Consider the following 54,964-nt stretch of genomic DNA (forward strand, 5'->3'; position numbering starts at 1 on the left):
TCCGGACAGATAATGTCTCAGTGTTCGCGGCAAATTACAATGGAACTATACTCGCTGCATCGGATATTTTTCCAGGCTCGGTTGGTGAGAACTCATTCTCGGTGATCTCATATCATGGCGGATCTGTTGGCAGGGAGTTTGTGATTCTCGCAAAGTCCGGTGGAGGGTTCACGTATTATGATACTGAGACGGGAGTTTATCTGATCTATATCGAGCCGGTTGATGACACCTGGTATATGGGAACCGGAGTACGGATAGGTGATTCCCACCCTTCAGCCTGAGGAGGAAAAAAATATGGAATCATGTGTATATGCAAACAACTATGATACGCGGTCTGCCAGACATTCCGGGTTTTTTCCTCTGCTGATTGGCATCATTCTAATTATCGGCATTATTGGCGGACTGGTGTTTGCAGGGATAATGGCGATGGACAGGATCGTTGAAAATGTGGAAAAAAATGCTGCGGTAATCGTGCATCTGTATGGTGATGATATCGAGGTGATGATTCTTTCCAGTTCGTTTGAAAAGGAAATTACTTCTATTGAGATCTCTATCGATGAGGTTCCTGATAGTAGAAGGATACACCCGGTCACTCTCGGAACTCCGTTTCTCTTCAAAAATATTGCAGTGGGAGTTACCGGCTCAAAGTTTGTTGTGATCAATGCGGTGTTTACGGATGGATCATCCACAGTTATTCACTACACGAAATTTCAGTTCTCCTAATTTTTTTATCCGATTATCTCATCAGCACTGCGCCAGCCATCTTGAATCCAGAAGGGCCCAAGAATGTGGCCGATAGTGATTGGAATCATGAACGGGGTGTCGTGATGATCCAGACTCTGCCTGATCTTCAGTGAAGGTTGAGTTCTTTTGTGTGCTCTTCCAGACATTCGCGGAGGTTGCGGATGGAGCTTGATGCAGGGAGGAACTTTCTCGTGATTTTGTCGCCGTCTGTGATCTCTTCGGCAACAAATCCGAAGGATTTTGTGGTCGTGTTTCCCGGAACCGACATCACTCCCTCATCCTGCATTGACAAATATTTGTGCGGTCTCGCACTTTCCCTTAAAAAAGATCACAACCAGCGAATTTCATGCAACTGCGTGGAAAGTGTTGACATTGGCGGCTACCCTGCCTGCCGGAAAGAATGCCACTACTGTTATGCCTCAGGCGACAATGTGACAACATCACACTATCCTCTCTCACTGCTTATCTCAGGACTTACTGATAAAAATGAGCTTGTATGTGATCAAAATACACTAAAATCTCATGATTATCAGACAAAGCTGTTGTTCAAATGATTAAAAACAATTGTCCTAGATATTGATAATAATACAAAATATTTTATGATAATCTATATATATACTCGGCTTAAATTATTATTTGTGATGAATAAACGTTGGTTATTCCTGTCTGGTGTTTTTGCAGTATGTATTATTGCAGTGGGTGTTTTTACAGTATGCTGCTGGCCAGACAGTACCACACCAACGACCAATATTTCTGATGAGATGCGGGAAATGGAAGACGCACTTCATGAGTTCATAGCGAACCAAACCAAAGAAATCGATGCAGATATGCAGCACACTGCAGCTGCACTTACCGGTGTTGAGGATGAAAAAAATATCACCGACATTTTGTATGAACTTTATTGGAAGTATCCTGACGGTCCCGGAGTTTATCGGGCGAACGCTTCTGGCGATGTCATTGTAACTGTACCATACACGAGTATGAATGATGCTCTCAATAATCCCGAACTTCAGGCGATCATGGAATCGTCATTTTCCAATGCCACTGATCTGAGACTTGAAGGCCCTGTTTACACCCAGGCCTACGGAGAGGTGATGTGTCTCATTCTGCCGGTGTATACTGTGGACGGCGTGTACGACGGATACATCTGTCTTGGTCAGTCCCCGGAAATCCTGACCAATCGCGTGTCTCTGTGTTCAGCAGATTCCTGCGAACGCTACGATGTGTGGATAGCCCGTCCTGACGGCACCGTCCTGTGGCATCCCAACTCTGACCTGATCGGACACAACATCCAGACGTCTCATCTGTTTGACGAGTTCAGACCTGAAATGCTGCCGATTCTGGAAAAATCCGAAGGAGAAACCTCATACAGGTACCGGGTGCTTGGCTATGACACTACTGTTCTTGAAAAACAGGCTGTGTGGAGGACCGTAGAAATTGGCGGCGCACCGTTCCGCGTGGTTCTGATAAACTACCATTATGTCAACCCGGAAGTTGTGCTTCCAGAAAATATGACGGATGTGTACCTGCAGGATATTGTGAGGTCCATGTACCTATATGCAGGATCCCACTCAAAAGAGCAGACCTTTACAGAAATTAATGATCCAAATGGTCTGTTCGCGGAGAAAGGAGTTCTCACGTTTGCCTATGACATGAACGGAACAGTGCTTGCTCACTCCACCCTTCCGCATATGATCGGAGAACAACGATTGAATTATCGGGAGGCATACAGTGCAACCAATCCAATTATCAGCATGATCAGCCGTGCCTCGCAGGGAGGAGGCTTTACGCATTATTATACTCCAATTCCGTACTCTGATCACATGGCCACATTTGATCTCTGCTATGTACAGTCGGTTGATGACACCTGGTTTGTCGGTGCTTCTATACCGGTAACCGATACCCTGTTCACGTATAGTGTTGAAACCAGAGATGAGCTGCATAAGAATCTGGAGAATGCGAGGAAGTACCTGAACGAACATGGGATGGAAAAAACGCTTGAGGAGCTAATGAATCCGTCCGGTGCTTTCCAGACAAATAACTCCTCGATGTTTGCGGCCTGGTATAACGGCACTCTGCTCACAACCTCGGATATTCTTCCGTATGAGATTGGTGAAAATACGTTCTCGATGGTCTCGTACCATGGCGGATCTATTGGCAGGGAGTTTGTGATTCTCGCAAAGTCCGGCGGAGGATTCACGTATTATGATACTGATACGGGAGTTTACCTGATCTATATTGAGCCGGTTGACGACACCTGGTATATAGGAACCGGAGTACGGGTTGGTGATTCCCACCCTTCAACCTGAGGAGGAAAAAAATATGGAAATGTACACAGATATCTATGAAATGCAGTCTGCAAGGCATTGCGGAGTTTCGTCTCTGCTGATTGTCATCCTTCTTGTAATAAGTATCATTGGCGGAATGGTATTTACAGGAATGATGGCAACGGCCCCGATCGTTGAGAATGTAGAGAAAAATGCGGTGATAACGGTGCATCTGCAGGGTGATGATGTGATGATTACACTCCTTGCAAATTCGTTCAGGCAAAAAATTTCCTCGATTGAGGTTTCCATCGATGGAGTTTCCGGACGCAGCATGACAAAACCGATTGCTATCGGAACTCCGGTTCTTTGCAAAGATATTGCCGAGGGAGTTACCGGTTCAAAGTTTATTGTGATCAATGCAAGGTTTGCGGATGGGACGTCTGCTATTATTCATTACACGAGATTGCAGTTCTCGTAAATTTTTTTATCCGAACACTACCATCAGGATTGCATCACCCAGACTGAATCCGAAGAGTGCGAGGATGTAGCCGATAGTGATTGGAATCATGAATGGAACGCCGTAGGTGATCCAGACGGCCCCCGCACGCCGGTAGAGGTCGAGTTCGCTTGCATACTCTTCTGGACATTCGCGGAGGTTGCGAATCGAAAGAGCGGAATTTTTTTTCAGGGCACGAATAGAGCTTGATGCAGGGAGGAACTCTCTCGTGATCGGATCACCGTCTGTGATCTCTTCAGCGACAAATCCGAAGTGTTTCGTGATTGTGTCGCCTGGAACCTGCATACCTGAGCACATCAGCCAGAACGGGGCTTTTTCTTTGCGGAGAATATTTTGTATGAGAAGCGCAAGCGGTACCAGTAGCGCAATGACGCTTGCGTTCAGAAGAGTTGAGAGGGCGAGGGAAGGAACAATCCATGCGGCAAACGGTGTGATGGGGACTGTTGCTGCGAGGAGAATCATCGCTTTTGCATCAGCCCAGCCGAACATACCTGCTCTTGCAAACATCCACATCATGACACAGACGATTATGGAAATTGCAAAAACAATTACTGCCACATTTGAGGGCTGGAGATACTGCTGATACCAGAAGTATGTGACAGAAATTCCTCCGATGACTGCCGCAGGGTACCAGGTGTTAGTCAGTACGGTACGGGTTTTGATGTCCTGCCATGATGCGTAGAGAAATGTTACGAGAACCGCGATCGCGGAGACGGCAAGAGGCAGGAGTTCATACATTATGCAATAGTTGGATGTGAAAGAATTTGAAATTTAGCGGCATTAAAAAATAGAAATTATTTGAAGATCTCTGCTGCTTCGGTTTTGCCGTAGACATAGGACGGCATGCCGGCAAGCATGAAGGTAACCCGAAGGGCTTCTTCCACTTCGGCCATGGTGACACCGAGGTGTTTTGCTCCCTGAAGTTGTGCGTGCAATGCGTGATCATCGCGCATTGATGCGGCAATTGCAATTGCCATCAGTTTTTTCTGTTTACGCGAGAGTGCGCCGTCAGACCAGATGTAGTTGTCAAGCTTCAGGACCGCCTCGTGCATTGCAGGGTCCGACTTTGCGAGATCGCGGAAGAAGACCGGAACGTGGCCGATATTTTCCTCAAGTTGTTTCATGTCGCCAGCTTTGTAGTTGTGGCCGCCGCAGGGTATTTTTGGTTCGGTCATGATAGTCTCACCTATTTCATATATCTGCATGTTTTGATATTAGCCTTTTAGGTGGTGGCAATTTTTCCATGATTCTCTCAGCAATCATGATGCAAACTCCGGGAAATATTTTTTTCCGTATTCCAGATTTTTTTATACTCATCCGACCAAATACACCAGTAATGACAAAAAAAGTGCTGGCGCTGTTCGGGAGCAATCTCATCGGAGGAAATACCGACAAACTCCTAACCCAGGCGATCAATGGAGTTGAGGACGCCGGCTGTACGGTTGAGCGGATCAATGTTGCCCATGTGAATGCAGGCCCCTGCAATCAGACCTACTCTTGCATGGTGGAACCGACGTGTGCGATTGAGGACGGCATGAAGGATGCCTACCGGAAACTCAGGCAGGCAGACGGTATTATTATTGCAACGCCGGTGATGACCTACGGAGTTCCAGGCGCACTGAAATCATTTATGGACCGGTGCCAGCCGTTTTACATGGCAAAATACTACCGCAAACAGCCGTTCATCACACCCGAACATGTGAAAATCCGCAGAACACTCTTCATCTGCATCGGAGGAATGAAGGATCCTGATATTTTTACCGGCCCGATCCTTACGACAAAAGCATTCTGCGCAATTGTGGATGCGAAATACGCTGACGAGCTGCTGCAGAACGATATGGATACCATTCTAAACGTCGACAAAAAACCCGAGCTTCTCGCAGAAGCGTACGAGAAGGGAAAGGCTCTCGGAGAACGCATCGTAAAAATGCGGGATGGGGAGTAAATTATATTTCCCATCCCGGCGGCGGAACTCCTGTTCGAATCGTGAAGTTCACCGTTTTCTCTGCAGTATTTCCCGCATTGTCCACTGCATAGAGGGTGAGAGAAATATTATTGTCATCAAAGAGATAAATGGAGTCTGATCCATACCATCCGGCAGTGATTGGAACTTTGACCGTCACCGTCTCATCCCAGTTTTTCGGATTTAAGACGTCCTTCACATAAAATTCGTCTACTCCGGAATTACTGAGGACAAGTGCACCAATTCTTATTCCGTGCGGAACAACGTCACTGTACCAGAATGCTCCTTCTGCTGGATTCAGAATTATTATCTGAATCTGGGCATCCTCTTCAGGTACTGATATCTGAATAAATGCCATCGGAATGCCGGCTTCACTCGCCACCCCCTCCTCAGTTGCCGAGGAGTTCCACACTGCATATATCTCGTCCATCTGAGCACCTGTCATATTCTCGCTCACAAACATCATCACCGTCTGGTTTTTCAGAGGATGGTAGTAGCCTGCACACCAACCAAGAACGGATCCGTTTGGGTACAGGGTATCGTTCATATATGCCTGAATTTTTGGCGTGAGATTACTCTGCCATTTATACAAAGCATTAAACATCTCTCCATCCGGAGTTTCTCCGTAGGTTTTCAAAACAATGGGTTCACTCACTTGAGTGCTGAGGTTCGTTTGATTCAACTGATCATCTGTTCCGATACATCCCGCAGAACAGATAACACAAACAATCATTACCGCCAGAAAAACAGTCCGCCATCTTGCCATATCAAAGTATTGTCGTTGGGAGTTTAATATTATGCGGACAATTCACTCATCCGCTCATCATAAACCCGCAGCGCCCGAAGCATATCCACGTACCGGAACTCGGGCCAGGTCGGCGTACAGAAACAGACCGCCGCCTCATTGCCGTTCGCCATCCAGGGAAGAAAATTCGAAGTCCGGCGATCATTTGCCGTGCGAATGATCAGATCAACAGGCGGCATGGAAATACCCTGATACATATTTTTTGTCACGAGTTCAGGAGTAATCTGACTCACGGGAATACTTCCGTCCCGCACAGCAGCCACAATTTTTTTCGCGGTTGCCACAATCTCATTTCTTCCGCCGTAGGCGATGGCAATATGCACAAAAAATCTGGAATGATCTTTCGTTGCAACTTCCGTCTCCTCAATTATTTGCAGAAGCTCATCGTCAAGGAGCGACCTATCCCCGATCATCGTTACATTGATCTCGTTTCGATAGACCCTCTCGTCAGTCATGAGTTTTGAAAACGTATCCATGAACAGCTGGTGAAGCTCAACCTTCTCCTCTTCAGGCCTTCGGAAATTTTCCGTTGAAAACGCAAAAAATGTTACGTGACGGATGCCGAGCTCGCCCATCCAGTCAAGCACCTTCTCGCTCGTATCAGCGCCGAGACGGTGGCCGTAACCGGTATCCATTCCCCGCGATTTTGCAAACCTTCGGTTGCCGTCCTGAATTATAGCGACGTGACTTGGGATATGCGAAAGCTTTCCGCGCAGCCTCTTCGCATACACCGCTTCGGCAACCGACCGGATACTCACTGCGGGATCACCTCAACAATCATCCCGTCGTTCGGATACCGCTCGATAATCTTTCGCTCGCCGCCAAACTTGCGGGGAATTTTGCGCATCTGCTGCCAGTCGAGCTCGATTGTTCCATCAGTCATCTCCTCATAGTAGCTGCCGGCCTTCAGACAGGGAAGGATCATCTCCAGATCATTTCCCGGATTCATCGAGCCGTACATCACGGTGCCGTCATCCGTGATCATATCAAACGGCCGTGCCGAGTTCATCGCAATCCGTTTCAGCCGTTCGCGAAGCTGAACCGAGTCCTTGAACGTCGAGGTACAGTAGTGAACCTTCGGATGACCGTTGATCTCGCCCGCCCATTTCGTCGAACCCTTGATTGCATTGCAGAGAGGGTTTTCCGGCTCAAGTTTTCTCGCCCGCATCGCTTCAGCACAGCTGTCTCCCCACTCGAGCTGGTTGATGTTGAAAAAGTCCAGACTGTCAAGAAGCGGGAAAAAGTGGCGAAGTCCCGCAAGCGACGGAACCTCAATTCCCACACAAAATCCCATCTTCTTTGCATTCGCAATAGACTCCGGGAACTTGGAGGTCATAATGCCGGCCCACTCCTCGTGCGGAGGATGCATCCGAATCTCATCAACACAGGGCCGCAGGGCTGCGAGCTCCTCAAGGGTTGGGGCATGGCCGGTGTAGAGGTGAATGTGGTGGTCAGGGCCGAAATGATTTTTCAGATACGTACAGAACTCGACCACGCGGTCGAGTTCGAGCAGCGGCTCGCCGCCGGTAACTCCGGTACCAAGCGCGTCCATCACTTCTGCTTCAGGAATTGCTTCCTCAGGCGTTGTTATCTTCTGATCGTTCGCAAAAATAACATCCACATTTTTACGTTCCTCAGAGAGTGGGCAGTACCAGCAGTCGCGGTCGCATTTTCCGGTGATGAACAGCACCAGCTTCGCTCCCTGATAACAGAGTCGGCACCCCTCGCTGAGATTTTTCGGAAGTTTGTCCTTTGCCATATTACGCGGCCATCTCTTTTAACCGGGCAAGTGTTGCCTCGCGACCCATTGCTTCCAGGAACCAGCCGAGGCGGGGCCCTCGGTCGGCTCCGAGGAATGCACGGTAAACTGCGGTGAACAGTTCCTTGCCGGTAATGCCTGCGGCGGTTGCTGCGTCATAGACTGCGTTGTGCAGGACGTCTGCTTTCCACTCGCCTGCGGCAACTGCTGCTGCATAGGCTGCAACTGCTGCCTTGACATTTGCAGGTTCTGCTGCCGCGACTTCCGGAAGAGTCTGCTGAATTGCAAACTTCACATCTTCTGGCGCATACATCTCGAGCCATCTCTTCGCACGATCTGCCTGGTCCATCACTGCGTGCTCGTCCACAATTGCGTAGCCGCTGCGTTTGAGGATGTCAAAGATCGCGTCATCAGTCTGAGCAATCTGCACGACTGCGACCATGTGGCGGAACGGAATGGTTGTCTGGGGAGACGCAATTTTTGAGAGTTGATACTCGCGTGACTCGCCTGCTGCTGCGGCACGGTCGTACTCGTCGATGAGTCTGAGCAGGCCCATTCCCGGATCGAACTCAATCGTCTTATCAGGTTTTGTTTTTGCAATCAGGAAGCGGAGAACTTCCGGCGGGACGATTTCCAGCATGTCGCGGATGGTGAGAACGACTCCTTTGGATGAGTGCATCTCGCCGCGTCCTTTGAGGCTGATCCATTCATATGTGACCGGCATTGGGGCATTGTAGCCGTAGATATCTTTGGTGATGTACTTGCCGGTGTCGTACGATCCTCCGGGTGAGGCGTGATCTTTTCCGAAGGGTTCGATGGTTACGCCGTAGACTGACCAGCGCATCGGCCAGTCAACACGCCAGACAAGTTTTCCTTCGCCTTTGGAGTAGTCGGAGACTCCTTCGTGACCGCAGGAACATCTATACGCCACGGTGTGTTTTTCTGCGTCATGCGAAAGGATGGTTGCCCGCGAGATGACTCCGCACTCTCCGCAGATCGGATAGTACGGGGTCCAGCCTTCCTCAAGTTTTCTGCCGGAGACTCTCTCAAGGATCTCTTTGATCTCTTCTGCATGAACGAGGGCGAGTCTGATCTGTTCGGTGAACATGCCGGAACGGTAGGCTTCGCTTGTCCGAATAATGCGGGGATGAATATCAAGCTCCTGAATTGCGGAGAGGAACGGGTCAAGGAAGTGTTCTGCGTAGCTTTTGTGTTTGCCGCACGGACAGGGGATGTCTGAGACCGGCCATCCGATATATTTTTCGTAGGAGGCGGGGAGGAATGGGTATACTTTGCGGAGTGGATCGAAGTCATCTGCCACATAGACGAGTTCTGCGTCAACACTACGGCTTTTCAGTGCCTTGAAGATCATGTCTCCGGTCATGATTTCACGCATGTTTCCAAGGTGAATCGGTCCGGAAGGAGTGATTCCTGTGGCGATCAGCTGGTGTTTGTCGGCCGGAACGCCGGCGGCTCTGGCGTCGGCCCAGTGGATTTTTTCATTCACGCTTTTGTACTCCTGTGGATATATAATTGATATTTATGTGATCTCAATTAAGATATATCTCTTGATTGCACTGACTCTCTTCCTCATTGGGTTCGGGTCTTTATTTCTGAGCCGCCCACGGAAAAACGGAACACACGGAATTTTCACAGAAAAAAAACATCACGGAGCAGACGTGAACATCACGGAATTCTCATTCGAAAAAAAAGTATTTTCGTACTCTCACAAAATAATTTTCGATTGTTTTTTCAATTTCCGTGTTGTTCACGTCTGCTCCGTGATGTTTTTCTGTGAAATTTCCGTGTGTTCCGTTTTTCCGTGGGCGGAGCTACAACGAACGTTGGTTGCCAATAAACGAATTTATGGACAACATCTCCAGTACCCATAATGCTTAAACCGCTTCACGGTCATGGTGTAATTATGCGCCGCATGTACTATTACCAGACACCTATCGGGAAAATCGGCATGGCGGAAGAGGATGGATTCATCACCAATCTCTGGTTTCCCGGAACCCCCGCTCCGGTAGACGCGGATTTGTGGGAGACGCCGGTTCTCAAACGCGCCGCAAAACAGCTTGGCGGATACTTTGCCGGAGGAAAACATCCGTTCACCGTCCCTCTCGCACCGAAAGGAACCGAGTTTATGCAAAGCGTCTGGGCCGAGCTGCAGAAAATTCCCTGCGGGACGACCGTGAGTTATCAGGAGATTGCATGCCGGGTCGGCAAAAAGAACGCTGCCCGGGCAGTGGGACTGGCAAACAACAAAAATCCGATTCCAATTCTGATCCCCTGTCATCGTGTTATCGGAAAAAACGGGCAGCTGACCGGATACCGCGGCGGACTTGCAATGAAACAGAAGCTGCTGGATCTGGAGAAGTCAGGGTAGATTTTGTCTATTACGTTCTGTCTCCCACGGAAAAACATCACGGAGCAGACGTGATGTTTTTTTCCGTGCCTATTCCATGTCTTCCGATTTTCCGTGGGCGGCTCAGAAATAATCACCATAATAATCCTTATCTCTTTCAGCGTCGATGTTTCAGTATGTGTTCCGCAGGCGGACCAATTGAGATCGACCTCAACGACCCTCTCAAAGGCAGAGGGAAAAAGTATCGGTGCAATGATTGCGGCCAGACGTTTACCGGCTTAGGCAAACATCCCATGTGCCCGTCATGCCAGTCCGAGAACGTTACCGAGATCTGAGAATGCCAAGAACGATCCGGATTCCGTTTACCGGAGGTGACCCTGTCCTCATCAGAGGACGCTCTTCCTTTTTGCTTGTTGCCCGCGCAACGGAAAAATTTCCGCTGATTATTGAAACCGATACCGAAGAGCTGGTGCAGGGAGTATATCCTAACGATCTGATTGTTGTTTCCGCTCCCGAAGGCGGCGAAGTCGTTCCGGCGCTGTATCTTCTGGAGATGGTAGCAACCCATCACCTGCCGGTGATTGCTCTTGGAAAGAGTCATCCGGCAAGTCGCCGGATTTCGTACGTTGTCTCTGCTGCGGAAAAAATTGAGATGCGTTGCGATATCAGACGAGGAACCCATCCCGAGCAGCATCTTCTCTGCACGGCAGACGAGTTTGCCGGAATGATTCTGTTCGCAAATGAAAATAATCTCGTGATTGAAAACTGCCGCGAGGAAATTTCCGTGTCACAACTCGTGTGGGAGCTTTCGATCACCGAAGTTCAGCAGAAAAGTTTTGACTGAACATCTTTTTTCTTTCCCAAAATTTTTGCATCGATCTCTTCGTGTCTGAAGAGGACGCCGCATTTCTCACAACTGCGAACAAATGTTTCCTGAAGTGCCGGCTCTCTTGAGCCGCACCAGTAGGATTCTCCGTAGGTTTTTTCGTATCGCTCGCGAGTCCCGGGAAAATGTTCGTCGAGTCGTTCGTAGAAGTAGGTTCGCTGCCGGTCACGCAGCGAGACGGCGAAATTTTTTTCTGCGTAAACCCATGCAGCTCCCGCGTCTGCGGCACGTTTCACGATCTCGGTGATATTTTCTCTGGTGTCGGTGATGAACGGGAGGGTTGGGAGAAGGATTACTCCGCACAAAATATTTTTCGCGGAAAGTTTTTCGATTGCTGCGAAGCGATCCGAGGAGGAAGAGGCATGCGGTTCGATGATTTTGGCGACTTCGTCGCTTGCGGCGGTGATGGTGATGTTTACTGCTGCGGGAGAGTGTTCTCCGACTGCGGCAAAGAGGTCGATGTCGCGGCTGACGAGATCGGATTTGGTGAGGGCGACGACGCCGAAGTGATATCTGTCACAGAGTCGGAGAAATCCGCGGGTGAGTTCCAGGGTTTTTTCGAGTGAATTGTAGGGATCGCTCATCGCTCCGGTAATGATCGCTCCTTTCTTTTTCCTTGCAGGCAACTCTTGTTCAAGGATTGCAAGAGCCCGATCTTTTGCCCGGACGGTTGCAAAGTCATCGATTCCGTAGCACTCGCTTCTGCTGTCGCAGTAGATACAGTTGTGGGAACAACCGCGGTAGAGGTTTGCGGTGTAATTGGTCGCGAACCATCCGTTTTCGCGGTATGCGGAGAGGATGGTTTTTGCGGGAATCGTCTGCATGGATGATTGGATGATAGTTTGGTTCTGTTGGCATATGGCATTTTCCGATGAAGAATACCCCAATCGATGAGTAAAACGACAAATGGCTCAGGGATGTGCAAAAATAACCTCATATTTGCCTCAAATGGTTCATTCAACCAACATCTTTCCTGAGAGCCCTGTTTTTCAGACGATGAATTACCCTACCCACCATCAAAAGAGCCTCTATTCCTTTATATAGGTCTCGCTAAAAAGCCGTACACAACAAAAATTCCAACCGAGTTTTCAACCAAAATGACAGAGTTTTTGCCTCTGGATCAATACATGATGATGTCATGCACCCTCAGCCATAGGCCCTCTCTAAAACAAGGCAAATTACGCCTTGTTTTCCCTCAACCAATCTAAAAAAAATTATTTTCTATATCCTTCAAGCATCAGCGTCGCGATATTTTTCACCGGCAGCCCTGTAACCTGATGCAGATGGAACTCGCAGAACGGACAGACCGTCACAATATAATCTGCTCCCGTCTCCTTCACCATCTCGGCCCGCACCGCACCAATCGCCGCAGCCTCTTCAGGCCGTCCGGACTTTACCCCGCCGCCCGCACCACAGCAGCGTGCCTGCATATCCACAAACTTTTCGGCGACCGACTCCAGCAGCTCCCGCGGCTGTTCGCTGATGCCCTGACCGCGGAGAAGATGGCAGGGATCATGATAGGTGTAAGTTCCTTCAACTTTTTTCGGCGGAACAAAACCTATCTCCACGAGATACTCGGTGATGTCTGCCACGCGGAACGGTGTGTCGTAATCGTTCTTCAGCGTTGAACCGCAACCGGCACACATTGTAAGCACGGTGTCGACGCCGGTCTTCACAAATGCATCGATGTTGCGTTTCTGCAGTTCGGGAACAAATCCTGAAAGTCCGGTTCGAAGAAGCGGCGAGCCGCAGCAGACCTGATCTTTCGGGATAATGACCCGGATGCCGTTGAGGCGGAGGATCTCCATCGCATCAAGTGCAGGCTGAATAACCCGACCGTTGAACATACAGCCGACGAAAAATCCAACCGTTGCCCGTACTTCTCCGTACGGCTCGATGATCTCGGGCACGCGTTCGAGGAACGGCGTCTCTTTTCGCTCGACTGAGCGACCGGTGTCCTCAACAAGTTTTGCGAGCGCCTTATGTGCCGGCAGAGAAAGGCCGCGCTTTGCCGCCTCGGCCCGGAGTTTTTCCACCGCTTTTCTCGGGATCTCGATCTCTTTTGGACAGACCTCAACACATTTGTGGCAGGTCGTGCAGGCAAACAGACCTTTGTTGATTGCTTCAGTAATTCTGTCGGCGTCATCGCGGGGGTCGAGATTCAGCCGCTGTTCCTGCCGCATCACGGTAGGGCCGGCATACTCTGACGTCGCAAACGCCGGACAGGAGGAGATGCAGCTGTAGCACTCAATGCACTCGCGAAGCGGTTTGATCTCTTCAACCGCTTCTTGCGAGATGCCGCACTCGCCTCCGCAGGTCGGAGCTTCGGCTCCGGTTCCTGTTCCCGGATTCAGCCAGGCAATCTGTGCCATGACCGGTGCAATATCGGTGATGAGATCACGGATGCGGGGAAGCTCGAGCGGCTCGATCAGATCGCCCTCGCGTGCCTCTTCCATGCAGGCAAGTACCGGCTCGCCGTTGACGCGGACGGAACACGATCCACACTGTCCGCCGCGGCAGCAGTGCCGGTAACCAAGCGTTGGATCAAGTCTGTCGCGAACTTCGTCAAGCACATTCAGTACGCGGGCACCCTTTTCGACGTGAACCTCGTACTCTTCAACATGGGGAGCAGCGTCGACGTTCGGATCAAATCGGTTGATGCGGACTTTCACAGCCGTCCCTCCAGAATCTCGATGCCTGATCTTTCCGGCGAGAAGAAGGTGTGGCCGAAGGGCGAGGTCTCATTCGTCCACGGCGTCTTGATGTCGGTTCGCGTGTGGGCACCTCTCGACTCGCGGCGCAACAGAGCTCCATCGATGATCATCGAGGAGACGAGCAGCATGTTCTCGGTGATGACCGCGTCCGCAATTTCCCGCGGTGAGTTGATCTTCAATGGAGTTGCCCGGAGTTTTGCAATATCGCGTTCGGCAACTTTGAGGTCGAGTTCGTTCCGGTAGATACCGACATTGTTCCACATCAACATCTTCATGGTTCTCCGAACGTCAGCCGATGCGGCTGTTCCTTGGTAAAGTGCGGCAATTTTTTTCTCGGCTGCAGTGATCTGATCAACGTCGATTCGATGCTTTGCCGAGACCTCGGCAGCACCTGCTGAGACTCCCGCCCGCCTGCCGAACACCTGGGTGTCTGCGAGTGCGTTGCCGCCGAGCCGGTTTCCTCCGTGAACGCCGCCGGTCACTTCGCCTGCGGCGAAGAGACGCGGCAGTGTGGTGGCGGCATCAGGCGTGATGCGCAGTCCGCCCATGAAATGGTGGGCGGTTGGTGCGACCTCCATTGGTTCGGTTCTGATGTCGGTGCCGAACTTGAGGAACTGCTCAAGCATCAGGGGCAGTCTCACTTCGATCTGCTCTTTTGGCAGATGGGTCACGTCGAGCCAGACGCCTCCGTGTTCGGTGCCGCGTCCTTCGAGAACTTCAGTCGCGATCGATCGGGCGACAACGTCGCGGGTCGATAGCTCCATTCGTGCGGGATCGTACTTCTCCATGAACCGCTCGCCAGCGGAGTTTTTGAGAACTCCTCCTTCGCCTCTGACCGCTTCGGTGATGAGGCGGCCGCGGGTGTCGTAGGGATAAACTGCTCCGGTCGGGTGGAACTGAACCTGTTCCATGTCGATGAGTTCAGCTCCGGCCCGGTAACCGAGCGCGTAGCCGTCGCCGGTTCCGGCGGTGGAGTTGGTTGTGGTGTCATACACCTGTCCCGCTCCTCCGGTCGCAAGAACGACCGCGTCGGCAGTGATGATTCCCAGTTCTCCTTCGCGGTCGCAGGTGATTGCACCGGCAACTTCGCTGCCGTTCTTTAGCAGATCAATGACCGTCAGCTCGTCGCGTATCTCAACCGGTGAACCGCGGAGTTTTTCAAGCAGAGTCATGACGATTTCATGACCGGTGTGATCTCCTGCGTAACAGGTACGGGGAAACCGCTGGCCGCCGAACGGCCGCTGGGCTACTTCGTTGTCGCAGGTGAGATCAAAGACCGCTCCCCAAGTAAACAGGTCGCGGATCCGGTCAGGAGATTCGCGTGCGAGTATTTCTACGAGGGCGGGGTCGTTGAGGAACGCTCCGCCTTTGAGTGTGTCTTCGTAATGCGTGGTAACCGAGTCTGCGTTTCTCATTACCGCGTTGTAACCGCCTTCGGCCATGACCGTGCAGCCGCCTTTGCCGGTGATGGTTTTTGATACGATGATGGTGTCGCCGGATGCGGACGCATCGACTGCGGCACGGATTCCTGCACCGCCAGACCCGATGACGAGCACGTGGCAGTCGCTTCTGTTTTCGATTCCCATGGTTTCCCCTCTTCAGTTATTTATAGTAGGCCGCAGGAGATAAATTCCTGTATAGCTGCGGGTTTGTAGTATTATTTCTGAGTTGTTCACGGTAAATTTGAAACGCGAATAACGCGAATAGCGCGAATAAAATAATTGCCAATGGTGATTTTTGAGATATTACTAATATTACTTATTGTTTGACATTTTTTTTTTCGTTCGAGAAACAAATGCAATTTTGTGTGTGAAAAATCGCCATTGGCGATTTTTTTATTCGCGTTATTCGCGTTTCATATTTTTTCAGGCGGTTAAAAGAGGAGGACAGCTGAGATTACTCAGCTGTCTTTTCATGAATTTACGGTCGTCTCAGGAGAACTGCTGCCGCTCCGAGGATTACCAGTGCTGCAATCGGTGCAGGGCTTTTGGTTGGTGCGGGCGGAACAGTTTCAGTTGGAGACGCCGTTTTTGTCGGGAGTTCAGTTGCGGTTGCAGTCTCTACTGGGATCAGGACAAGCTTTGCGCGGACATCGGTGACATCTCCTGCTTTGTAGACATTCGAGACTTCATACACCTCATAGCCGTCTTTGTAGAAACTCAGCGTGCGGGTTCCCGGCAGCACTTCTGAGATCTGCAGCCAGTCGTTTCCTGACGGTGTGGTTCCTATGTAGTCATTGTCCAAAAACACCACAGCTCCTGCTGGGTCTGAGCCGACACGGATTCCTGCAAGACGTGTGTCCTTTGTCTGGTCTGAGTAGACGCCGACAATTTTGTCGGAGATGACCTCAACTGAAGTGACAAAATCATGATAGCCTGCCTTTACCACGCGGACTTCATGAGTTGTCGGAGAGAGATTGGGAATGGTTACGGTTCCTGACTTCACGCTCGCATAGTACATGTCATCGATGTAGACATCGACTTCGGGCATGGTGGATGTTACACCAATTGAGCCGGGCGACTTGTAAAAGTGCATCACTGCATCAACATAGGTGGTCTCTCCCGAGTTCACGTACACCATATCAGACCAGGGGAAGTACTCGGATGACTGGATGGTGACCAGATGTCCCCCCGGCTGGACCATCGCTGTTCCGGGCGAGTCCATCACATACTTGTTGTCGATGTAGACCTGACCGCCGGTCGGATTTGTGGTGACCGAGATGTATCCTGCTTCGTCTGCAAGTACCGGGGCTATGCAGATTGTTGCTATAAGGATTATCAGAAATGGAATTATTTTTTTCATATGTGATTGAATAGGCGTCGTCTGGATGTTAAGGTGTCGATCGTCTGAAAAATTTTCGTGCGTGAGATTTTGAAACGCGAATAGCACGAATCGCGTTTCAAAAAAAAGAAAAAAATTAGTTTGTCCGGCGGAGGACAAGGGCTGCCGCAAGACCGATCACTCCTGCGAATGCAAGAATCGGGAACGACGACTGTGACGGGGTTGGCACAACCGCAGTGGTGAGCGGAACGTCCATCGTTACGGTCTGTCCAGCGGCGAAGTTCACATACTCGGTCCAGTCATTGTATCCGCTGAGCTGCAGAAGCAGTGTGTGGCGTCCTTCCGAGATATCGGAAAGATAGAGCGGTGTGTATCCGCGGAATACATTATCCACATACACTTCAGCACCCGACGGAGTTGAGTCCATGCTCAGTGCTGCATAGCCTGACGGGGTCGGTGAGCTCTGCACAAGAGTGATGCTCAGCGTCCGAACCTCGTTCGGTGAGAGGGTTACTGAGGAGGTGTAGGTGTTGTAACCGTCCTTCTTCAGCATAATCGAGTGGGTTCCTGCAGAGAGCGGGCCGACATTCAGGTAGCTAACTGATGAACCCGAGGAGTAAGCGGTGTTGCCCATGTAGCTTCCGTCCACATAGACTGCGGCTCCGGCAGGTGTTGAGGTGATTCTGAGGTAAGCGTCAGAGCTTGATACCATGTTCACGTTCATGTATGCCGTGCTGCCTGCACCCACACTTACGGTCTGGGTGTAGACATTGTATCCTGAGAGGACGAGTTTCACGTTGTGCGAGGTTCCTGAGGTGACGGTGATGACGGCGGGTGTTGTGTCATAGTAGTTTCCGTCGACATAGATGTTTGCGCCGCTCGGGGAGGACTGAACGTTAATGTAGCCGTAGCTGACTGCACTTCCAAGAGTTGCGGACACATAAGTGGTCTGGCCGTTTGATACCGAGTAGGTTCCGTAGAAGGTGTTGTATCCGGGTTTTTCGAGGCGGACCGAGTGGGATCCTGAGTCAACCGATACGGTAAGCGGAGTTGTCCCTTTGTAATTTCCATCCACATAGGCGTTTGCTCCGGACGGTGAGGAGGAGATGTCAAGGTAGCCGTTCTGCACGACCGGGGTAAGGTATGCGCTTACGGTGATGTACTCTCCGCTCGTTACGTCGCCGACATACTGGTGATAGTCATAGTAACCGTTTTTGGAGACGGTTATGTCATGGCTGATCGGTGTTCCCGTGGTGTAGACGGTGATGTAACAGGGTGTTGTGCCCTCATAGGTTCCTGAGTCATAGACGTCCGCCCCTGATGGGGAGGATGTGACGTAAATGGTCGCGGTGTCGCCGCCGATATTGGCGGCAGCCGGTATTACGCATAATGCTGCTGCGATCAGCAACACCAACACAAGATGAGATATTCTCATAATATGTTACCATTGTGTGGATGAATGATATAATCTTTGGTTAACAGGAGAAAAGCTTCGTTAAGGCTTCTTCTCCTGATACTCCGGGTTTTGCTCCCAGTTTTATTGCGGCCGGTGTTGCTGCGGTGACATTTTTTCTGAGGAGATCTTCAATTGTTGAGATTTCGGTGACTTTTGCTGCGGGGATGCCGAGTTTTTCAAAGACTGAGAGGTCAAAGAATCCGCAGCCGACAAATCCTTCTGATGTTTTTGCGAAGATGAGGTTTGCCGGTCCGAACTCTACGCAGTATGCGTCACCGGAGAAGTTGGGCGCGGTTAGTTTGGCGTGATCGGGTGAGAGGTACTCGATGTTCATAGTATGATAGTATCTTGCGCTGGTACTCTAAATGGGTTGTCCATGAGACCTCGTTGTCCGCAAAATGTATCGGGATATGCAGACCAAATACTATACCATGATTCGGGAGATACGGCAGTACGGCGATCCGGTACTTTCCGGCACCGCAGAAACGGTGCCTGAGATGACACCGGACGTGCAGGAGATTTTAACTGATATGTGGGACACCATGGCCGCGAATCGGTGCGTGGGCCTTTCTGCTCCGCAGATTGGTGTTTCCCTGCGGCTGTTTGTGATAAATGCAGGTGGTGTGGTGATTCGCGGGGCAAACCCTGAGGTGCTCTCTGTTGGAGCACTCGTTGAGGAGACGGAAGGAAGCCCCTGTGTTCCGGGCATCCAGCGTCCGGTCCGCCGCCCGAGAAAAATTGCGGTCAGATATCTGGATGAGTCAGGCGAACTCATTGAGTGCGAACTCAAAGGAGTTTCTGCCCGGGCATTTCTCCATGAAAAGGATCATCATGAAGGAAAACTCTTCATCGACCATCTCAAGCCGGTCCAGCGAAAACTGATCCAAAAAGATCTGGATAAAATTGCCGCGAGCCAAACCCGGACTGAAATGGATATTTGAAACGCGAATCGCATGCCTCCGGCCTGTGAATCACGTTTTAAAATCTCATTCTGCCATCTCATCGCCTCATTTACCTTTTCAGATAAAATTTTCGCGAGCCAAAGTCCCCAAACCAAAAACACATAATATGTGAGAACAGAACTACTTCTCATGACGACCGCTCCTACCCAGGAAGAGATTGCAGCTCTTGTCCCGAAAATCCGTGCGGACACCGAAAAGTTTGCCAAACTGAAAGGCTGGACCTTAAATCCCAATGATCCGATCACCGAATCTGTTCTGGAAGGACTTGCCCGCAACAAACTCATGCGGGGAAAACGTTTCTGTCCCTGCAGGCTCCCGAGCGGTGATTCCGAAATCGACAAACACTACATCTGTCCATGTCGGGATCTCGATGAGGATATGGAAAAGGACGGCCACTGCCACTGTTATCTCTACATGAAATAATTTCACTCTGAAGTAACCATCTTTTTTCCGTGCGGTAAGTAATTTATATTGATTAACTCCCATGTAACTGGGATGGATAAAAAAGTGTTGTATGGGGTGGCAGGTCTCTGCCTTCTTTTCGCAGTCCTGATGGCAGGGTGTGTGACCACGCCGTCTGATGACGAGAAAAAGACCTACATTGTCGGTATTGACGCGGACTATCCGCCGTTCTCCTACCTTGGCGATAATGGTCAGTTCATTGGTTTTGATGTCGAATCGGTAAAGTGGATCGCTGAAGAGCAGGGATTCAATGTCGAGATTAAGGCTGTCGCATGGGACGGCATTATTCCGGCACTGCAGACCGGCAAGATTGACATGGTCTACTCTGGTATGACCATTACGCCGGAACGTGCGGAAAAAGTGAACTTCACGATTCCGTACTGGCAGGTGAACCAGGGTATCGCAGCAAAGAACGGTTCAACGTTCACCACTGAGCAGTTCAAGAACGGCGAGCTGACAATTGGTGTGCAGCGCAGCTGTTCTGCCGACCAGTGGATGCAGGACTTCTTTGGTGATGCAACCTACAACCAGATGGTAAAAGACGGAAAGATCATGCTCTATGATACCTTCCCGATGTCGATGGTTGCCCTTGAACAGGGACGTGTCCAGACCGTCATCTTCGATGACGTCAACATTGAGGACTACATCAAATCCAAACCTGAACTGAAGTTCGTTGGTGTCATTGAGACCGAAGAGTTCTATGGCGTTGCAGTCCGCAAGGATGATAACGAGCTTCGCGCGACGATGGATGTAGGTCTTGCTAAGCTCATGGCTTCTGACAAGTGGACCGAGCTCATCCAGAAGTACATCATCACTGACGAAGTAGCCGTTGTGCCGACAGAAGAGGAAACTACCGCTGTCCCAACAAGCGACGCAAACGCTACGGCAACTACTCCATAAACAGAGTTGCAGTCTGCCAACCGGCAGAACTTCTTTTTTTTTTGAATTTGAAATTTTCAGAAATATCAAAGAGCAAAGCTCGAAAAAAATGAGATAGGATTACTGCATTAGCGCAAGAATTCTGTGCGCCATATGTGCTGCATTCTCGCCGCCATCGACAGCCATGCAGGCTACCGGCACACCCTTCGGCATCTGGGCAATCGAGAGCAGAGCATCAAGTCCGCCGGCAATTTTTCCTGAAACCGGAACACCGATCACCGGTTTTTCTGTCCGTGCCGCAACAACTCCCGGAAGCGCAGCAGACATACCGGCAATGCAGATGAAAATTTTCGCATCGCTCGCTTTCACATAGGAGTCCAGCTTATCTGCATCGCGGTGAGCAGAGATAATCTGCATATCATAACTGATCTTATACTGCGCGAGAGTGCCCGTGACTTTATCGATAATTGCCTGATCTGATGCTGATCCGGCAATAACTGCAACATCTGCCATTAGTATAAGTATTGTCTCTTCACATATATGTACAAACATCCCTGATACCATGTACAACGAAACACTTCTCATGATGCCAGGACCCGTGCCGATGCCCGAGTCCGTCAGAAATTCCATGACAAAGCAGGCCATCAACCACCGCAGCAAAGAGTTCGGCGCCTGCTACGCAGATATCGTCCGCATCTTAAAACCGGTTTTTGGAACCACCAATGACATCCTTGTCCTCTCGGGCTCCGGCACCGCAGGACAGGAAGCAGCCATTGGCAGCTTTGCCAAAGGCAAAAAAGTCGCGGCACTCGTCAACGGAAAATTTGGCGAACGACTCGGTCAGATCGCTGACATCTACGGCGAAGCAGTCATGATCGAGTCTGAGTGGGGACACCCGTTAAACCTTGAAGGACTCAAAGAGGCTCTTGAGAATGGTGCAGAAGTTGTGACCCTCGTCCACAACGAAACCTCTGCCGCAATCCTCAACCCTGCTGAAGAAGTTGGAAAACTCGCCCGCAAACATGACGCACTCTTCGTCCTTGACGCCATCACCTCGATCGGCGGCGATGTTGTTGAGGCAGACAAATGGGGCGCAGATATTGCAATTGTCGGCTCCCAGAAGTGTCTTGCAGCCCCCGCAGGACTTGCTGCAGTCTCAGTCTCACAGCGTGCATGGGACCGGCTCTCTGAAAAACGCCCGCTCTATCTTGATCTCCAGAAGGCAAAGAAGTCTGCCGACGGCAACCCGATGGAGACCCCGACCACTCCGGCAGTCCCGCTCTTCCTCGCACTCCGCGAGGCATGCAAGCATATCGAAGCAGAGGGTCTTGAAAACCGTATCGCCCGCCACCACAAAATGTCTGCCGCAGTCCGTGCCGCGGGTTCGGCATGGGGACTCTCCCTTGTTCCGCAGGTTGACGCACTGCACAAACCCTCGAACACCGTCACTGGATTCTTCTACCCGGCAGGCGTTGACGACTCTCAGATTCGCGGCGCATGCAAAAAGATGGGCATCGAGTTTGCCGGCGGCCAGGACCGGATGAAAGGTAAGATCTTCCGTATCGGCAACATGGGAATCATCGACACCCCTGAAATTCTCGCAACCGTTGCAGCCGTTCAGATGTCGTTCAAAAAGGCCGGATACAAACTCGAAGGTGACGGTCTTACCGCCGCAGTCGAGGTCCTGTCCGCATGATCATTGGTGTTGCTGACACAACGTTCGCCCGTGCCAACATGGGCGCCTTTGCAATCGATGAGCTCAAGAGGCACACAAGTGCCCGCATCGTACGGGTAACGGTCCCGGGAGTCAAAGATCTCCCGGTCGCCGCAAAAAAACTCATCGAAGAGGAAAAGTGCGATATTGTCATGGCACTTGGGATGCCCGGAGGAAAAGATCAGGACAAAGTCTGCGCCCACGAGGCATCGCAGGGAATCATGATGGCGCAGCTGATGACGAACCGCCACATCATCGAAGTGTTCGTCCATGAAGACGAGGCAAAGAATGATGCCGAGCTTGCATGGCTGCTTGAGCAGCGGACCCGCGAACATGCGGTCAACGTCGTCCTCATGCTCACCCGCCCGCAGGAAATGACAAAACTCTCCGGCACCGGTCAGCGTCAGGGCTTTGCCGATGCCGGGCCCGCCCGAAAATAATCAAGCAGAAAAGACTATATAATCTCCCTGTGAGGTACTCATATGAAGAACGTTGACATGAAACTTGACGGAAACATTCTGACTATCAAAGTGGACATCTCCAAAGAGTTCGGTGTATCCGGCTCCGGTAAATCGATCATCATTGCCTCATCCGAAGGAAACCAACCCATTGTTCCTGACCATGATGTCAAGATCGGGCTGAATGTGTACCGCAAGAACACCAACTAATCTTTTTTCATTTTCTGTTTTATTGCGTTCGCAGCTCCGCCCACGGAACACACTGAACACACGGAAATTTCACAGAAAAATATCACGGAGCAGACGTGAACATCACGGAATGATATCAAAAAAATTAATCTGTGATTTTCCTCTGATCATGCCCACCCAACCACCACTCAGTTTATATTTTTGTTCGCGTGTTTCAGAAATCGCACTATGTAACTCCCATATAATTCCGTGCTGTTCACGTCTGCTCCGTGATGTTTTTTTTCTGTGAAATTTCCGTGTGTTCCGTTTTTCCGTGGGCGGAGCGGAAATAATCCAAAACCTATTCGCTGGATAATTTATATCAGTTCACAAAGCCCACTACATACACACTATCTCACAGGTGCTAATTCGATGCGACTCGTAATGAAGTTTGGCGGAACCTCTGTTGGCGATGAAAAGAGCATTGCCAACGTGGTCAACATCATCAAGGAATCCCGCGACGCCGGTAATGAAATCGCAGTCGTTGTCTCGGCAATGACCCGCGTCACCGACCAGCTTATCGCAACCGCAGAAGAGGTCATCAACTGCAAACAGAAACCTGCTCTTGATGCATTCATTGCGTCCCTGCGCAGCCGCCACATGAAAGTGCTCGAAGCGGTCGCCCCCGACTTCGTGGACGAGATTGGCGAGTATCTTGACTCAAGATTCATGAAACTCTCCAACATCCTTCTCGCAGTCCACAACCTCCGCGAACTTACTCCGAGATCCAGAGACTACATCATCTCCTTTGGCGAGCGGCTGTCAGCTCCCATCATCTCCGCAGCACTTCGTCAGGGCGGTGTCCCAAGCAGCTACATGAGCGGCTGTGACGCAGGAATTCTCACCGACGGCGTGCACAACGGTGCAACCGCACTTCCGGAAAGCTACCCGAGAATTCAGGCACGCGTCGGCGCACTCCTCACCGAACAGGTGCCGGTCGTCATGGGATACATGGGCTGTTCCGCAGACGGCGCAGTCACCACGCTTGGCCGCAGCGGCTCTGATTACTCAGGGGCAATCATTGGTGCAGGAATTGACGCTGACGAGATCCTCATCTGGACCGACGTTGACGGTGTCATGACCACCGACCCGCGCCTTATCCCTGAAGCACGCGTGATCAACTCCATCTCCTTCCTTGAGATGATGGAGATGTCCTACTTTGGTGCGAAAGTCATCCACCCGCGAGCCCTTGTTCCGGCAATGCAGAAAAATATCCCGGTCCGCGTCAAGAACACCTTCAACCCCGGACATCCGGGCACCGTCGTCATCCGCGAGCCGCATGCCGACAAGAGAGTCGTGAAGGCGATCTCGTTGATAAAGAATGGCTGTCTCATCAAAATCAGCGGTGCAATCATGGCAGGAAGACCAGGCGTTGCAGGCGAGATCTTCACCGCTCTTGCCGAAGCCGGAGTCAATGTCATGCTGATATCGCAGGGCTCCTCAGAGATGACCATTTCCTTGATAATCACCGAAGAGCATCTTGACGCGGCCCTCACGGCGCTTGCCGAGGTAAAGAGAAGAGGTGTCATCCGTGAGTTCGACTTCGACCGCGACGTTGCGGTCGTCTCGGTTGTCGGTGCAGGAATGGCAGGGACCTACGGGACCCTCAGCAGAATTTTCCACGGACTCGGCGTTGGCGGCATCAATGTGATGATGCTCTCGCAGGGGTCTGAGGTCAACGTCTCGTTTGTCGTGAAGGAAGCGGACGGCGTCAAAGCGGTTCGTGCGATTCACGAAGAGTATCATCTGGAAGCAGAGGAACAGGCATGAGCAAGAAATATTCATACAAAGATGCGGGAGTGGACATCGATCTGGAAGCAGACGGTGTCAAGTCACTTATTCGCCAGCTGAGTTTCCGGAGAAGCGGCGAACACGGCATGGTCGGCGGCGTCGGCCATTTTGCCGGAATGATCGACTTCGGACCAAAGGTTCTCTCGCTGTGCACTGACGGTGTCGGTACCAAAATGCGGGTGGCAGACGATCTCCGCGACTGGTCAACGGTCGGCATTGACTGTATTGCGATGAACGTCAACGACATGTACGTGATGAACATCGAGCCGATCGCGTTCGTGGACTACATCGCAACCGAAGGCATCAAAGCCGACCAGATGATTCAGATCGGTATCGGTCTGAACGAAGGTGCAAAACTTTCCAACATGAACATCGTTGGCGGCGAGACGGCGACCCTGAAAGGCATGGTGACCGGTCTGGATCTTGCTGGCACCTGTCTTGGTGTGCAGGACCGCGACCGCGTGGTGAGCGGCGAGAAAGTGAAGCCCGGCGATATCATCATCGGTGTTGCAAGTACCGGCGTTCACTCAAACGGCTACACGCTCGCAAGAAAAGTTGCCACTGAAAACGGCGGCTACTCGGTAAAACTTCCGTCCGGCAAAACGATTGGAGAGGCATTAATCACGCCGACCCGTATTTACTCCGAGGTTCTGGATGTCTGCCGTGCAGTTGAGGTCCATGGGATGTGCCATGTTACCGGCGGAGGACTGTTGAACTTCCTGCGCATCAGCGAGTACGGTTTCTCGATCGATGATCCGATGCCGGTTCCCGAGGTTCTGCAGTGGATTGCAGAAAAGGGTGAACTTGAGATAAACGAGCTCTACCGGACCTTCAACATGGGCATGGGCTTTGCGTTCATTGTCCCTGAAGCAAGTGTCGCAAAGATTCTTGCAATGGTTGATGGTGCCCAAGTGGTTGGCCGTGTGATTGAGGAACACAAGGTCCTGTTGAAGGGCGTTGAGATTCTCTAAATTTTTTTTATTTGGTATTGTTCGCAGCTCCGTGGGCGGAGCTACGAAAAGCATTGTCTACCAAACAAACGACTCGTGGATAAAGCTGAAATATTTTTTCCACCCGCAATCTCTATCTCATCTCCTGCTGATACTTCTCTATGAAATATCCGTTACTCATGGCAGTTGTTCTTCTTGCCTGCCTGATCTTTTCTGCCGGATGTGTTACCGGCGGCGATCAGAATGAAACTCTGCCCACAATGACACCGGTTCCTGTTGTTCTCGAGTCGGTGACAATTTTCCCTGAGACCCCGGGTGTGACCTACACACTTACGGCAAAACCATCGGTTGAAGAGCAGGGAAATGTTGAGATGCATCTCAAAGCAGTTGCGGCCCGCGACCTCCGAAAGGACGGCTACAACATCAGGTACACATTCTTTGTCTACAACACCGGTTCTGTCGAACAGGGCTGGAGCCCGCAGAGCTACGAGGATGTTGTGAGCGCCGGTATTCCATACTCTACCAAGATCGATAGAATTTATCCTTCAAACGAACGGGTACTGGATGTGATGCTGCCGAGAGCCGCAAGTGTGAAAACATTCGACGTGACAAAGCCGTATGTCTACGGAGTTGTTGCAGTGGACGTCACTGTCTAAATCCAAAACACTATATCCTTCCCTCTCCACTATTTTTCCAATGATAAAAAAATACCAGACAACAATACTTCTCCTTCTCTTTCTTGCAGTTGCCGCTCTGATACCCGCAGTCTCTGCGAGCGATCTGACCCTGTCAGGTCCGTCCAGCATTATTGCTGGGAATGACTTCACACTCTCGATTGCCGGCGGCAACCCGCTTGGGACGGTGACCCTTTCGATGACCTCGGGCGACAGGCCTGACTTGAAACTTCTTGCGGGTCAGGTGGGTGTGTCAGGCTCGGCAGCTTCTGCAAGCGTGGTGCTGGACGCGTCCGGTCGTGCCCGTGTTGAGTACACCACCCAGTCCGGCGGCGAGGAGTCCACCTGCCACTTCTCTGTGTCTGATGGTTCGAGTTCTGATTCAACGTCCGTGAAGATAACCCGCGGCACCGTTAGTGCAACCGTTGTGGCAACGAAGAGGCCGACATCTGCATCCAACACGTATCCGATCGGTTCAGAGATCACGCTCTCGGGAGCAGCTCCCGGAACGAGTAAGGTGTATCTGTTTATGACCGGCCCGAACCTTCCGGCTGGCGGTGTGAAACTTTCGAACCCTTCAGTCGCCTCAGTGACCGGCGAACCCGACACGTTTGACTCGCGGCCGGTGAACAACAACATGTGGACCTACAAGTGGCAGACCTCAGGCCAGCTTGACCCCGGGACCTACACGATTTACGCAGTAGACCGTCCGGCGAACAGATATTCATTATCTGACGCAAGCTACTCAACCTACTCGGTCACCCTTACCCGTCCGGGAATGACCGCGGGAGTCTACGGTGGTATTCCTGAAACTTCCACGCCCGAGGCAACCGCTGTCCCGACCGAACCGGTTGCAACCGCCTCACCAGAGCCGATCGAGACTCCGGTGCCAAGCGTCTGGGATCAGATTGCATCATGGTTCTCAGGTCTCTTCCGTGCCTCGGCAGCTGAGCCGGTCGGCTATGTCCTGAAGGATGGAGTGATTACTATCTCAGGCGAGACCATCTTCTCAACCGAGAAGGAACTCGCCATATCGATTGAGCCGTACTTCACCGCAGCTCCGAAGGGTTCTGCTGAACTCTCAGAATGGTCGGGAGTCGTGCCGGTCGTTGTCGGTACTGGAGGCGTCAACGTCTGGTCAGCAACCGCTGCGGTTTCTACGGGCAATTACATCGTGACGGTCGAGCCGATTGGCGGCGGTCAGACGATGAGCTGGGAAATCACGGTTGTTGATGCGTAAATTATTTTTTTTAAAACGCGAATAGCGCGAGTCGCATGCCTTCGGCCTGCTCACCGCTTCGCGGAATAAAAAAATCGCCAATGGCGATTTTTCAAAAAGAAATTTTTTTAATTTTTTCTGAGCGGACTGATCAATCTAAAATAAATTATTTTACTATTTTTTTTCAAAAATCGCCATTGGCGATTTTTTTATTCGCACTATTCGCGTTTCAAAAATCACATCCCGTAATTTCTAAAAAAATTATTTTTTATTTTTCGGTCGGCTTTTACCGGTCCACATCGGTTTTTTCCCGTACTTTTCCTTCAGCGCCGCAAGTTTGTCAGGAACTTTTGGCCCTGCGACTCCCACAATCATCCGCGTGAAACTTTCCGGTCCCATCAGCAGATTGTAGGCCTTCTGATCTTTGTTGAACCTCACCAGCACCGAATCGATCGCAACAACCGAACCGTACGGTGCGGAGAGCAGTGCTTCGTGCTCAGGATTCCGGTGATGCGCAGGCAGTGCGACGTAGGTTGGGACATCGCCGGTTCCGTCGCAGACGAGATACAGATAATTTTTTGCGTCCCCGATGTCAGCAGACATCACGGACACGGTCACGTGAATGCGTTTGCCCAGATGTTTCTTCAGTTGCGAAAGTCTCGCACGCTTCGCTGCCGCAGGAACACGGTAGCCGCATCTGCGGTGACCGTCTTTCCGAAGAATCGCGTAGGAAAATTTCACGTCCGTGTTTACGAACCGGTACTTCTCCTCACCCTCGCCGAGCGCCAGCATCAGCTTTGTTGCTTTGATATCCTCATACGTTACAAACGTCCAACAGGGAGACACACTGCAGTGAACCCCGCGGATGTCATTGCACGGCGCATAGAGAGTAAGCCCGCGCTGCTTCAGAGTGCGTGAGAGATTTCGAAGCATCGTTGCGTTCGAAAGATCTGCAGGTTCAAGCAGGATCAGATTTCCGTCTGCGGAAAGATGTTCAGAAAGCCGCATCATAATCTCTGCACGCTTCTCATCATCAACCGCCAGCTCATTTACCATGTTCGAGCAGACGATCAGATCGAACTCGCCTTCAGGAATGTTTTCCGTGATGTCTGCGGCGATTGGTTTGTGTGCCGTTACATGGCTGCCGGTTTTTTTCACAAACTCCGGCACCACATGTAAGTACGCCTCGCGGTGAATCTCGGACCGTTCAAGGGCGGTGACCTCTGCGGTCATCCCCTCGCACTGATCCAGCACGCGTGCGATTGCGACTGTGACCGTTCCGGGTCCCGCGCCAACATCCAGAACTCTGATGTGATCGCGAATGAGTCCGTCGCGAATCAGTCTGACGAAAAACTCCGTGAACTCTGCAACGTATCCGGGCATCTGGTATGCCATGTAGGCGAGGACACTGTACCCGCCTTTGTACTGCACAACGCGGCGTTCGCCCTCCTTCCAGTACGAATCCTTCTGGGAGCTGACCGCATGACGGATTTTTTCGAGAACCGTCTCATCCCTCCATGGCTTTCCGGAGACCTTCTCTATGTACGAAAGTGTCAGAGCATCCAGCCGTTGATCAGTTCCGCGGTTTTTGATCAGATTGTCGAGCCGCTTCTCCTCCGCTTCCGTGAGAGCGTGCCGCTTTGGTAATGAATCCATAAATCAGAAAAGAGTTTATGCCAGCGGATGAATCGTACATCCGTCCGGCTCGGCCTCCACGTCAAGTTTCGTCCGCACTGCCTTTGATGAGACAATCCCGGAGTTTCCAGACGGATCACTAATGATCACCGTCACGGGAATCTCTGACTTTCTTGCCTGTTCAATATGTTCCAGCAACTCAATCGCGTTCCTCGTCTCCTCTCCTTCGCAGGAAAGAAGTGCACGCCGCACAGCGTCTTCCGCACGAAGGAGAATGCCTTCGATGTTGGAGACAAATCCGCTGCATGCAGGACCCGGACGGATGTTGATGCCGAACTCAGGGATATCGATCTCGCCCTGCATACTGCGGACGACGCGTGCATTCAGATCATCGGGTGTTTCCACCTTCATCTCCCAGCGGCACGGCTCGCGATCATTGAGCACCATCGTGTCGGTGACGCGGAAACCGCAGTCTGGACAGACACCGCTCAGCAGAAGAATATCGGAAAAATAGGGAATGTTTTCCGTATCATAAATATATTCGATATCCTTGCCGCAATCAGGGCAGGGGCCTGGAACAACCTGACGCATCGGGGTTTACATGCCTCCGATCTTCTCGCGGGAGATGCGAACGCCGGTCGGGGTGATGATGACATAGCGCTGGTCGCCAAGACCAATGATGTCGCCGTTCACGTCTTTGGAAACGGCACGGAGATCACCCATCACGCGGTCGAACATGATCTTGTCGAGTTTGAGTTTGGTGATGTCAACGATGACGATATTGTTATTGTAGACCTCGTCCTTGACACGCGGACAGTCTTTGATGTCAGCAATGGTTGCAACTTTTACATACATGACTGCCGGTTCGTCAGCGCCTGCGACTCCTTCGTAGGAGGCAAGGTCTAACTTCATGTAGTCATCTTCGGAAGGGGTGTCCTTCTTTGATCCGAAAACTCCGTCAAGAAATCCCATATGAAAAATAGTTTATTTGTTGTTTATTTAATGCTTTGTATGCCTGCGACTCAGAGTTCAAGATTCCAGAGTTCATCACCGATGTAATGCAGGTTCTTTGCGGCCTTGCCTTTCTCCAGCGCAATGATTCCTGCGGCATCGTAGAGGGGAATGACCACCGCAAGAGGTTTTCCGTGACTTTCATCCACGACGAGCGCAGGAAGTCCGGCACGGACATCGTCGGTGACCGAAACGACGCCCGGCCGCATGACGTCAGCGCCGTTGATCATGTACGGGACCGCGCCCATGTCAACAGAGATGCGTCTGCCGGAGAAGGGTCTGAGGACTGCACCGCGGAGGGTCGGGAACGCCCACTCCTCCTGTTCCATGACAAGCGGCTTCTTGTCGATGATATAGATGTTGAACTTGGACGCAGTCTCGGCAATCTCAATCATGGGGGCGTTGTAAAGCGCGGCATCTTCGCCGATACTTTCGCCGAGTTTTTTCATGAGTGATGAGAGCTGGCTCTTTTTTATTGCGTGACGTTTTTTGATCGTGAGTTCTACCATTTCTGCATATCTGTTTTGTCACGGAAAATTATAATGCTTCAGTTCTTCGTAGTGTTTTGTCTCTAATCATGCTCCGCCCACGGAACACACTGAACACGCGGAATAGGCACGAAAAAACATCACGGAGCAGACGTGAAAAATCACGGAAGACGAAAACAATTCAATCCCGTGCTGTTCATGTCTGCTCCGTGATGTTGAAATATTCTGTGTGTTCCCGCGAAGCGGTAAGCAGGCCGAAGGCATGCGTTCCGTTTTTCCATGGGCGACTTAACAATCACTCCTATATTACCAAAAAGTTGATCTCTTCTCAGCGTGATAATGAAAATAATGAATGATGCGTTGAGCTGCCGGACGATTGGTGTTGTCAGATCACCGTTCAAAGAGAAGGGCGACGCTCCGAGTCAGGGACGTCACACTGATGAGATAAGCATGATCGAGATAGCCCCCGAGTACCGTGACGGACTTGACGGCATTGCCGCGGGAGATGATCTCTTCATTCTCTGCTGGTTTGATCGGTCCGATCGAACGATTCTGAAGACCCGTAAACGAGGGGAGAACGAAGGCCCGCTTCGCGGCGTGTTTTCCACCCGCTCTCCTGCACGCCCCAATCCGATCGCGCTAACGCTCGTCAAACTTGTGGAAATATCCGGCGGCACACTTCGGGTTCGTGGGCTTGAAGCGTTAGACGGCACGCCGGTTATTGACATCAAACCTTACTCAGCAGGAATCGATACGCCGCGTGAGTCGTGATCGTATCCCCCCGGCTTTCCGCGGACTGAAATACAATCAATGACAAACATTGGTTATCAGCCTGATGAATGCGGAGGTAACTACCCCTACGCTATCTTTATGTGGGAATGAAACGAATACATTAAGCACTCTTCCATGAGTCCGTAGGACTCGTGAGATGTTTCGTCCCTTTCGGGGCGGAACTCTACCTGATGAGACAAACGAGGTATCCTTATGACAAAGAGACCGCTTGAAATTTTAGATCAGGTCCTTAACCGCCAGCCGGTGATTATTTCACTGAAAGGCGGGAGGGAGATCCGCGGGGTTCTCCAGGGCTACGACGTTCACATGAACCTGGTTCTTGACAAGGCTGAGGAAGAAGGAGAGAAGGGTACTGTCCAGCTTGGAACGCTTATCGTTCGCGGCGACAATGTTATCTACATCTCTCCGTCTGTAGAATAAACTTGAGGTGAATTACAACAATGACAAAAGGCACGCCATCAATGGGTCTGCGGAACAAGCACTCCCACATCATCTGCCGCCGCTGCGGAAAACAGTCCTTCCACGCCCGGCACGGTGTTTGTTCCTCGTGCGGATTTGGCAAGAGCGCTAAGATCCGCGGGTACAGCTGGACGAAAAAAGCAGCAGATAACTAAAAAGGTTGTTGTATGAGTGGTATTGCCGGCATCGTCGATTCTCGCGGTGTCGCCTACCCCCTATATTATGCTCTGCATGCCCTCCAGCATCGAGGCCAGGAGGCAGCAGGCATATCTACTTTTGACGGGAAGGACTTGTCTTTGTACAAGGGTCCCGGACAACTTTCCGAAGTGTTTAACGAGTCTATTCTGGCGAAACTATCTGGCAATGTCGGAATCGGTCAGGTTCTGTACACACAGAAGGCTCATCGCGGGAGACCGGAAAATATCCAGCCGCTGAAATTTTCTTTTCAGGGTCATGTGCTGTCGATTACGGTAAGCGCTGCGCTGGTGCAGGACAACCGCGAGGCTCTTCGGACTGAGTATGAGGGGAAGGGACACATCTTTTCGACGACCACTAACGCTGAGCTGATTGCAGCGATGATCGCTCATGAGCTCATTTCTGGAAAGAATGCAGAGGACTCGTTTGTCAATGCGATCCGGCGGCTGAAAGGAGCCTACGCCGGTGTTGCAATTCTTGACGGTGTTTTGTACGCGTTCCGTGATCCTCTCGGAACCAAACCGCTCTGTCTTGGCGAGTTTGCCACCGGCTACATCGTTGCCTCGGAAAGTGTTGCGATCGATACACTTTCCGGAGATTTCATCCGCGATGTTGTGCCCGGAGAACTTGTCATTGTGACCGAGGAAGGCGTTTCCGCCCGTCAGGTGCTCAAAGCTGATCATCATGCGTTCTGTGTATTTGAGTATGTCTACACTGCACGACCCGACTCGGTTATCGATGGTGTTCTGGTGTACGATGCCCGCAGAAAGATCGGTGAGAAACTTGCGAAGTATCCGGTCAAGGCTGATCTTGTCTCGCCGGTGCCGGACTCGGGCACGGCATTTGCCACAGGATTTGCTGATGTGTCCGGCATTCCGTACATGGAAGGTCTCTTGAAGAACCGGTATGTCGGACGAACGTTCATCATGCCGGCACAGAGTCTTCGCGAGAATGCGGTGCGGATGAAACTCAATCCGGTCCGCAGACATGTCGAGAACAAGTCTGTTGTTTTAGTGGATGACAGTATTGTCCGCGGCACCACATCGCTCAGGATCGTTGAGATGGTCCGTGACTTTGGTGCGAAAGAGGTCCATATGCGTATCGGCTCCACCCCGATTATTGCGCCCTGCTACTTCGGCGTGGACCTACCGACCCGCGATGAGCTGATTGCGAACGGTCGGAGCACTGAAGAAATCCGAAAGATGATTCATGCAACAACGCTTGAGTACGTCTCTGAAGAGGATCTTGTGGACTCCATCGGCATCCCGGGCGAGGACCTCTGCATGGCCTGTGCCTGCGGAAAGTATCCGCTTGAAATTCCGGGCGAACCCTGCTGTGCGTGCCGCAGGGTGTATCCGGCAGAAGATAACTGACCGGTATTTTTGTCCGGTTTCCTATTTTTTCAGTACAATTGTAATTCCGCGAAAATATTTTGTCGATAGATGTGTGCTGGTGAAATGGGTTTTGTTTCGAGAAAAAAACACGGATAATATTATGCCTGTATGATGTCGTGAAAGTATTTCCTCACGATTGTTTCTGGTATCACAAAAAATCATCATCACGGAATTCACAAGTAATGCGATATTCCAGTGATGTTTTCGTCTGCTTTGTGAGCTCAAAGTGCCGAACTTTTTTTCGGAAAAAATAGGGCTGACATATCGACTCCCTCATGTTCCAGCAACATCGCTTTTGTCCCGACACCACCGGCGTAGCCTGTCAAATTGCCGCTGGTTCCCACTACCCGATGACAGGGAATGATAATGGAGATTGGATTATGCCCCACCGCTCCACCAACCGCCTGACTGGACATTCGTTCTTTTCCCAGCCTATTTGCCATTTTTTTGGCAATTTCTCCGTACGTGATCACCTCTCCATATGGAATTTCACACAAAATATCCCACACTTCCTGCCTGAATTCTCCGCCGTGAGGACGAAGGGACAGCTCCGAAACCAGAGGTTTCTCTCCGGAAAAATATCTGTCCAGCCATCTCTTCGTAGAGACAAAGATTGGGAGTTCATTCTTTTCCGTCATTTTATCGGGGATGGTATCGCCAAAATACTTTTGCCCCTCAATCCAAAGTCCCACAAGATCTTCCCCGTCGCTGGCAAGGGTTAGTGTTCCGACTGGTGTCAGATGCTTTGTTGAATAGTACATAGTAATTTCCTCTATAAGATGTTTCAAAAACTCTCAGCGGCATAAATGTGCCACTGTCTTCGTGATGCGGTTATCTGAATTATTTCCTTGTGAGATGAAAAATGTGATGCTTTTTTTCTCTCCCACATCTGTTGCAAGAAACCTCTCGGTTCAACCAATAATTCGTGTAGCAATCTCTGTCAGGATCTCAATGTCGTGAATTTCCATGGTGGACCCAGTCTCCGTCTGGTTTAGGCAGGATGAATGATAGGCGCGAAAAACACGGTATCTTGATTACGGCACAACACCTTTCTACTTAGTATCATGATTACGGTACTGTCCGGCGGAACCGGCACACCGAAACTCATCCGCGGACTCCGTCAGATTCTGCGTGACAACGAGATCACGGTCGTGGTCAACACGGCCGAAGATATGTGGATGTCGGGCCTCTACGTTTCGCCTGACATTGATACCGTGCAGTATCTTTTCTCCGGCCTTCTGAACACCGACTCGTGGTGGGGCATCAGGGGCGACTCGTTTGAGACGTTTCATGCGATGGAAAAACTTGGCTACACCGAACCTCTCCCGCTCGGTGACAAGGATCGTGCGACCAATGTCTGCCGTGCCGAGTTCCTCAGGCAGGGGATGACGCTCACCGAGGCAACGGAAAAAATTGCCAGAGGCTACGGGGTGCAGGCAGCGATTCTGCCGATGTCTGATCAGGAGGTGACAACCTACGTCAGAACCGAGGACGGTAGCCTCATGCATTATCAGGAGTACTGGGTTGGCAGGCGCGGTAATGTGCCGATCACCGAAATCGTCCGAAAGACTGCGGGCAACGCCCCGCTCACAGCAACTCCTGAGGTCATCGCCGCAATTGAAAACAGCGACGGCGTTATCATCGGCCCGTCCAATCCGGTGACCAGCATCGGCCCGATTCTTGAGTGTGCGGGAGTGCGTGAAGCTCTCGCACCAAAGTTCACGATCGCTGTAAGTCCATTCATCGGCAACCGTCCGTTCAGCGGTCCGGCAGCCGCCCTCATGCGTGCGTGGGGACATGAGCCAACCTCCTACGGCACATGGCAGGTCTACAAAGACTGCGTCAGCATGTTTATTCAGGACACCCGCGACACCGATATCGAAGTCCCGGGCGCTCACCGGCTCGATACCATGATGACAAATGAAAAGAAGGCCGAGTCCCTTGCATGGGATTTGCTCTCATACTTCCCACGAAAATAAATTGATTCGATGCTGGATGAGATCTTGAAACGCGAATCGCAGGCCGAAGGCATGCGATTTTTTATTCGCGTTTCAAAATTTCGTTTCAAAAAAAAGAATTTTTTTAAAATTTTTTCTTAGCGATCAGATCAATCTAAAATAAATTATTTTAGTAGTTTTCGAAAATCGCGATTGGCGATTTTTTATTCGCGCTATTCGTGCTATTCGTGTTTCAAAATTTCGCGTTTCAAAAAAAATATTTTTTATCTTGCCCGCACACGGAACTCGTGTGCCGCAGCCTTCGGGTCGGCAGCCTCATAGATCGCACGACCAACGATGATGCCGTCCACATATTTTTTCACGTCTTCAGGTTGTGCTCCCTGAGCACCAACACCTGGCGAATAAATTTTCATCGAAGAGCCGATGATGCCGCGAAGAGTTGCCGTCCGCTCGGGCCGCGTTGCCGGAGCAATGATGCCGTCAGCCCCTGCAGCCTTTGCCATCCGTGCCATCCTCTCTGCATTCTCTCCTGAGAGGAAGTCAAGAGCTCCCGGATGACTCATCTCGCAGACCACAAAGCAGACGCCGCCGTGATCATGTGATGCGTCCACACATGCCGCAAGTGAGTCTGACCCGCAGAACGCATGCGTAATGATGCCTGCACATCCTGCACCGAACACCTCTTCACAGATGAGGGAGTTGGTGTTTGGAATGTCAGCCACCTTGAAGTCTGCGATGATTGGAATCTCTGACTTTGCGAGATCCTTCACGATCCCAAGGCCGGTTGAAAGCACCAGCGGATAGCCTATCTTGATCGCATCAAGCTCGCCCGCGCAGGCAGCTGCCACGCGAACCGCCTCGGCCTTTCCCTTCACATCCAGTGCGAGAAGAAGATCCGCCATTTATTTTTTCTCCAGCCGCTCGAGCGTTGCCGTTGCAAGAATCGGCAGCGTAATCGTCGCATCGCCGTAGACCGTGACACCGATACCGCCCTCGCCGATCTTTCCCCAGGACTTTGCCTCATCCAGCGTCGCCCCGGACAGTCCACCGAGGTCGGGCCGGTCACCGGTCAGCTGCACAACATAGGTGAACGCATTTTCCGTCATCAGCATCGTCTGCAGCGTGAAGTTCTTGGGAACACCGCCGCCCACAAGAACAGCTCCCGCCTTCTTCACATTGAATGCTGTGTTCATCAGCTCATGCATATCGCCGATCGCATCAAGAATTGTCTTCTTGTGGAACTGGGAAAACATCCAGTACTGAAGTCCTAAGACTGAGTCTTGAAACGCCGGACAGTAGACAGGAATCTCATGCTTTGCTGCGGTCGCAAGAATTCCTGTGTCGAGTTGCTCGCCTATTACCCGCAGGAGTTTGCTGATCGTGATCGGCTGTTCCGGTAGACCGGTGTAGACATCCTGAATGAAATCCTCCAGTTCCTCGTAGGCTTCGTTGGGGAGGAAGATATCATAGATACGGTTGATCTCCTCTTTTCTCAGTTCAATGTCATCGCACTCGGCGTTCCCATGGTAGTGGTGGCAGCCGATTGCCTCGATTAAATCATGTGTGAGGTTTGCACCGGTCGAAGTAAGAACATCGATGTGTCCCTTTTCGATCAGAGTTGAGACGATGCCGCCCATTCCTGCCGGAACCATTGCGCCGGACAGACCGAAGAACTTCGTCATGTCCGGGTCGGTGAGCATTTTTTCATAGACATCGACCGCGTGGAAGAGGCTGCCGCCGTTGTAAGCTCCCGCACCTCCCATCTCGGAAACGAGTTCGTTCACCGTCATGCCTGCACGGGGAATGAACTGCTTTACCGGATCATTACAGTGTTTGTGCATTGTATTGTGTACCTGCCTAAAGCGAATAACATACAATTTGGCGAGCGTGAGCAATAAGATATTGGAAAACAGTTATGGGTGTGGTGAGGGCAGCAGTATCCACACTGCTTTGTACTCCACATCCCCCACCTAGCTATACTATTTGCGTTAACAACTTTTAATCTTGCCGTCTCTGCCCTTGATGAATCCCTGTTTGCGGAGATCATTGAGAACGCCTGAGAGATAATCTGCGGAGAGGTCAAAGGAGATGGCGTCAGTAGTGTCGCCGAGAGGAAACGCTGGTGCATCAAATGCTTTCAGCAGTGCTTCTTCCGTTGTGACACCGTCCACGATAAGTTCGTGAATTTTTGCGATAAGTGCCTGTTTGAAGAATATTGCGTCCACAAACCGTCCTGCGTCATCGTCGTCGACGTCAAGGTGTTCGAGGACATCTCCCAGATCATCGATGCCTGAGGTGAGTATGATCTCTGGGCCGATGGTGACCACGTAGCCTGTCGTCGAGGAAGTGCGTATGTGGCTGGTAATACCTGAGTCATCCAGGTCTTCGGGGGCGATTCCGCCAAGATCACTGTAGGCGTACATGACGCGCATCTCTTTTGGCTCTTTGATGCCGGTGAGTGTGTACTCTGGTGTTTCTCCTGCGACGCTTAAGAGTTCGTTGTCCTCAAGGGTTCCGAGGATCATGAGGGAGTTGACGAACTTTTCTGTTGCGGTCTTCTGGATGTCATCGTTTCCGTTTGCTTCGATGGTCTCCAGCTGTGCAAGAAGCTGTGAGGGTGTTGCATCAGTTAAGACGTCGCCGACTTTGTGTTCCGCAAAAAATTCGGTGAGGGTTTTTTCGCGACTGAGGAGATCTGTTTTGATCTCTGAGAGTTCGCTGTCCTCTTCTTTGGCGATGATGGTGTCGATAAGTGCGGTAAATGCTGCAATGGTTCCTTCGAAGTAGGGGGTTCCGGAGAAGAGGTGCTCAACTGATATGCGGGCTGAGCAGTCCTTCTCCTTGAGATATTTCTGAAACTCTGCGGCGTCCTCCCGCGAGTAGAATGTGATCTTTTCCTCAAGCGTCATGGTTGTAGTATCTTTTTGATGCGGAAGGGGTTATCTTTTCCGACGCGTGGGTTTGTGATACCACGAAAAGATTTAATCGATTTTTTGAAAAAAAAGGAAACGCGAATAGCGCGAATAAAAAATCGCCAATGGCGATTTTCAAAAATTTAGTATAATTGCTTATATTTGGACTATTTTCTCAGTTCAGAGAATCATGGCCAATTTCTTTTTTTTCCTCAAAAATCCCCATTGGCGATTTTTTTATTCGCGCTATTTGCGCTCTTCCGCGAAGCGGTGAGCAGGCCGCAGGCATGCGATTCGCGTTTCAAAATCACATCCGCACAACCGGTTTTGCGAGATGCCTTCGTGCGCCGGGCGGGACCTCATACCATCCTTCATCAATATCTCTCGGCATCTCCGCGACATCGCGGACGCGGCCCGAGCAGCTACGGCATTTGTATCCTTTTCCGCGGCCGGCAGAGGTCATGCGACCGCCGCAGACTGGACACTTGGGTGATGTGCGAAGCTCTACTGCTGCGGGCGTGTGCAGGCAGAACTTTTCCAGATGCAGAACACCGTTCTGATAACTGCCGCAGAGGGTGACTATGTCCTCTGGGAGGAGTTTTCGCACCATGTGCCGAAACTCCTTGGTCGGCTCAAACGCAAACACCGTGATCTCTTCTCCAATCTCAGGCTGAAACACAAACTGCACGTGTCCGCCTTGTTTTGTTTCCGGCACACTTGCAACCATGCCGGAAATTTTGTATGAGAATCCCTCTTCCGTGGTTCCGGCATACTCGATCAGATGTGCGTCGGTTCCCTGATTTGTTTTCCAGATTTTTGTAAGCGAAGGCAGTTCGGTTTCAAGCATCTCTGCTGATGCGGCAACCCACTCAGGCGACTCGCCGCGGATGCCGTAGAGTACCGGATCCTTTCCATGTGGTACGCACACAACCGTTTTTGCGGCGAAGTCAACCGTATCCCAGGTGTGCGGAACGGTTGCTTTGGCTGACGCAAAAAAACTCCCGGGCTGAATGGTTCGCGGTGTTCCAAACCGGTCGGGCGACCGGTATGCAAGATACTCGTATGTTGCGTCCGGCAGAACAGACGACACCGCCGCAAGAGCGCCGATAAGTCCGCGCCCACATTTGTATCCCTGATACAATGCCTTGATCGTATCCAGCCGCTGAGTAGTTTCCTCGATGGTGCAGAATCTTTGCAGAGCCTGATAGTAATATTCGGGATCAGGCTTTTCCTCAACCACCACCACGCCGGGATTCGTCTTCTCGCAGCCGAACTCTGCGAACTCTTCGACCAATTCGCATGCGAGGGCAAACACCTCCTTTGGCTCTCCGCCCAAAACCTCCAGACACACCGCCGCATTTCCCCGCGTCTTCCACACCACATTCGGATTTAGTCTGATCAGCCGCAGCTCCGCTACGATGCAGCCTGCGCGCTGAAGTTTTTCAGCGAGCATCGCGCCTAAATACGTAGTGCACATCCCGTCTACAGAGTCGGTGTCGTCCAATCCGATGAACATTCTATCGATACTATTTTATTGAACTGCATTACTATTACGATTATACCATTTTATGTCCAACGACCGACTGCTTCAGAACGTGGTCAGCATCCTGATCATGGCAGGCTATGATGTGTCGGAACGCTGCGAGATTCGTCCGCGAAGTTTCGATCTGATGACGTCAGACGGTGAACATCTGCTCGTTATCAAGGTCGTGTCCCAGATCGACAGCGTCAACGAAGACATCGCCTGGGACCTGGACAAAATTGCGCGACACCTTGGAGCAATCCCTTTGATAATTGGTGAGCGTGCACGAGACGCTCCTCTTGAACGCGGCGCAATTTATCTTCGCTACAGCATCAACGCCGTGTCATCCGCGACTCTGTACGATTATCTTGCCGAAGGCGAGCTGCCGCTCGTCTATGCCTCGCCTGGCGGCCTCTATGTCAACATCGATGCAGACAAACTTCGCGAACTTCGCGAGGAGCAGTCGATGTCCCTCGGAGACCTCGCCCATCTCCTCGGTGTGTCCCGCCGCACCATCAGCAAGTACGAAGGAGGGATGGGCACAACATTGGATGTTGCCATGCGGCTTGAAGAGCTGTTCAACGACGATATTGTGATGCCGATTGATCTCTTCCGCTACACGCCTGCAGCTGAAGCCAAGAGCCCTGCCTCGCTTCCCGCAGGCCACGGCACGGATGCTGATGCGCATCAGCAGCCTGCCGACCGGCTGCGGTCGATTGGGATCAGCGTTCATGAACTTCGCCGTGCTCCGTTCCATGCGTTCGCGGTGTTTGAGGATGAGACCATCCTCACCTGCTACGGCACTGCCCAGAAGACCGTCCGTCGTGCGGAACTGGTGGGCAACATCTCCCAGATCTCAGGCACGCACTCGCTCTGCGTTGTCTCTGATTACCGGAAGGAAAAAAAGATTGGAAAGACGCTCGTGATTGGGGAAGAGCGGTTGAAGGATGTCTCCGATGGATCAGATCTTTTGGAGATGGTCGCAGATAAACAGTAGGGGGTAGAAGGGTCTGCCCCGAAATTATATTTTTGTCGGATAGAAGATGTTCTTGCCTGACGAGTTGAGCGGAATGCCGTAGACCATGGTACATGCATCCATCAGATGCAGCCGTTGTGCAACAACGCCGACGGTGTACATGACTCTGTTGTCCACATTGTTCTGGCTCGCACATTTCACGGCAGAGCCGAGTGCAACACCCAGATCTGTTACCTTGATAACACAGTTCGGGCCCGGATACTCTGAGTACTCGGTTGGCGGATGACTCCGGACAGCTTTGGTAAACTCCCGACAGGTATGGTAGCCGCATCCTCCGCAGTTTGCACCAACCACCATCCAGCCTTTCACACCGATCAAAACGATCGCATCACATTTTCGTATCTGTTTTGCATTGTCGCTGAAGTATCCCACTCCCTTCTCCTTCGCATACTCTTCCATCTCATTCGCGAGCCGTGCGATGTCATTTCCGTAGACAACGGTTGCAATAATTGAGTCAAAACCCATCGCTTTCGGGGCGGTTCTGGCTGCAACGACCATGAGACCGGCAACGGATTTTACCACTTCTGTTTCTGAAACCATGAGTGTTCTTTTGTTTTTTGAACACAAAATAATCGAGAGTAATTGCGATAATACATGGTATCATCGAGATGACTATTGGACGCAGTTTGTCAGGGTCCGAGGAGATATATCTGATGAGAAACTAACGAAAGGACAATGGTGGTAGGGACCAGTGGCCGTCAGAGATAATTTACCCCAATGGCCTGTCGAGGCCGCATTTGACTGTATCAGCGGACGGTGGAAGCCGCTCATCATCTGGTGCATCGGCTACGACAAACTCCGCTACTCTGATATCAAGACAAGTCTTGTTCCAATAAGTCCGCATATTTTGTCCCGCCAGCTGAAGAGTCTTGAGAACGACGGGCTCATCATCAGGATCCAGTATCAGGAGGTCCCGCTGCGGGTCGAGTATCATCTGACGCCGGCAGGACTTGAACTTCTTCCGATACTTGGCTATCTCTGCGGCTGGGCTTCAGTGCATCTTCCAAGCAGGGTCTCATCCCCTGTCCGGAAAAATTGTCGGAGATTTTTCTGTCAGCAAAACTCTGAAAATTTTTCCGTCTGTTCGTCTGCGGAAAATATTCTCTGAAAAAAATATTGGTTTAATGCATCACTGGGTCTGCAAAGAAAATATTTTTTCCCGACGCTTTGAGCGGGATGCCGTAGACGATGCTGCACTCATCCATCACCTGAAGTTTTTTCGCCGCAACACCTGCGGTGTACATGACTCTGTTGTCCACATTGTGGGACGCCGCACACTTCACCGCAGACCCTACCGCGATGCCGAGGTCGGTTACCTTGAAGATACAGTTCGGTCCCGGATAATCTGCGACTGCTTGCGCAGCAGCCCTGACCTCTTTTCCAAACTCTGCACAGGTTGCGTGACCACACCCCCCGCAGTTTGCACCAAGCGGCTGACAGCCTTTCACACCGATGAGAACCATCAGGTCAGCAGCTCTCAGATGATTTGCATTGGTATTGAAAAATGTCATGCCGGTCTGTTCCCCGATCTCATCCATCTTTTTTGCAAAACTTTCCAGCTCTTTGCCTGCAACTATTTTTGTTACGATCGAATCAACTGCCATCGCTTTCGGAGCGGTTCGTGCTGCAACCATCATCAGTCCCGCAACAATTTCCACGGTATCAATCTCGGATATCATGCATACTTCTTTTGCGATTTTTCCATAAATACAAAAAAGTATCAGCGAACAGATTCGGTATCATTACTGATACTGTGTTTTTCCACGAAAACATAAATGGAATGAGGATACACCTATTGCACAAGCCACCCCATGACGAAAAATACCAGAAAACATCCGTACCACTGCCCGGTCGAAGCTGCCTTTGACCGCATCGGCGGACGGTGGAAGGCAAGCATCATCTGGATCATCGGCTACGGCAGTATCCGGTACTCAAAGATCAAAGACACCATCCCCCACATCACCGCGCACATGCTTTCGCTGCAGCTGAAAAGTCTTGAAGAGGACGGCCTCATCATCAGAACCCAGTACGAGGAAATCCCTCCAAGGGTCGAGTACTGCTTAACAGAGTCAGGACTCGCCCTTCTGCCGGCTCTCTCAACTTTGTGTGACTGGGCAGCAATTCATTATCCTGATCAGATTCCGGCCGGCTATGTCAAAAGAAATCCGGGCGGAGAGATATGCTCTGATGTTCTCCAGTCATGTTCCTCAGGCGCAAATGATCAGGTCTGAGATTTTCGGGCGCGCCTTAAACCAATGGAATGCCCCTCCGGCGTTCGTCCCATTTTTTTTGTCTCCGTGAAATTGCAATATAATCAAATTTATATAGAACCACAAAGCAACCTAATCTGCATACATTACTCTGCACGGCAGAGTACTTGGAGATAAATAATCATGTCAGCACAACTTGGCGGACAGCCTATTCTGATTCTTAAAGAAGGCGGATCCCGTACCCGCGGACGGGACGCACAGAGCATGAACATTGCTGCAGCAAAGGCAGTTGCCGGTGCAGTAAGAACCACTCTTGGTCCGAAAGGTATGGACAAGATGCTCGTCGACACCATTGGTGACGTCGTTATCACCAACGACGGTGTAACCATCCTCAAAGAGATGGACATCGAGCACCCGGCAGCAAAGATGATGGTCGAGGTCGCAAAGACCCAGGATGACGAAGTCGGAGATGGAACCACCACCGCAGTCGTTATCGCAGGCGAACTTCTGAAGAAATCCGAAGAGCTTCTTGAGCAGGACGTTCACCCGACCGTTATCACGCTCGGCTACCGTCAGGCAGCAGAGAAAGCACAGGAACTTCTCAAGGGCATTGCAGTCGATGTCAAAGCAAAAGACAAGGAAATCCTTTCCAAGATTGCAGGAACTGCAATGACCGGTAAGAATGCCGAGGCATCCAAGGACAAACTTTGTGACTTAATCGTTCGTGCAATCACTCTCGTCGCAGATGCTGACGGAACTGTTGACACCGAGAACGTCAAAGTCGAGAAGCGTGTCGGCGGTGCAATCGAGGACTCCGAGATTGTCGAAGGCATGATCATCGACAAAGAGCGTGTCCACCCTGGCATGCCCAAGACCGTGAAGAATGCAAAGATTCTCCTCCTCAACGCAGCAGTCGAGTACAAGAAGACTGAAGTTGACGCAGAGATCAGCATCACCAGCCCTGACCAGCTCCAGATGTTCCTCGATGAGGAAGAGCGCATGATTAAGGGCATCGTCGAGAAGATTAAGGCATCCGGCGCAAATGTTCTCTTCTGTCAGAAGGGTATCGACGACATTGCACAGCACTACCTTGCAAAGGCAGGTATCTTTGCAACCCGCCGTGTTAAGAAGTCTGACATGGAGAAACTCGCCCGTGCAACCGGCGGCGCACTGATCTCCTCTATCGACGCAATCAGCGGTGACGAGCTTGGTATTGCAGGCCTTGTTGAGGAACGCAAGGTCGGCGGCGAAGAGATGATCTTCGTTGAGAAGTGCAAGAACCCGAAAGCTGTCTCGATCATCATCAAAGGCGGAACCGAGCACGTTGTCGACGAGCTTGGCCGTGCACTTGAGGACGCTCTCCGCGTTGTCGGTGTTGTTGTTGAGGACAAGAAGGTCGTTGCAGGCGGAGGAGCACCGGAAGTTGAGCTTTCCCTCAGACTCCGTGAGTACGCAGCAACCCAGGGCGGACGTATCCAGCTCGCAATTGAGGCATTCGCATCCGCACTTGAGATCATCCCGAGAACCCTTGCAGAGAACGCAGGTCTTGACCCGATCGACAAGCTTGTCGAGCTCCGTGCAGCTCACGAGAAGGGCAAGAAGACCTTCGGTCTTGATGTCTTCAAGGGCGAGCCGGTTGACATGTGGAAGGAAGGCGTTGTTGAGCCGCTCCGCGTGAAGACTCAGGCAATTGCATCCGCAGCAGAAGCAGCAGTCATGATTCTCAGAATCGATGATGTCATTGCATCCGCAAGATCCGCAGGTCCGTCTCCGGAAGAGATGGCCGCAATGGGCGGAATGGGTGGAATGGGCGGCATGCCACCTGGAATGATGTAAATTTCAAATAATTTTTTTCTTTTTTTGTCCATTATGTTCTGCTCCGCCCACAGAAAGACGAGACGCATGCCTTCGGCCTGCTTACCGCTTCGCGGGAGCACACAGAACTTTACTGAAAACATCACGGAGCAGACGTGAACATCACGGAAATATTGTTTTGAATATGATGCTACGAAAAAAATATCGTTGATTAAAAAACAACTAAAAATTATTTTGCGGGAGTACAGAAATATCGTTTTGAATATGAATTCCGTTCTGTTCACGTCTGCTCCGTGATGTTTTTTCCGTGAAATTTCTGTGTGTTCCCGCGAAGCGGTAAGCAGGCCGAAGGCATGCGTCTCGTTTTTCCGTGGGCGGCTCGTGGATAAAGGCACAGCGCCGATCACAAACTGACATGATTCCTCCCTGAAACGCTATATTCTCCTGCGACCAACAGTACAGCAGTTCATGGATCCGCTGACCGTTCTTTTCGCATACTTTTCCCTCTGGGTCAATACACTCAACTACACCCTCGGGGCGGCGGTCATCGCCCTTGCCTTCGTCTACTTCACAAAAACTCTTCCGGTTGTGCAGAGGATTCTGATTCTCGCGGTAATCGGTGCTGTCGTCTCCATAATCGGGACCGGTATTCTGATTCCTGCATCAACCCTTCCCTGGCTTGGCTACCCACTCTGTCTGTTTGCTCTCGGCAGCGGATGTGCGGTCAGTTATCTTGCGGTTGCCTCGTGGACGAAACGCAATCTCGGCTGGGTTTTAATCATCATCTGTTCCCACCTTGCTGCATACTGCGTGATGGTCTCCTCTGTATCGATTCCGCTGTTCGGAGAGTCGATCTTCGGATTTTTTATCGGGGCCGCACTATTTTCTGCCATCATCTGCTGCATTGTCACCGCTCTTGTTCTACGATGGAATCCTGCATGGACCCCGTGGTGGATCTCCGGCGACGGCGAGGGGCGCGATGCGTTTCTCCGTAAGATCCGGAGAAAAAAGAATGCCTGAGGCCTGTGTGTACTTACTAAGTTTAACTAAGAAACAGCACCAATATACTCCAAGTATTTAGGACGATACTGTGCGCCACGACGTTCTCTATGAATACGATCTCCCGATTGAGGTTCTGGACGACATCCCTCCAAGTGAAGAGGTGCTGGAGGTTTTGTATGCCCGCAGCAGTGACAACTATCATCTGCCGATTTTGTTTACCCGCCTGCGCATTCTCGGGGCATATCCTGAGACCTCGGTGACCTACCGATTGTTTGTGATAAATTACGTAGACCTGGCCCAGGTCCATGTGAAGTTCACCCGCGGTCTCTCCACGGTTCTGACTCTCACCCGCATCGACGGCGAAAAAAATGTTTTCAATGGCGTTCGAAACAGTGCTGAGGAGATGCGCAGGATGCTTCTGACTCTTCGCGAGGTGATGCTTGAGAAGGTTGGCGGCGAATGGAAGTTTTTGCATCGCCAGAATATTTTGTTCGACGAGTATATGCTGAGGGAGAATGATACTGTGCTGTCTTCGGTTCCGACCATTCCTTCCGAGGATCTGTTTGAGGACAAGGAGATGCCGGGCATCGGGTGCTATGAGTCAACCGAGAAGCTGTTCGATCACTTCCCTCCGGAGGCTGCTGACGAGGATGTGTTTGAGGATATGTCTGAGGAGGTCTCTCTCGCTGCCGAGGAGATGAGCTCGGTTGCGGTGAACTCCCGCATTCAGCGGATGGTGGAGACCGTTGAGATCGCGGCTGAGATTGAGGAACGTGGGGGTGAGCCTGGCGAACTTTTGAATGATGCGACCGTTCTCGACAAGGGTGCAGGGGTTACGGATGATCAGTGGGCGAATGAGGAGGGAGGCGATGCCCTGATTCTACCGGACAGCCATTCGAAGTCCAAGACCCCGGGTGCCGGACGGCTTGCAAAACTTGCAACCGAACCTCTGGTTCCTGCTGATGAGGATGACTCCGAGGTGTATGTGTCGGCGACAAAGCCGCTCTCGAAGAAGGAGAAGCTTGCGGCTGAGGCGGCGGCGGTTATTTCAAAGGAGCTGGAGAGCCTGCCGGTGCCAAAAGAGTCTGAGAGTAAGGAGCCAATCAAGTCTCTGCTTCCCACGCCGCTTCCGCGTTCATCAGTCCCGAGTCAGGAGAAGCCGGCTGCGGCGGAACCGCAGCCGACTTCTGAGACGAAGAAGACTCTTCCTATGTCGATTACGCTTGAGCCGCAGGATGCTATCGAAGAGGAGATGATCGATGCGTGTCTTGATTCGCTGAAACTTCTGCGAAATACCGGTGTGATCACCGAGGCTGAGTACAAGGAACGATGTCTCCGCCTCTTTAAACAGACCGGCGTCTGATTTTATTTTTTATTTTTTGCGCAGTAAACTAAGCACGACGGCTGCGGTGAATGCGAGTACGAGTATGCCCAGGCCGAAACCGGGGGTCTGTGTTGGTACCGGTACAGATGATCTGCTCTGAAGGGTGACTTCAGCCTCAGCGGTGACCGGTGCGTCTGGTACATATACTTTCAACAGATACTCTCCGGCAGGAAGTCCTGCCGTGTCGAGTGACACTTCCCAGAAGACAGTGTTGCGATCCTTACCATATGCTCTGAGTGGTGTTGTTCTGGTGTATCCGGTTCGTGTGTCTTCGACCGAGTAATAGACTCTGTTTGGCACAAGTTCATACAGCAGTGTTGTTTCTTTTCCGGTGTTGATGGATCCCTGAATGATGAGTGGATCTCCGGTAATTACACTTTTTACCGGAGAAATATCGATGACCGAACTATCAGCTTCTCCGTCGCCCCGGAGAATAAAAGTCCGGGTCTGTGATCCAAAATCATAGTCGAGACCGGATGCTTTCACTTGGTAGACGTCCGTCGGGAGGGTTGCGGTGTCAAGGGAGATGCTCCAGTTGTAGAATTCTGTCGTCCCTTTTGGTACTGTTACCAGTATATATTTTACGAAGGGACGTGCTTCCGTGGTGTCAGGGGCAGTGTTGTGATCGAACCATATCGGCTGAATGTCGATGAGGAACATTCCTTCCTGTGGCTGGAACACGGAGCCGGTGATGGTAATGTTCGCTCCAACATTTTGATCAGGGATCGGATCGATCATGATCCATGATGTTTCAGGCGTTCGCTCGATGAGGTTGTAGGTTGTGCTTGTCCTGAAATCTGTGTCAAAGGAGGTGACTTTTGCCAGAAATTTTCTTGCGTATCCGAACTCTGAGGTGTCCATGATGAAACTCCAGACATTTGCATCTCCTGTTCCCTGCTGTACCTGAATTATGTTTGATGTCTCTCCGGAATTAATGGGCTTGCAGCAGACTCGTGTGTCATGACATTCCCAGTCAGCCCAATAATGTTCAAAGAACAGTTTGCTTCCAACTGGCAGATTTGTTTCTCCGTTGATTATGTAGGTTGAGCCAAGCATCTGATCCGGAATCGGATCAATGGTTATCCAGTACTCTTCATCTGCCGCGACTCCTGCGGAAAATATCAGCACTGCACACACCACTGCTGCAAAAAATAGTTTTTTCATTTCATGCATACTCCAATGCTGGTATGTAGATCAAAAGAGTATAAAAAAAAATTGACCAAAGTCTCATCACTTCCGTGCGAGCATCACCGCCGCCGCAACGACGAGCATTGTTGCGATGCATGCAAAACCCGGAGTCTGTGTTTTTTCCGGTGACTCTGTCGCGGTCTGCTGAACATAACCTCTTGGATAGAGTTCGAACACTCCGCGCTGTGTCAGATCCACCTCGAGTGCTGAAATTTTCAGATAATAGGTATCTGCTTTCCATTTTTCTGTGCTGACCGGTACGCTCCATATATTTTCGCCGTCCTCTCCTCTCTCCACCATCACAACCTGATACATGCCGGACGAGGTACTGTAGGAGCGGCTGTCGTGTGCCTGCTCACGTTCCACAATATATTTCGGCAAAATTTCTATCAAGAGATGCAGACCTGCATCCAATCCTGTTCTGCCGGAGAGGGTGAAGTTGTCACCCTGCCTGAGGAGAGGAATCGGATCGACAACAATCCACAGATACTTCGCTGCTGTTCCCAGCGAAAAGACCGGACCTGAGAGATACGAAGCGTCGTCCGCAACAATTGTATATTTTCCGATCCGGAGGTTTGAAGTGTCCAGCTCCACAGACCAGAGAGATCCTTTTCCGATCATCACCTCTTTGCTGAACACCGGCTCTTTGGGTTTTTGATCCGGCTTCGCGGCCCACGGCACTTCATAGACTTCGAATGTTATCCACTCTCCCGGCGCAAGTGAGGTTTTACCTGAGATTGTGATGAGATCACCAATCACACCGCCCGGAACCTGATCGACTGTTGTCCAGTCTCCGGTACTTTGAACCATTCGCGATACCGGAGACACCTGAGAAAACTCCCGCGGGTAGGCGACTGCAATAGAGCGGATATTTTTCTTTAACAGATCTTCTGATCTCAAAGAGGAGACAGCTACCCAGTGATTCACACCGTTTTCTCCTTTCAACACGATTGTTGAGATGCTGTCTGTTTTTGGAAGAGAGGATACATCGTCCGGCACGGTGGAAACGGTTGTGTCGATCCGGTAAAGATCGACGACAACTGTTGTTCCCAGCGGAACGGTTGTGCTGCCTGAGATCACATAGGATTCGTTCGCGCCTGATGTCCTGACCTCGTTCATCGTTATCCAGTACTCATCGAGCGGTGCGCCTGCGAAACTATCGAGATTGACATAGTCAAACACTCTGGCTTTGGTTTCTGCATCCGTCACCGTCACCTCATACTGATCGGCATACTTCGGTTGAATCTCTGCTGAGCTGCTCCAGAAGTTGATGCCTGCATCACCTTTCTGCACGACGGCAGTTCCGACAAATGCTTTCGGATAGTCCGTCCCTGTAACGAGCAGGCTTGCCGACTTTATCACAACATCAAGCGTTGTGCCTGCTGCGAGATTTGTTGCGCCTGAGAGTACGAGCGGCTCCTCGATGGACTGATCATAAATCGGATCGAAGGTGATCCACCATGGACTCACATTCACAAAAGGATTCAGCATGAATCCCGGGCCCTGTTGATGCATGACGTCTGGGATGGTGACCGTATGCATTCCCGGGGAAAATCCGGCAGTGTCAACTACGACCGTCCAGGTGTTTGTCCCGTTATCTCCGGAGGAGACGATGACATTTTTTTGAAATGCAGATGTTTGCCCATCCACGTGGGATACTTCAATAAGAACAGTTCCGCCCTCAGGAATGTTTGTGGTGCCAGAGATGCGGACTGCGTCCCCGACCGTTCGATCGAAAACAGGATATATCGCAGCCCAGATGTTTGGTTTTGGCAGATACTCAACGGCAAGCAGCTCGTCATCAGCATACATCAGACTTGCTGCTGCAACATAGTCATAGTTTCCGGCTGGCAGTGACTCAGGCTTCGGTCCTTCAACCGACCAGCTGCGAATTGATGCGTCTCCGTCAACGACCATCGTTGTGGTGAATGCGACTGGGAGATTTTGGATGTCCTTTTGTTCGGATGTCGGAAGTGTTCCATCGTATCGATGGATTTTGAGAACGATTGCTGTGTCTGATGGAATGTTTGTGCTGCCGGTAATGATGTACGGCTCATCAATCGCCGGCTGCTGAATAGGATTAATTCTGATCCATGTGTCCTCCGCTGCTGCTGTTCTAATAAGCATCAACAGCAGGCACAAGAGTATGCTGAAAATTATTTTTTTCATTTCCGTTCACATCCCAATGCTGGTATGTGGAGCGAAAAAATATAAAAAAAAGATTGACCAAATTCTCATCACTTCCGCGTGAGCATCACCGCCGCAGCCCCTCCAAGAAGTACCACAACAAACGTGAAGCCTGAGGCCTGTGCCGGCGTAGTTTCTGCCGATGGATAGATACTCATGTCAATTTCTTTTCCTTTCCAAGTGATCACGTTCGGATGTATCATTGTTGGTTTCTTTGGTGTCTCCCGTGTTGGTGCCGGCGTTGTGGAACCCGCCGGATAGACCATGAAATGTCCCGTTCTGGTTACATCCACTTCGATACCATTCAGCTTGATAGTGAACTCCTTGAAAGGAAAGCCGGTGGTATCGATCGTAGCATTCCATGTCTGAATGCCGTCATCTCCCTCGAGAACATTCGTTATGAGTGATCGTCCAAAAATATTGTTCATCCCGCACAGAGTGGCATCCGAGTTCATGACCTCGACAAGAATCCGGAGGCCCGGGGCGAGATTGGTTGTCCCTGAAAATGTCACGTTCATGCCCTCGGTGACGAACGGAATCGGATCGATGGTGATCCATGGATCAGGTATGACAACTTCCCTGTCAACAGACACTGAGGAGTTTCCTGACTGAGCGGTGATTATTGCTTTGTAGACTCCGGAAAAATAATAATTCACATCTGCTGTGCCACTTCAGATATTTACTCCATTATCACCTTTCAGCACCGTCGTGATTATGCTTTTTGGCTTGCTTCCCAAAGGCATCAGATTGATCTCCAGAACTGTTCCCGGTTCGAGATTTGTCGTTCCTGACAGCGTTACTGAAGCCTTGATCGCCATACTTTCAAGAGGATCAATCTCTACCCAGTACTCTTCTTCTGCCGCCACTCCTGCGGAAAATATCAGCAGTGCACAGAGCGTCGCTATCAAAAACAGTTTTTTCATCTCACTTAAACTCCAATGCTGATATGTAGATCAAAATAGTATAAAAAAAGATTGACCAAAGTCTCATCACCAATCAACCGCTGCTTCCGAGCGCAGCGAGAATGCCGAGCCGGTTTTTTCTGTGGGGTTGCCCCGCCCACGGCGGGTGCAACCCCACATTAGAAAAAAGCGGGGCGGTTAGCTGCACCCGCTCCAGCCGCAGTGCTTACAGATGCCCATATTGCATCCCTCGCCGAAGTCCAGCGGCTCCCCGCACTCAGGGCACGGATTCCCCTTCTTCACACCAGGCGTCACCGTCTGAACCACCCAGTTGTCCAGCGTCGCAATCGCCTGATTCGTTGCCGCAAGTTCAATACACTTGCCCACCACATCAGCACAGGACATTCCTTCTGAACTTCTGTTCCGCACCGCTGAAATACAGCTCACCTTCGCAAACTGCTTCACAAACTTCTCGTACGGCACACCATTCTGCAAACCCGTACTGATACTTCTGCCAAGAGCATTGCTGCTTGCCTCACAGCCTGCACCAACAGTCCTGATGAACACCTCCATCGGCTTACCTGCAAGCGTGTTCACCGTAATATACAGACGGCAGCATCCGGACTGTGCAAGGAATGTTCTTCCGTCCAGCTCCCGCGGGCGGGCGAACAGCTGCTGCACAATCTGCGGCTCGGGAGTTGTCGCTGCCGGCTCAGCCTTCTTCTCCTCCTTCTTCTCAAGGGCCAGCACCACATCCTCACGCGATCCGGTCCGGTAGAGCGTCATACCCTTAATGCCCTCCTTCCATGCTAACAGAACAGCATCTGCCACCTGCTCCTTCGTTGCAGAGAACGGCATATTGATCGTCTTTGAAATTGACGCATGCACATGCTTCTGGAACACCGCCTGCATCAGAACATGATCGCGCCACTTGATGTCAAGCGCAGTCTTAAACACCGCACGGAACGCTTCCGGCAGCCAGGCAACATCCTGCACCGATCCGGTCTCATGAACATGACTGATAATCTCGTCACGCTTTGCCTCGGCAGCATCGCCGGAGAACCCGAGTCCCGCAATCACGCGGCGGAGCTCGGACTCGAAGTACGGATGCACCATAATGAACGTCTTGTTGACCGTGTTGCGGCGCGTGTACGCAAACGAAAACACCGGCTCAATACCTGACGAACATCCGGCAAGAAGCGAGATCGTGCCGGTCGGCGCGATCGTTGTCAGTGCTGAGTTTCGCATAATGCGTCCCTGCTGGTCCCAGACCGAATCCTTGTAGGCAGGGAACGTTCCCCTCTCCTTACCAAGCCGTTCGGACTCCTGCATCGCCACATCATTCACGCGGGCCATGATCTCCTCGCAGAAGTTGCGGCCTGCTTCAGAATCGTACGGAATCCTGAGCATCAGCATCGCATCATGCACACCCATCAGACCAAGACCAACCTTCCTCGTGCGGTTCGTTGCCTCCTTGATCTGTTCGATCGGGAACACATTCTTCGTGATGACCGCGTCTAAGAACCGGACCGCCATCCGCGTCATCTTATCCAGCGCATCATAGTTCACACCATCTGCACGGATAAACATTGCAAGATTGATACTGCCTAAAACACAGGACTCAAACGGCAGCAGCGGCTGCTCGCCGCAGGGGTTTGTCGTATCGATCGGGCCAAGCTGCGGAGTAGGGTTCTTCGAGTTTATCGTGTCATAGAAGAGAATACCAGGCTCACCGTTCTTCCAGACCCCTTCCACAATACCGTCCCAGATCTCGCGGACCGTAATGGTCTCGCCTTCGGCAGTCTTCAGCCACTCGCGGTCCAGATCACCTGCTGCGACTGCTTTCATGAACTCATCGTTCATCATGACCGAGATATTGAAGTTCGAGAAGTCGCCTTCCTTGGCCTTGCTCTTGATGAACTTCATGATGTCCTGGTGCCAGACATTGAGGATGCCCATGTTCGCGCCGCGCCTGCGTCCGCCCTGTTTGATAACATCGGTCGCCGCGTTAAAGACCCGCATGAATGAGACGGGACCTGATGCAACGCCGTCCGTTGACCGGACCGGAGAGCCTTCCGGCCGGAGATGAGAAAAGTTGTAGCCGGTGCCGCCGCCGGACTGGTGAATGATTGCACCCCAGCGGATGGCATCAAAGATCTCAGGCAGAGAGTCGTTTACCGGCAAAGTAAAGCAGGCAGAGAGCTGGCCGAGCGGCGTGCCCGCGTTCATGAGTGTCGGTGAGTTTGGAAGAAACTCGAGGTTCATCATTGCCTCGAAATATTCTTTTGTCTCTTCCGGAGTTTCACCGAGAGCGTCTGCCACACGCCTGCAAACATCCTCAAAGGATTTCTCGCCTGCACGGTAATACCGCGCGGCAAGAATACTGTCAACAACTGAGTCCGCCATAGCATCAACCTAATAGTATTGTTCAGTCTGTGTCGTGAGGGGCACGACTGACTGAGATGTTTACTAGTTAGAGTTCCCTGATATTTATCTTGGTCATTTGCTCCCACATGGATCATGAGTGTGGCAGGTGAAACACAATTATTATTGAATCAGACAGCAACTTGTATTGAAGTATGGCTGTTCCCGAAAAGGTATTCTTTACAAAAGGCACCGGAGTCCACAAGGACAAACTGGTATCTTTTGAAATGGCTCTCAGGAACGCCGGGCTCGCGCCGTACAATCTTGTGACGGTCTCATCCATCATGCCGCCGGATGCTGATATCATCAGCCGCGAGGAGGGACTCCCCCACCTCTCCCCGGGTGAGATTGTGTTCTGTGTGATGGCGCGGGACCAGACCAATGTTGTGGGACAAAAAGTCGCGGCATCAGTCGGACTTGCTGTCCCCCAGATTCATGACAAGCAGCACGGGTACCTTTCCGAGTATCATGCACGCGATGTCTCCTCACGCGAGTGCGGTGAGTACGCCGAGGACCTCGCAGCAACGATGCTTGCGACGATCTTTGATATTCCGTTTGATCCGGAGACCGCCTGGCAGGAACGCGAACAGATCTATCTTGCGAGCGGCAAGATCATTAAAACCAGCCATGTCTCAACCTCGGCCACCTGCACTGACGGTGCATGGACGACGGTGGTTGTTGCGGCTGTATTCATTATGCCAAACCATGGGTGAACTTTCTCTTCTTCCAAACATCGGCAAAGTGGTCGAAGGTCAGCTGAATGCGGTCGGCATCTTCACGGCAAGTGAACTTTCTGCCGCAGGCAGCAGGGGTGCGTGGCTGAAGATCCGCGCTATCGATGACTCAGCCTGCA

At 51.3% G+C, this 54,964-nt stretch carries 62 protein-coding genes (2 of these 62 cut by a window edge); 32 read left to right on the forward strand and 30 right to left on the reverse strand.

What is annotated here, in order from left to right:
* A protein-coding gene (locus tag McpCs1_RS03085; RefSeq protein ID WP_338095792.1) for a hypothetical protein crosses the window boundary here: on the forward strand, positions 1 to 281 show its end. It extends 1,387 nt beyond the left edge of the window; only the last 281 of its 1,668 coding nucleotides appear in the window; its start codon lies off the left edge, out of view; its stop codon occupies positions 279 to 281.
* Between the two features lie 13 nt (positions 282 to 294).
* A complete protein-coding gene (locus tag McpCs1_RS03090) occupies positions 295 to 723 on the forward strand; it encodes a hypothetical protein (protein WP_338095793.1) in 429 nt (142 codons plus the stop codon).
* A gap of 5 nt (positions 724 to 728) precedes the next feature.
* Here McpCs1_RS03090 and McpCs1_RS03095 read toward each other — a convergent pair whose 3' ends face one another.
* Positions 729 to 890, reverse strand: a complete 162-nt coding sequence (locus McpCs1_RS03095; RefSeq protein ID WP_338095794.1) for a hypothetical protein — start codon at positions 888 to 890, stop codon at positions 729 to 731.
* Positions 891 to 905: 15 nt separating this feature from the next.
* On the opposite strand from McpCs1_RS03095, the gene McpCs1_RS03100 reads away from it, so the two are divergent.
* The 3 genes from McpCs1_RS03100 to McpCs1_RS03110 all read left to right on the forward strand — a co-directional run bounded on the left by McpCs1_RS03100 (position 906) and on the right by McpCs1_RS03110 (position 3,489).
* The gene (locus McpCs1_RS03100; RefSeq protein WP_338095795.1) at positions 906 to 1,298 is read left to right on the forward strand and encodes a DUF1848 family protein; all 393 of its coding nucleotides are present in this window, start codon (positions 906 to 908) and stop codon (positions 1,296 to 1,298) included.
* Between the two features lie 216 nt (positions 1,299 to 1,514).
* Positions 1,515 to 3,053, forward strand: coding sequence for a cache domain-containing protein (locus McpCs1_RS03105; protein ID WP_338095796.1), 1,539 nt, complete (start codon positions 1,515 to 1,517; stop codon positions 3,051 to 3,053).
* Between the two features lie 13 nt (positions 3,054 to 3,066).
* Positions 3,067 to 3,489 carry a hypothetical protein gene (locus McpCs1_RS03110; protein ID WP_338095797.1) on the forward strand — a complete coding sequence of 141 codons (423 nt, stop codon included), beginning with the start codon at positions 3,067 to 3,069 and terminating at the stop codon, positions 3,487 to 3,489.
* A gap of 6 nt (positions 3,490 to 3,495) precedes the next feature.
* On the opposite strand, the gene McpCs1_RS03115 is transcribed toward McpCs1_RS03110, so the two are convergent.
* Positions 3,496 to 4,266 carry an A24 family peptidase C-terminal domain-containing protein gene (locus tag McpCs1_RS03115; RefSeq protein WP_338095798.1) on the reverse strand — a complete coding sequence of 257 codons (771 nt, stop codon included), beginning with the start codon at positions 4,264 to 4,266 and terminating at the stop codon, positions 3,496 to 3,498.
* 56 nt (positions 4,267 to 4,322) lie between these two features.
* Positions 4,323 to 4,703, reverse strand: a complete 381-nt coding sequence (locus McpCs1_RS03120; RefSeq protein WP_338095799.1) for a carboxymuconolactone decarboxylase family protein — start codon at positions 4,701 to 4,703, stop codon at positions 4,323 to 4,325.
* Positions 4,704 to 4,864: 161 nt separating this feature from the next.
* On the opposite strand from McpCs1_RS03120, the gene McpCs1_RS03125 reads away from it, so the two are divergent.
* A complete protein-coding gene (locus McpCs1_RS03125; protein ID WP_338095800.1) occupies positions 4,865 to 5,473 on the forward strand; it encodes a flavodoxin family protein in 609 nt (202 codons plus the stop codon).
* A 1-nt stretch (position 5,474) separates the two neighbouring features.
* Here the strand turns inward: McpCs1_RS03125 and McpCs1_RS03130 are convergent, their stop codons facing one another.
* The 4 genes from McpCs1_RS03130 to lysS form a co-directional block, all read right to left on the reverse strand.
* Positions 5,475 to 6,038, reverse strand: a complete 564-nt coding sequence (locus McpCs1_RS03130) for a hypothetical protein (RefSeq protein WP_338095801.1) — start codon at positions 6,036 to 6,038, stop codon at positions 5,475 to 5,477.
* Between the two features lie 248 nt (positions 6,039 to 6,286).
* Complete coding sequence (gene uppS, locus McpCs1_RS03135; RefSeq protein WP_338095802.1) at positions 6,287 to 7,054, reverse strand: polyprenyl diphosphate synthase; 768 nt, start codon at positions 7,052 to 7,054, stop codon at positions 6,287 to 6,289.
* Positions 7,051 to 8,055: a radical SAM protein gene (locus McpCs1_RS03140; protein WP_338095803.1), complete on the reverse strand. Its 1,005-nt coding sequence runs from the start codon at positions 8,053 to 8,055 to the stop codon at positions 7,051 to 7,053. The genes uppS and McpCs1_RS03140 overlap by 4 nt, the downstream gene beginning before the upstream one ends.
* Position 8,056: 1 nt before the next feature.
* Positions 8,057 to 9,562, reverse strand: a complete 1,506-nt coding sequence (lysS, locus tag McpCs1_RS03145) for a lysine--tRNA ligase (protein WP_338095804.1) — start codon at positions 9,560 to 9,562, stop codon at positions 8,057 to 8,059.
* Positions 9,563 to 9,946: 384 nt separating this feature from the next.
* Here lysS and McpCs1_RS03150 point away from each other — a divergent pair, with 384 nt between their 5' ends.
* The 3 genes from McpCs1_RS03150 to McpCs1_RS03160 all read left to right on the forward strand — a co-directional run bounded on the left by McpCs1_RS03150 (position 9,947) and on the right by McpCs1_RS03160 (position 11,267).
* Complete coding sequence (locus McpCs1_RS03150; protein WP_338095805.1) at positions 9,947 to 10,444, forward strand: methylated-DNA--[protein]-cysteine S-methyltransferase; 498 nt, start codon at positions 9,947 to 9,949, stop codon at positions 10,442 to 10,444.
* 155 nt (positions 10,445 to 10,599) lie between these two features.
* A complete protein-coding gene (locus McpCs1_RS03155; RefSeq protein ID WP_338095806.1) occupies positions 10,600 to 10,758 on the forward strand; it encodes a hypothetical protein in 159 nt (52 codons plus the stop codon).
* A gap of 2 nt (positions 10,759 to 10,760) precedes the next feature.
* Positions 10,761 to 11,267 carry an alpha/beta hydrolase gene (locus McpCs1_RS03160; protein WP_338095807.1) on the forward strand — a complete coding sequence of 169 codons (507 nt, stop codon included), beginning with the start codon at positions 10,761 to 10,763 and terminating at the stop codon, positions 11,265 to 11,267.
* On the opposite strand, the gene McpCs1_RS03165 is transcribed toward McpCs1_RS03160, so the two are convergent.
* The 6 genes from McpCs1_RS03165 to McpCs1_RS03190 all read right to left on the reverse strand — a co-directional run bounded on the left by McpCs1_RS03165 (position 11,246) and on the right by McpCs1_RS03190 (position 18,594).
* Positions 11,246 to 12,133: an SPL family radical SAM protein gene (locus tag McpCs1_RS03165; protein ID WP_338095808.1), complete on the reverse strand. Its 888-nt coding sequence runs from the start codon at positions 12,131 to 12,133 to the stop codon at positions 11,246 to 11,248. The genes McpCs1_RS03160 and McpCs1_RS03165 overlap by 22 nt on opposite strands.
* A gap of 390 nt (positions 12,134 to 12,523) precedes the next feature.
* Complete coding sequence (gene tfrB / locus McpCs1_RS03170) at positions 12,524 to 13,981, reverse strand: fumarate reductase (CoM/CoB) subunit TfrB (protein WP_338095809.1); 1,458 nt, start codon at positions 13,979 to 13,981, stop codon at positions 12,524 to 12,526.
* Positions 13,978 to 15,609 (reverse strand): fumarate reductase (CoM/CoB) subunit TfrA, encoded by a 1,632-nt coding sequence (tfrA, locus tag McpCs1_RS03175; RefSeq protein WP_338095810.1) that lies wholly within the window; start codon positions 15,607 to 15,609, stop codon positions 13,978 to 13,980. Before tfrA ends, tfrB begins: the two co-directional genes overlap by 4 nt.
* Positions 15,610 to 15,943: 334 nt before the next feature.
* A complete protein-coding gene (locus tag McpCs1_RS03180; RefSeq protein ID WP_338095811.1) occupies positions 15,944 to 16,825 on the reverse strand; it encodes a PEGA domain-containing protein in 882 nt (293 codons plus the stop codon).
* A gap of 115 nt (positions 16,826 to 16,940) precedes the next feature.
* On the reverse strand, positions 16,941 to 18,239 hold the full coding sequence (locus McpCs1_RS03185) for a PEGA domain-containing protein (protein WP_338095812.1): 1,299 nt from the start codon (positions 18,237 to 18,239) through the stop codon (positions 16,941 to 16,943).
* A 40-nt stretch (positions 18,240 to 18,279) separates the two neighbouring features.
* On the reverse strand, positions 18,280 to 18,594 hold the full coding sequence (locus McpCs1_RS03190) for a YunC family protein (RefSeq protein ID WP_338095813.1): 315 nt from the start codon (positions 18,592 to 18,594) through the stop codon (positions 18,280 to 18,282).
* Positions 18,595 to 18,691: 97 nt separating this feature from the next.
* Here McpCs1_RS03190 and McpCs1_RS03195 point away from each other — a divergent pair, with 97 nt between their 5' ends.
* From McpCs1_RS03195 to McpCs1_RS03205, 3 genes are all read left to right on the forward strand, one after another.
* Positions 18,692 to 19,201 (forward strand): peptide deformylase, encoded by a 510-nt coding sequence (locus McpCs1_RS03195; RefSeq protein WP_338095814.1) that lies wholly within the window; start codon positions 18,692 to 18,694, stop codon positions 19,199 to 19,201.
* Positions 19,202 to 19,351: 150 nt separating this feature from the next.
* Positions 19,352 to 19,645 carry a ferredoxin-thioredoxin reductase catalytic domain-containing protein gene (locus McpCs1_RS03200; RefSeq protein WP_338095815.1) on the forward strand — a complete coding sequence of 98 codons (294 nt, stop codon included), beginning with the start codon at positions 19,352 to 19,354 and terminating at the stop codon, positions 19,643 to 19,645.
* Between the two features lie 72 nt (positions 19,646 to 19,717).
* Positions 19,718 to 20,584 carry a transporter substrate-binding domain-containing protein gene (locus tag McpCs1_RS03205; protein WP_338095816.1) on the forward strand — a complete coding sequence of 289 codons (867 nt, stop codon included), beginning with the start codon at positions 19,718 to 19,720 and terminating at the stop codon, positions 20,582 to 20,584.
* Between the two features lie 99 nt (positions 20,585 to 20,683).
* Here McpCs1_RS03205 and McpCs1_RS03210 read toward each other — a convergent pair whose 3' ends face one another.
* Positions 20,684 to 21,076, reverse strand: coding sequence for a 5-(carboxyamino)imidazole ribonucleotide mutase (locus McpCs1_RS03210; protein WP_338095817.1), 393 nt, complete (start codon positions 21,074 to 21,076; stop codon positions 20,684 to 20,686).
* A 49-nt stretch (positions 21,077 to 21,125) separates the two neighbouring features.
* Here McpCs1_RS03210 and McpCs1_RS03215 point away from each other — a divergent pair, with 49 nt between their 5' ends.
* The 7 genes from McpCs1_RS03215 to McpCs1_RS03245 all read left to right on the forward strand — a co-directional run bounded on the left by McpCs1_RS03215 (position 21,126) and on the right by McpCs1_RS03245 (position 27,618).
* Complete coding sequence (locus McpCs1_RS03215) at positions 21,126 to 22,259, forward strand: pyridoxal-phosphate-dependent aminotransferase family protein (RefSeq protein ID WP_338095818.1); 1,134 nt, start codon at positions 21,126 to 21,128, stop codon at positions 22,257 to 22,259.
* Complete coding sequence (gene ribC / locus McpCs1_RS03220) at positions 22,256 to 22,717, forward strand: riboflavin synthase (protein ID WP_338095819.1); 462 nt, start codon at positions 22,256 to 22,258, stop codon at positions 22,715 to 22,717. The genes McpCs1_RS03215 and ribC overlap by 4 nt, the downstream gene beginning before the upstream one ends.
* 42 nt (positions 22,718 to 22,759) lie before the next feature.
* Complete coding sequence (locus McpCs1_RS03225) at positions 22,760 to 22,945, forward strand: hypothetical protein (protein ID WP_338095820.1); 186 nt, start codon at positions 22,760 to 22,762, stop codon at positions 22,943 to 22,945.
* A gap of 390 nt (positions 22,946 to 23,335) precedes the next feature.
* Positions 23,336 to 24,733, forward strand: coding sequence for an aspartate kinase (locus McpCs1_RS03230; RefSeq protein ID WP_338095821.1), 1,398 nt, complete (start codon positions 23,336 to 23,338; stop codon positions 24,731 to 24,733).
* Positions 24,730 to 25,725 carry a phosphoribosylformylglycinamidine cyclo-ligase gene (gene purM, locus McpCs1_RS03235; RefSeq protein WP_338095822.1) on the forward strand — a complete coding sequence of 332 codons (996 nt, stop codon included), beginning with the start codon at positions 24,730 to 24,732 and terminating at the stop codon, positions 25,723 to 25,725. Before McpCs1_RS03230 ends, purM begins: the two co-directional genes overlap by 4 nt.
* Before the next feature lie 140 nt (positions 25,726 to 25,865).
* Positions 25,866 to 26,360 (forward strand): hypothetical protein, encoded by a 495-nt coding sequence (locus McpCs1_RS03240; RefSeq protein ID WP_338095823.1) that lies wholly within the window; start codon positions 25,866 to 25,868, stop codon positions 26,358 to 26,360.
* A gap of 40 nt (positions 26,361 to 26,400) precedes the next feature.
* Positions 26,401 to 27,618 carry a hypothetical protein gene (locus McpCs1_RS03245; protein ID WP_338095824.1) on the forward strand — a complete coding sequence of 406 codons (1,218 nt, stop codon included), beginning with the start codon at positions 26,401 to 26,403 and terminating at the stop codon, positions 27,616 to 27,618.
* Between the two features lie 240 nt (positions 27,619 to 27,858).
* Here the strand turns inward: McpCs1_RS03245 and McpCs1_RS03250 are convergent, their stop codons facing one another.
* Genes McpCs1_RS03250 through McpCs1_RS03265 form a run of 4 tightly spaced genes read right to left on the reverse strand, consistent with a single transcriptional unit; the run spans position 27,859 to position 30,752 of the window.
* Positions 27,859 to 29,253 carry a DUF8157 domain-containing protein gene (locus McpCs1_RS03250; RefSeq protein WP_338095825.1) on the reverse strand — a complete coding sequence of 465 codons (1,395 nt, stop codon included), beginning with the start codon at positions 29,251 to 29,253 and terminating at the stop codon, positions 27,859 to 27,861.
* Between the two features lie 15 nt (positions 29,254 to 29,268).
* On the reverse strand, positions 29,269 to 29,823 hold the full coding sequence (locus tag McpCs1_RS03255; RefSeq protein WP_338095826.1) for a ZPR1 zinc finger domain-containing protein: 555 nt from the start codon (positions 29,821 to 29,823) through the stop codon (positions 29,269 to 29,271).
* A 6-nt stretch (positions 29,824 to 29,829) separates the two neighbouring features.
* Entirely contained in the window at positions 29,830 to 30,204 is a 375-nt protein-coding gene (locus McpCs1_RS03260) for a cell division protein SepF (RefSeq protein ID WP_338095827.1), read from the reverse strand.
* A gap of 50 nt (positions 30,205 to 30,254) precedes the next feature.
* Positions 30,255 to 30,752 (reverse strand): RNA-binding protein, encoded by a 498-nt coding sequence (locus McpCs1_RS03265; protein WP_338095828.1) that lies wholly within the window; start codon positions 30,750 to 30,752, stop codon positions 30,255 to 30,257.
* A gap of 327 nt (positions 30,753 to 31,079) precedes the next feature.
* Between McpCs1_RS03265 and tsaA the strand changes: the two genes are divergently transcribed.
* From tsaA to purF, 4 genes are all read left to right on the forward strand, one after another.
* Positions 31,080 to 31,502 (forward strand): tRNA (N6-threonylcarbamoyladenosine(37)-N6)-methyltransferase TrmO, encoded by a 423-nt coding sequence (tsaA, locus tag McpCs1_RS03270; protein WP_338095829.1) that lies wholly within the window; start codon positions 31,080 to 31,082, stop codon positions 31,500 to 31,502.
* 213 nt (positions 31,503 to 31,715) lie between these two features.
* Entirely contained in the window at positions 31,716 to 31,943 is a 228-nt protein-coding gene (locus McpCs1_RS03275; RefSeq protein ID WP_338095830.1) for an LSM domain-containing protein, read from the forward strand.
* A 20-nt stretch (positions 31,944 to 31,963) separates the two neighbouring features.
* Entirely contained in the window at positions 31,964 to 32,137 is a 174-nt protein-coding gene (locus McpCs1_RS03280; protein ID WP_338093303.1) for a 50S ribosomal protein L37e, read from the forward strand.
* 12 nt (positions 32,138 to 32,149) lie between these two features.
* Positions 32,150 to 33,550, forward strand: coding sequence for an amidophosphoribosyltransferase (gene purF / locus McpCs1_RS03285; protein WP_338095831.1), 1,401 nt, complete (start codon positions 32,150 to 32,152; stop codon positions 33,548 to 33,550).
* A 242-nt stretch (positions 33,551 to 33,792) separates the two neighbouring features.
* On the opposite strand, the gene McpCs1_RS03290 is transcribed toward purF, so the two are convergent.
* Positions 33,793 to 34,332 carry a methylated-DNA--[protein]-cysteine S-methyltransferase gene (locus McpCs1_RS03290; protein ID WP_338095832.1) on the reverse strand — a complete coding sequence of 180 codons (540 nt, stop codon included), beginning with the start codon at positions 34,330 to 34,332 and terminating at the stop codon, positions 33,793 to 33,795.
* A 303-nt stretch (positions 34,333 to 34,635) separates the two neighbouring features.
* Between McpCs1_RS03290 and cofD the strand changes: the two genes are divergently transcribed.
* Positions 34,636 to 35,550 carry a 2-phospho-L-lactate transferase gene (gene cofD, locus McpCs1_RS03295; protein ID WP_338095833.1) on the forward strand — a complete coding sequence of 305 codons (915 nt, stop codon included), beginning with the start codon at positions 34,636 to 34,638 and terminating at the stop codon, positions 35,548 to 35,550.
* 242 nt (positions 35,551 to 35,792) lie between these two features.
* Here cofD and pyrF read toward each other — a convergent pair whose 3' ends face one another.
* The 4 genes from pyrF to McpCs1_RS03315 all read right to left on the reverse strand — a co-directional run bounded on the left by pyrF (position 35,793) and on the right by McpCs1_RS03315 (position 39,957).
* A complete protein-coding gene (gene pyrF, locus McpCs1_RS03300; RefSeq protein WP_338095834.1) occupies positions 35,793 to 36,431 on the reverse strand; it encodes an orotidine-5'-phosphate decarboxylase in 639 nt (212 codons plus the stop codon).
* Positions 36,432 to 37,370, reverse strand: coding sequence for a deoxyhypusine synthase (locus McpCs1_RS03305; protein ID WP_338095835.1), 939 nt, complete (start codon positions 37,368 to 37,370; stop codon positions 36,432 to 36,434).
* A gap of 147 nt (positions 37,371 to 37,517) precedes the next feature.
* Positions 37,518 to 38,438 (reverse strand): hypothetical protein, encoded by a 921-nt coding sequence (locus McpCs1_RS03310; protein WP_338095836.1) that lies wholly within the window; start codon positions 38,436 to 38,438, stop codon positions 37,518 to 37,520.
* A 310-nt stretch (positions 38,439 to 38,748) separates the two neighbouring features.
* Complete coding sequence (locus McpCs1_RS03315) at positions 38,749 to 39,957, reverse strand: TiaS agmantine-binding domain-containing protein (RefSeq protein ID WP_338095837.1); 1,209 nt, start codon at positions 39,955 to 39,957, stop codon at positions 38,749 to 38,751.
* A gap of 52 nt (positions 39,958 to 40,009) precedes the next feature.
* Between McpCs1_RS03315 and McpCs1_RS03320 the strand changes: the two genes are divergently transcribed.
* Complete coding sequence (locus tag McpCs1_RS03320; protein WP_338095838.1) at positions 40,010 to 40,960, forward strand: transcriptional regulator; 951 nt, start codon at positions 40,010 to 40,012, stop codon at positions 40,958 to 40,960.
* Positions 40,961 to 40,984: 24 nt separating this feature from the next.
* On the opposite strand, the gene McpCs1_RS03325 is transcribed toward McpCs1_RS03320, so the two are convergent.
* Positions 40,985 to 41,539 (reverse strand): ferredoxin domain-containing protein, encoded by a 555-nt coding sequence (locus McpCs1_RS03325; protein WP_338095839.1) that lies wholly within the window; start codon positions 41,537 to 41,539, stop codon positions 40,985 to 40,987.
* Positions 41,540 to 41,690: 151 nt separating this feature from the next.
* Between McpCs1_RS03325 and McpCs1_RS03330 the strand changes: the two genes are divergently transcribed.
* Positions 41,691 to 42,107 (forward strand): winged helix-turn-helix transcriptional regulator, encoded by a 417-nt coding sequence (locus McpCs1_RS03330; RefSeq protein WP_338095840.1) that lies wholly within the window; start codon positions 41,691 to 41,693, stop codon positions 42,105 to 42,107.
* A 13-nt stretch (positions 42,108 to 42,120) separates the two neighbouring features.
* Here the strand turns inward: McpCs1_RS03330 and McpCs1_RS03335 are convergent, their stop codons facing one another.
* Positions 42,121 to 42,678, reverse strand: coding sequence for a ferredoxin domain-containing protein (locus McpCs1_RS03335; protein WP_338095841.1), 558 nt, complete (start codon positions 42,676 to 42,678; stop codon positions 42,121 to 42,123).
* A 132-nt stretch (positions 42,679 to 42,810) separates the two neighbouring features.
* Between McpCs1_RS03335 and McpCs1_RS03340 the strand changes: the two genes are divergently transcribed.
* From McpCs1_RS03340 to McpCs1_RS03355, 4 genes are all read left to right on the forward strand, one after another.
* On the forward strand, positions 42,811 to 43,230 hold the full coding sequence (locus McpCs1_RS03340) for a winged helix-turn-helix transcriptional regulator (RefSeq protein WP_338095842.1): 420 nt from the start codon (positions 42,811 to 42,813) through the stop codon (positions 43,228 to 43,230).
* A gap of 162 nt (positions 43,231 to 43,392) precedes the next feature.
* Positions 43,393 to 45,045, forward strand: a complete 1,653-nt coding sequence (thsA, locus tag McpCs1_RS03345; RefSeq protein WP_338095843.1) for a thermosome subunit alpha — start codon at positions 43,393 to 43,395, stop codon at positions 45,043 to 45,045.
* 447 nt (positions 45,046 to 45,492) lie between these two features.
* Positions 45,493 to 46,044 (forward strand): hypothetical protein, encoded by a 552-nt coding sequence (locus McpCs1_RS03350; RefSeq protein ID WP_338095844.1) that lies wholly within the window; start codon positions 45,493 to 45,495, stop codon positions 46,042 to 46,044.
* A 70-nt stretch (positions 46,045 to 46,114) separates the two neighbouring features.
* Entirely contained in the window at positions 46,115 to 47,389 is a 1,275-nt protein-coding gene (locus McpCs1_RS03355) for a hypothetical protein (RefSeq protein WP_338095845.1), read from the forward strand.
* A 9-nt stretch (positions 47,390 to 47,398) separates the two neighbouring features.
* Here McpCs1_RS03355 and McpCs1_RS03360 read toward each other — a convergent pair whose 3' ends face one another.
* The 5 genes from McpCs1_RS03360 to McpCs1_RS03380 all read right to left on the reverse strand — a co-directional run bounded on the left by McpCs1_RS03360 (position 47,399) and on the right by McpCs1_RS03380 (position 54,093).
* Positions 47,399 to 48,574, reverse strand: coding sequence for a hypothetical protein (locus McpCs1_RS03360; RefSeq protein WP_338095846.1), 1,176 nt, complete (start codon positions 48,572 to 48,574; stop codon positions 47,399 to 47,401).
* Between the two features lie 66 nt (positions 48,575 to 48,640).
* Positions 48,641 to 50,725 carry a hypothetical protein gene (locus tag McpCs1_RS03365; protein WP_338095847.1) on the reverse strand — a complete coding sequence of 695 codons (2,085 nt, stop codon included), beginning with the start codon at positions 50,723 to 50,725 and terminating at the stop codon, positions 48,641 to 48,643.
* A 110-nt stretch (positions 50,726 to 50,835) separates the two neighbouring features.
* Positions 50,836 to 51,441: a hypothetical protein gene (locus McpCs1_RS03370; RefSeq protein WP_338095848.1), complete on the reverse strand. Its 606-nt coding sequence runs from the start codon at positions 51,439 to 51,441 to the stop codon at positions 50,836 to 50,838.
* Between the two features lie 15 nt (positions 51,442 to 51,456).
* The gene (locus McpCs1_RS03375; RefSeq protein ID WP_338095849.1) at positions 51,457 to 51,708 is read right to left on the reverse strand and encodes a hypothetical protein; all 252 of its coding nucleotides are present in this window, start codon (positions 51,706 to 51,708) and stop codon (positions 51,457 to 51,459) included.
* A gap of 177 nt (positions 51,709 to 51,885) precedes the next feature.
* Positions 51,886 to 54,093 (reverse strand): adenosylcobalamin-dependent ribonucleoside-diphosphate reductase, encoded by a 2,208-nt coding sequence (locus McpCs1_RS03380; protein WP_338095850.1) that lies wholly within the window; start codon positions 54,091 to 54,093, stop codon positions 51,886 to 51,888.
* A gap of 173 nt (positions 54,094 to 54,266) precedes the next feature.
* On the opposite strand from McpCs1_RS03380, the gene McpCs1_RS03385 reads away from it, so the two are divergent.
* Both McpCs1_RS03385 and McpCs1_RS03390 read left to right on the forward strand, forming a co-directional pair.
* The gene (locus McpCs1_RS03385) at positions 54,267 to 54,824 is read left to right on the forward strand and encodes a pyruvoyl-dependent arginine decarboxylase (RefSeq protein ID WP_338095851.1); all 558 of its coding nucleotides are present in this window, start codon (positions 54,267 to 54,269) and stop codon (positions 54,822 to 54,824) included.
* Positions 54,817 to 54,964 carry the 5' portion of a TfoX/Sxy family protein gene (locus tag McpCs1_RS03390; RefSeq protein WP_338095852.1) on the forward strand. It continues 116 nt past the right edge of the window, so 148 of the gene's 264 nt are visible here — the first part of the coding sequence; it begins with the start codon at positions 54,817 to 54,819; its stop codon lies beyond the right edge, outside the window. Before McpCs1_RS03385 ends, McpCs1_RS03390 begins: the two co-directional genes overlap by 8 nt.

Origin of the sequence: Methanorbis rubei (assembly GCF_032714495.1) — an archaeon.
In the GTDB taxonomy this organism is placed as follows: domain Archaea; phylum Halobacteriota; class Methanomicrobia; order Methanomicrobiales; family Methanocorpusculaceae; genus Methanocorpusculum; species Methanocorpusculum rubei.

Bases quoted from the DNA above. Each gene is read 5' to 3' on its own strand.
- McpCs1_RS03115 (WP_338095798.1), bottom strand. From the start codon at position 4,266: ATGTATGAACTCCTGCCTCTTGCCGTCTCCGCGATCGCGGTTCTCGTA.
- McpCs1_RS03375 (WP_338095849.1), bottom strand. From the start codon at position 51,708: ATGAAAAAACTGTTTTTGATAGCGACGCTCTGTGCACTGCTGATATTT.
- McpCs1_RS03200 (WP_338095815.1), top strand. From the start codon at position 19,352: ATGACGACCGCTCCTACCCAGGAAGAGATTGCAGCTCTTGTCCCGAAA.
- McpCs1_RS03110 (WP_338095797.1), top strand. From the start codon at position 3,067: ATGGAAATGTACACAGATATCTATGAAATGCAGTCTGCAAGGCATTGC.
- McpCs1_RS03250 (WP_338095825.1), bottom strand. From the start codon at position 29,253: ATGGATTCATTACCAAAGCGGCACGCTCTCACGGAAGCGGAGGAGAAG.
- pyrF (WP_338095834.1), bottom strand. From the start codon at position 36,431: ATGGCGGATCTTCTTCTCGCACTGGATGTGAAGGGAAAGGCCGAGGCG.
- McpCs1_RS03320 (WP_338095838.1), top strand. From the start codon at position 40,010: ATGTCCAACGACCGACTGCTTCAGAACGTGGTCAGCATCCTGATCATG.
- McpCs1_RS03335 (WP_338095841.1), bottom strand. From the start codon at position 42,678: ATGATATCCGAGATTGATACCGTGGAAATTGTTGCGGGACTGATGATG.
- McpCs1_RS03290 (WP_338095832.1), bottom strand. From the start codon at position 34,332: ATGTACTATTCAACAAAGCATCTGACACCAGTCGGAACACTAACCCTT.
- purF (WP_338095831.1), top strand. From the start codon at position 32,150: ATGAGTGGTATTGCCGGCATCGTCGATTCTCGCGGTGTCGCCTACCCC.
- McpCs1_RS03265 (WP_338095828.1), bottom strand. From the start codon at position 30,752: ATGGTAGAACTCACGATCAAAAAACGTCACGCAATAAAAAAGAGCCAG.
- McpCs1_RS03185 (WP_338095812.1), bottom strand. From the start codon at position 18,239: ATGAGAATATCTCATCTTGTGTTGGTGTTGCTGATCGCAGCAGCATTA.
- McpCs1_RS03340 (WP_338095842.1), top strand. From the start codon at position 42,811: ATGACGAAAAATACCAGAAAACATCCGTACCACTGCCCGGTCGAAGCT.
- McpCs1_RS03155 (WP_338095806.1), top strand. From the start codon at position 10,600: ATGTGTTCCGCAGGCGGACCAATTGAGATCGACCTCAACGACCCTCTC.
- McpCs1_RS03105 (WP_338095796.1), top strand. From the start codon at position 1,515: ATGGAAGACGCACTTCATGAGTTCATAGCGAACCAAACCAAAGAAATC.
- McpCs1_RS03280 (WP_338093303.1), top strand. From the start codon at position 31,964: ATGACAAAAGGCACGCCATCAATGGGTCTGCGGAACAAGCACTCCCAC.
- ribC (WP_338095819.1), top strand. From the start codon at position 22,256: ATGATCATTGGTGTTGCTGACACAACGTTCGCCCGTGCCAACATGGGC.
- McpCs1_RS03310 (WP_338095836.1), bottom strand. From the start codon at position 38,438: ATGACGCTTGAGGAAAAGATCACATTCTACTCGCGGGAGGACGCCGCA.
- McpCs1_RS03100 (WP_338095795.1), top strand. From the start codon at position 906: ATGGAGCTTGATGCAGGGAGGAACTTTCTCGTGATTTTGTCGCCGTCT.
- McpCs1_RS03130 (WP_338095801.1), bottom strand. From the start codon at position 6,038: ATGAACGATACCCTGTACCCAAACGGATCCGTTCTTGGTTGGTGTGCA.
- McpCs1_RS03275 (WP_338095830.1), top strand. From the start codon at position 31,716: ATGACAAAGAGACCGCTTGAAATTTTAGATCAGGTCCTTAACCGCCAG.
- McpCs1_RS03090 (WP_338095793.1), top strand. From the start codon at position 295: ATGGAATCATGTGTATATGCAAACAACTATGATACGCGGTCTGCCAGA.
- thsA (WP_338095843.1), top strand. From the start codon at position 43,393: ATGTCAGCACAACTTGGCGGACAGCCTATTCTGATTCTTAAAGAAGGC.
- McpCs1_RS03215 (WP_338095818.1), top strand. From the start codon at position 21,126: ATGTACAACGAAACACTTCTCATGATGCCAGGACCCGTGCCGATGCCC.
- McpCs1_RS03230 (WP_338095821.1), top strand. From the start codon at position 23,336: ATGCGACTCGTAATGAAGTTTGGCGGAACCTCTGTTGGCGATGAAAAG.
- McpCs1_RS03245 (WP_338095824.1), top strand. From the start codon at position 26,401: ATGATAAAAAAATACCAGACAACAATACTTCTCCTTCTCTTTCTTGCA.
- McpCs1_RS03190 (WP_338095813.1), bottom strand. From the start codon at position 18,594: ATGAACATCGAGTACCTCTCACCCGATCACGCCAAACTAACCGCGCCC.
- McpCs1_RS03195 (WP_338095814.1), top strand. From the start codon at position 18,692: ATGATTCGGGAGATACGGCAGTACGGCGATCCGGTACTTTCCGGCACC.
- McpCs1_RS03160 (WP_338095807.1), top strand. From the start codon at position 10,761: ATGCCAAGAACGATCCGGATTCCGTTTACCGGAGGTGACCCTGTCCTC.
- tfrA (WP_338095810.1), bottom strand. From the start codon at position 15,609: ATGGGAATCGAAAACAGAAGCGACTGCCACGTGCTCGTCATCGGGTCT.
- cofD (WP_338095833.1), top strand. From the start codon at position 34,636: ATGATTACGGTACTGTCCGGCGGAACCGGCACACCGAAACTCATCCGC.
- McpCs1_RS03095 (WP_338095794.1), bottom strand. From the start codon at position 890: ATGTCTGGAAGAGCACACAAAAGAACTCAACCTTCACTGAAGATCAGG.
- McpCs1_RS03125 (WP_338095800.1), top strand. From the start codon at position 4,865: ATGACAAAAAAAGTGCTGGCGCTGTTCGGGAGCAATCTCATCGGAGGA.
- McpCs1_RS03165 (WP_338095808.1), bottom strand. From the start codon at position 12,133: ATGCAGACGATTCCCGCAAAAACCATCCTCTCCGCATACCGCGAAAAC.
- McpCs1_RS03380 (WP_338095850.1), bottom strand. From the start codon at position 54,093: ATGGCGGACTCAGTTGTTGACAGTATTCTTGCCGCGCGGTATTACCGT.
- McpCs1_RS03385 (WP_338095851.1), top strand. From the start codon at position 54,267: ATGGCTGTTCCCGAAAAGGTATTCTTTACAAAAGGCACCGGAGTCCAC.
- McpCs1_RS03325 (WP_338095839.1), bottom strand. From the start codon at position 41,539: ATGGTTTCAGAAACAGAAGTGGTAAAATCCGTTGCCGGTCTCATGGTC.
- McpCs1_RS03315 (WP_338095837.1), bottom strand. From the start codon at position 39,957: ATGTTCATCGGATTGGACGACACCGACTCTGTAGACGGGATGTGCACT.
- McpCs1_RS03120 (WP_338095799.1), bottom strand. From the start codon at position 4,703: ATGACCGAACCAAAAATACCCTGCGGCGGCCACAACTACAAAGCTGGC.
- McpCs1_RS03255 (WP_338095826.1), bottom strand. From the start codon at position 29,823: ATGCGTCAGGTTGTTCCAGGCCCCTGCCCTGATTGCGGCAAGGATATC.
- McpCs1_RS03305 (WP_338095835.1), bottom strand. From the start codon at position 37,370: ATGCACAAACACTGTAATGATCCGGTAAAGCAGTTCATTCCCCGTGCA.
- McpCs1_RS03260 (WP_338095827.1), bottom strand. From the start codon at position 30,204: ATGGGATTTCTTGACGGAGTTTTCGGATCAAAGAAGGACACCCCTTCC.
- McpCs1_RS03150 (WP_338095805.1), top strand. From the start codon at position 9,947: ATGCTTAAACCGCTTCACGGTCATGGTGTAATTATGCGCCGCATGTAC.
- McpCs1_RS03180 (WP_338095811.1), bottom strand. From the start codon at position 16,825: ATGAAAAAAATAATTCCATTTCTGATAATCCTTATAGCAACAATCTGC.
- McpCs1_RS03210 (WP_338095817.1), bottom strand. From the start codon at position 21,076: ATGGCAGATGTTGCAGTTATTGCCGGATCAGCATCAGATCAGGCAATT.
- tsaA (WP_338095829.1), top strand. From the start codon at position 31,080: ATGAATGATGCGTTGAGCTGCCGGACGATTGGTGTTGTCAGATCACCG.
- McpCs1_RS03240 (WP_338095823.1), top strand. From the start codon at position 25,866: ATGAAATATCCGTTACTCATGGCAGTTGTTCTTCTTGCCTGCCTGATC.
- purM (WP_338095822.1), top strand. From the start codon at position 24,730: ATGAGCAAGAAATATTCATACAAAGATGCGGGAGTGGACATCGATCTG.
- McpCs1_RS03365 (WP_338095847.1), bottom strand. From the start codon at position 50,725: ATGCTTATTAGAACAGCAGCAGCGGAGGACACATGGATCAGAATTAAT.
- McpCs1_RS03225 (WP_338095820.1), top strand. From the start codon at position 22,760: ATGAAGAACGTTGACATGAAACTTGACGGAAACATTCTGACTATCAAA.
- McpCs1_RS03205 (WP_338095816.1), top strand. From the start codon at position 19,718: ATGGATAAAAAAGTGTTGTATGGGGTGGCAGGTCTCTGCCTTCTTTTC.
- McpCs1_RS03350 (WP_338095844.1), top strand. From the start codon at position 45,493: ATGGATCCGCTGACCGTTCTTTTCGCATACTTTTCCCTCTGGGTCAAT.
- McpCs1_RS03140 (WP_338095803.1), bottom strand. From the start codon at position 8,055: ATGGCAAAGGACAAACTTCCGAAAAATCTCAGCGAGGGGTGCCGACTC.
- McpCs1_RS03360 (WP_338095846.1), bottom strand. From the start codon at position 48,574: ATGAAAAAACTATTTTTTGCAGCAGTGGTGTGTGCAGTGCTGATATTT.